Origin of the sequence: Mycobacterium aquaticum, assembly GCF_002086485.1 — a bacterium.
Taxonomy (GTDB): Bacteria; Actinomycetota; Actinomycetes; order Mycobacteriales; family Mycobacteriaceae; genus Mycobacterium; species Mycobacterium aquaticum.
This window is the reverse complement of record NZ_MVHF01000006.1, coordinates 1-57,671: the sequence shown is the minus strand read 5'-3', so window position 1 is coordinate 57,671 and position 57,671 is coordinate 1. Positions and strand designations below refer to the sequence as shown.

Below are 57,671 nucleotides of genomic sequence, written 5' to 3'. Positions count from 1 at the left end.
ATTTCCTCGTTGCCGATGACCAGTGCGGCCGCCCCGTCCGACGACGGGCACGTCTCGTCGAAACGAATCGGATCCCACAGCATCTGCGACGACATCACCTTCTCCAGCGTGATGTCGGGCTGATGCAGATGAGCCAGAGGGTTCTTGGCGCCGTTGAGGCGGTCCTTGACCGCGACCATCGCGCCGATGTAATCCGGTGCGCCCGAGCGGCGGATGTAGGCACGGACGTGCGGCGCGAAGTAGCCGCCTGCCCCGGCGCCGACCGGCTTGGTGAACGGCACCGGAATGCTCAACGCCCACATGGCGTTCGACTCGGACTGCTTCTCCCACGCCATGGTGAGCACGCGGCGGTACTTGCCGGATTTGACCAGGCTCGCGGCGACGACGGCCGTCGATCCGCCCACCGAGCCCGCAGTGTGCACGCGGATCAGCGGCTTGTTGGTCGCGCCGGTCGCGTCGGCCATGAACAGCTCGGGCATCATGACGCCCTCGAAGAAATCCGGTGCCTTGCCGACCACGACCGCGTCGATATCGGCCATGGTCGAACCGGAGTCGGCGAGTGCTCTGTCTATGGCCTCGCGTACCAGGCCGTTCATCGAGACGTCATGACGTTTGGCCACATACTTGGTCTGCCCGGTGCCGAGGACCGCAGCTTTGTTCGCCATCAGTTCTTCCCCTCCAGGACTGCTACCAGATTCTGTTGCAGCGCAGGACCACTCGTGGCATGCGCCAGCACACGGCCCGCCGTCCCATCGAAGATGTGCTGTGCCGCAAATCCGATGCGCTCCAGACCGGCCGAGAACATCGGATTGGCGGCCAACGCGCCACCCGACGGGTTGATCTTGGTCGATGCGCCCAGGCCGATGGCCTCGGTGAGGATCAACTGCTGATGAGTGAACGGCGCGTGCAACTCGGCGACGTCGAACGCGGTGTCGCCACCGGTCGCGGCCTGTGCCGAGGCTGCGGTGGACGGCGACGTCGTCAGGTCCCGCGCGCCCAGGATCGGGGTCTCGATGCGGTGCTCGAAACCGGTGATCCAGGCCGGGTTTTCACGCAGTTCGCGGGCCCTGTCGTCGGCGGCCAGCACGATGGCCGCGGCACCGTCGGTGATCGGGGCGATGTCGTGGCGACGCAGTGGATCGGCGAAGTACGGCCGGTCCAGCAGCTCGGCGACGGTGCCGGCCGATTTCACCGAATCGACCCGCTCGGCCGCGGCAAAGGAGTCCAGCGCCACCTGCGCCATGGTCTCGGCGGTCCACTTGCCGGCGTCGAGGCCGAAGCGGGCCTGCAGCCCGGCCATCGACACCGAATCGGGCCACAGCGGTGCGACGGTGTACGGGTCGGTCTGCAGGGCCAGCACGCGGCGCAGCACGCCTGAGCTGGATTTCCCGAAACCGTAGACCAGCGCGGTGTCGACCTCACCGGTGAGGATCTTGATGTAGGCCTCATACAGGGCCCACGCGGCATCCATCTCGACGTGCGATTCGTTGATGGGCGGTACCGCGCCGATCGAGTCGATCGCGGAGATGAACGAGAATGCCCGCCCGGCAAGGTAATCCGAGGATCCTGAGCACCAGAAACCGATGTCGGTCTGCTGCAGGCCGAGTTCGGCATAGAGCTGGGCAAAACACGGCATCAGCATCTCGACACCGTTGGTGGTGCCGTCGGTGCGGCGCACATGCGGGGCATGCGCGAAACCGACGACAGCAACATCACGAAGAGTCATGTGGGGTTCCCTTACAGGTGGTGCTTGTAGCTGTCGTAGTCGGCGTCGGGCTCACCCGTCGGCCGGAAATGAGAGATGTTGTCGATGCCAAGGCCCCATTCCTCACGGGGGCGCCACACGGCCTCGACCCGCATGCCCATGCGCACCTCATCGGCGGGAATCTCGGTCACCAGGTGCAGGAACGGGATGTCCGCACCGTCGAGCAGCACGTAGGCCGCCACGTACGGCGGTTTGATGCGCTGTCCTGCGAACGGGATGTTGATGATCGCGAATGTGGTGACGGTTCCCTTGTCGGACAGCTCGACATACTCGGTCAGTTGCCGACCGGTGGCCGGATCGGCCTCGCGGGCCGGGAAATAGACCTTGCCGTTCTCGCCGGTGCGCGCACCGAGCAGCTTGCCCTCCTGCAGCGCACGCAGGTACGCGCTCTCCGGGTACGACGCAGAATGCTGGATCTCGATGGCCGTCGGTACCACGAGCATGGTGATCGGATCGCGGTCGTCTGTCACGTCCGGAACGTCTTCAGCAGTGTCACCCGGCACGAAGTACGCGATATCGGTGATCGCGCCGACAGGTTCGTCGACCCAGTGCGCGTGGACCCGGGCGCCGGTGCTGATTTCGCCTTCCGGCGCGTCGACCGCATGCAGCAGCGGGGTGTCGGCGCCGTCGAGCTTGATCAACGCCCACGCGAACGGACGGTCCAGCGGCTGACCCTCGAGCGGCTCCGGCTGCCAGGTCCAGGACACCACCGTTCCGACGCTGGAGACCGGCACCACCTCGGTCAGTGGTTCGTAGCTGACCGGGTCATACTCGGCGGGTGGCACATGCACGCGCCCGTCCGATCCGCGTACGCCGACGATGCGGCGGGCGCGCAGGGCAGTGAAGAACTGACCGAGCACCGGGCCCACTGAACGGGTGTAGTCAAACGACAGTTTCAGTGGCGCAGAAAGTGGCGGCTCGTGATGATCTATCGAGGCCGGGCGGCTTTGGCTGGCTGTCACACATCGAGTAGAACAGGTTCTAAGAATCGTGGCAAGAACGGGTCGAAAGGCAAACTAATGAAGCTCGGTCTTCAGCTCGGATACTGGGGCGCGCAGCCGCCCACCAACCATGCGGAACTCGTGGCTGCCGCCGAGGAGGCTGGATTCGACACCGTGTTCACCGCGGAGGCGTGGGGTTCGGACGCGTTCACACCGCTGGCCTGGTGGGGGCGCGAGACCAGCCGGCTCCGGTTGGGCACATCGGTGGTGCAGCTCTCGGCCCGCACCCCGACTGCCTGCGCGATGGCGTCGCTGACGCTGGATCATCTCTCGGGCGGCAGGCACATCCTCGGGCTCGGGGTTTCCGGGCCGCAGGTGGTCGAGGGCTGGTACGGCCAGCGCTTCCCCAAGCCATTGGCCCGTACGCGCGAGTACATCGACATCATCCGCCAGGTGTGGGCTCGCGAGGCCCCGGTGACCAGCGCGGGACCGCACTATCCGCTGCCGGTATCGGGCGAGGGCACGACCGGGCTGGGCAAGCCACTCAAGCCCATCACGCATCCGCTGCGCGCCGACATCCCGATCATGCTGGGAGCCGAAGGCCCCAAGAACGTCGCGCTGGCCGCCGAGATCTGTGACGGCTGGCTGCCGATCTTCTACACGCCGCGCATGGCCGACACCTACAACGCGTGGCTGGACGAAGGGTTCGCGAAGCCGGGGGCACGTCGGTCGCGGGAGGACTTCGAGATCTGCGCGACGGCCAACATCGTCATCACCGAGGACCGCCCCGCGGCCTTCGCGGCGATGAAGCCGTACCTTGCGCTGTACATGGGCGGAATGGGTTCGGAGGACACCAACTTTCACGCCGAGGTCTACCGCCGGATGGGCTACGGCGACGTGGTCGACGAAGTGACGGCGCTGTTCCGCAGTGATCGCAAGGACGAGGCGGCGAAGGTCATTCCGGACGAGGTCGTCGACGATGCGGCCATCGTCGGCGACAAGGACTACGTGCGAGAGCAGATCAAGGTCTGGGAAGCCGCGGGCGTCACCACCATGGTGGTGAGTGGTCGTAGTGCCGAGCAGATCCAGGAGCTTGCCACACTGGTTTGAGCACAGCGAGCAGACGCAGACTCGCACGTTCTGGGCTGCAAATGTGCGATGGTGCGTCTGCTCGCCAGGAAACAGTAGACACTTCTTGCAAAGTGTTTAGAACGCGTTCTAGATTTGGGGTGTGACCGACGCCACTGGGTCTTCGCGCAAGCGCTCATCCGAAGCCACGCCCTCGCAGCACACCGTCGCCGGCTCTGTGGTGACCATGCCTGTGTTGATCCGCACCGCGGATCAACACATGGCGATGTTCTCCGTGGACGCCGACGCGGCGCAGCGGATGATCGACTACAGCGGCCTGCAGGTCTGCCGCTACCGGCCGGGCCGCGCAGTCGTCGTCCTGATGCTCATGCGTTACGTCGACGGCGACCTGGGTCAGTACCTGGAATACGGCACCAACGTCATGGTGAACCGGCCCGGTTCGACTGCTCGCGGCATGCGCGCCCTTCAGTCCGCCGGGGCGTTCATCCATCACCTGCCCGTCGACCAAGCGTTCACGTGCGAGGCCGGACGGTCGATCTGGGGTTACCCAAAAGTGATGGCGGACTTCACCGTTCGTGACGGCCGGCAGTTCGGGTTCGATGTGACCATCGACGGGCAGCTCGCGGTCGGGATGGAATTCCAGCGCGGCCTGCCGGTGCCTGCCAGGTTCACGTCCAAACCGCAGGTCCACCCGACCTTTTCGCACCTGAACGGCGTCACCCGCGAAACCGCGGGGGAGATGCGGCTTTCCGGTGTGCGGTATCGGCCGGGCGGGGTCCGGCTGTGGCTGGGCGATCACCCGTATGCCAAAGAGCTTGCTGCACTTGGCTTGCCCAAACGCGCCCTCATATCGAGTTCAGTGCAGAACGTGCAGATGACGTTCGGTGACGCCAAGGAGATCTCATGACCCAGACCCTTCCCAGCACCAAGCCCGACGTCGATCTGGCTGACGGGAGGTTCTATTCCGACGGCGGAGCGCGGGAGGCCTACCGCTGGATGCGGGCCAACGAGCCGGTGTTCCGTGACCGCAACGGTCAGGCCGCGGCCGCCACCTATCAGGCGGTGCTCGACGCCGAACGCAATCCCGAATTGTTCTCCAGCGCAGGCGGCATCCGGCCCGACCAGCCCGGCATGCCGTACATGATCGACATGGACGACCCCGCACACCTGTTGCGGCGCAAGCTCGTCAACGCCGGGTTCACCCGCAAGCGGGTCATGGACAAGGTGCCATCGATCATCCGGCTGTGCGACACACTCATCGATGCCGTCTGCGAACGCGGTGAGTGCGACTTCGTCCGCGACATCGCCGCGCCGCTGCCGATGGCCGTCATCGGCGACATGCTCGGCGTGCTGCCCGAAGAGCGGGACATGCTGCTGCGGTGGTCCGACGACTTGGTGTGCGGGCTGTCCTCACACGTCGATCAGACCGTGATCCAGAAACTGATGGAGACGTTCGCCGCGTATACCGAATTCACCAGGAACGAGGTCATCAAGCGGCGGGCCAATCCCACCGACGACCTCTTTTCGATCCTGGTCAACGCCGAGGTCGAGGGCCAGCAGATGAGCGACGACGAGATCGTCTTCGAGACGCTGCTGATCCTCATCGGCGGTGACGAGACCACCCGGCACACCCTGAGCGGTGGGGTCGAACAGCTGCTGCGGAACCACGATCAGTGGGAGGCACTGGTAGCGAACCCCGACAAACTTCCCGGCGCCATCGAGGAGATGTTGCGCTGGACCTCGCCGGTGAAGAACATGTGCCGCACGCTGACCGCCGATACGACGTTCCACGGCACTGAGCTCAAATCCGGCGAGAAGATCATGCTGATGTTCGAGTCGGCCAATTTCGACGAGGCCGTGTTCGGCGACCCGGATACGTTCCGGATGGACCGGAATCCCAACAGTCACCTGGCATTCGGCTTCGGAACGCACTTCTGTCTCGGCAATCAGCTGGCCCGGTTGGAGCTGAAGCTGATGGTTGGGCGGCTGTTGCAGCGGCTGCCCGATCTGCGGCTGGCCGACGGCGCCGACGTGCCGCTGCGCCCGGCAAACTTCGTCAGCGGCCCGGAGGCGATGCCGGTGGTGTTCACGCCGAGCGCACCGGTGGGGGCTTAGCTGCCCCCGTTCGGCTGCACGCCCGCGTCCGTAGTTCTTCACGATTGGTGCCGAGGCTGTCGGCGATCTTGACTGCCACTTCGAGCCCTGGAGTGCGTTCGCACCGTTCGACCTTCGAAAGGGAGCTCTCGATACACCGCTTCGAGTTGCAGGGCGCCTGCTCGTGGTCGCCATCAGAGTAGTTGGCCCATCTCTGTTCCACGGTGGTAGCCGCAGTGATCGAGCCCGAGAAGTCCTTCGCACTTGTGTCGTCGCCGGGCCCTCGGCGGGCTCATTCCGTAGACGTGTCCGGCACGATCAGGACTCGGCCGCTTCGGGTTCGATCCTCGAGCTTGCGATGGGCCGCAGCGGGGTCGGTGAGGGGGACGATGGCCCCTACGGCTGTGCGGACCTGCCCGTGGGCGACGTGGGCGGCGTACTCGCGCAGGTGTTGGTGGGCCTCGTCGGGAAACGCTGCCCGGAACCCGGCTATGGAGAATCCGGTGACGCTGCGCAGGGCGAGCACTTCGCCGACGGGTAGCTCGGGAAGGGCACCGCCGGCCACTCCGTAGATGACCAGCCGCCCGCCCGGGGCGAGCAGCCCCAGTGTGGCCGCCGTGGTGGTTCCGCCGATGCTGTCCAGAGCGACATCGACACCGCCGGGCACAGCTTCTCGTAGCTGCTGTGGCCAATCGGGGTCGGCGTAGCTGATGGCGATGTCGGCACCGTGGGCGCGGGCGAAATCGAGTTTGGCGGGTGATCCTGCGGTCGCGATGACACGACCTGCTCCCTCAAGTCTGGCCAGCTGCAGGGCGAGATGACCGATGTTGCCAGCTGCCGCGTGGACGAGCACCGTATCGCCGGCGGCAACGCGACCCCAACGAAGTGCTAGTAACGCAACAGGGCCCGGCATGGCCAGATTGCTCGCGTCAGCGGGTGCCACCCCCTCTGGGACCGGGGCGAGCCAGTCCGCGTCAGCAGTCACGAACTCGGCATAGGCGTCGACGGCCACCAGCGCCGCGACACGGCACCCTGTCCACGCGGAGTCGACGCCCTCCCCGACCGTCTGCACCACTCCGACGACGTCGCCGTGCAGGCTTCCCGGCAACGGTGAGCGCCCGAGGGCCGAGATGCCGGCTCGGAGTGTGGTGTCCACGAAGCTTCCACCGATCGCCTCGGTGCGGATGACGACCTGCCCCGGCCCCGGTGCCGGTTCGTCGACCTCTTCGATCACAAGCACCTCCGGGCCGCCGTGGCGGTGGTAACGCGCAGTCTTCAAGGCTGCTCCCTTTTCCCAGTACTCATTGGCGCGACGCCGGTCGCCACCGAGGAAGCCGAACTGTTCTCTGGTTTCACCACAGACGAACTCGCCCAACTGCTCGGACTGCGTCCTGTTACTCGCTCGGGTGTAGTCATCCGACAGATCCCACAACCGTGAATTCTTCAAACGCGATCCGTGACCTCCCTGCGGCCCACAAATATCCGCAGAGCACGGCTGCCTGCCCGTGACTCGGCGGTCGAGCGACAATGCCGTACCAGCACCGACAGTCGTCGCAGACCGAATATGATTGCGGCTCAGCCACTTCGCTGCAGAGACACGGCCACCAGCGGTACGTGCATCACATTGTCGCAATTCCCATTGTGCGAATCTCCAACCATCGCAAGGCCCGACGCGTCTACGGCTCCAACACAACCTCGAACTCGCTGCGATCGACGGTGTCGGCGAAGAGCATTGCGGCCTTGCTCTCCATGTCATCGAGGAACATCGCGCGGGTCGCCAGCTCGGTGTCGATGTGGGCCACGACGAGTTCCTCCTGTTTCATCGTCGACCTCGCATGCACAGTGCCGTTGGGCGCGACGATCATTGATGCGCAGTTCTGGTATGGCGTAAGGCAGGGGTTGCATGACGCGAACCAGATCGTGTTCTCGGCGGCGCGGGTGGTGATCAGCGCGTGGTGTACGGGAATCTTCCAGTCGTTGGGCCGCGTCGTGTTGTTCTGCGGGTGGAATACCAGCTGGGCGCCTTGGCGCACGCATTCTTCGGTCGTCGCTGCGAACCGGAAGCCCTCGAAGCAGATCACCACACCCACACGCACACCGAACAACTCGAAGGTTTCGAAGCTGTGTCCGGGGGTGTAGGCCACCGCGTCCATGGGTGTCAGGCGGGTTTTGTGGTGAACGCCGAGAATCTCACCGTGCTCAGAGATGACCAGAGCAGAGTTGTATGGTTTTGCCCCTTCGGGATTCGTTTCCAGCGGTGTTTCGGTGCCGAGGATGATCGCCATGTTCAGTTCGCGGCATCGGTCAGCGATCTTGGTGTGGAGTTCGTCGAGCTCGACGACGGGGACCGGCCGGTCCGCAGGAGTGATATCCACCCGGTAGCCGACTGTCTGCGATTCGGGAAAGCACAGAATATCGACCTCCGCCCGCGCTGCCTTGTCGATGAACCGAAAGATCGTCGCTGCGTTCTCCTCGAAATTGTCAGTCTGACGGCATTGGGCCAGTCCGATGCAAAGGTGTGACACGTGATAGTCCCTTCTTGTTGAATGTTCTTCTTTTGCAACTGATCCGGCTACGGGCCGGGTACGCGCAGCAACCCTGCTGGTACGTCACCGGTCAGTACCTCGACCCCGTCGTCGACAATCCGGACAGTTTGGCTTTGCCCTACGGCGTACCGGCCGAACCGACGAAGGACGATGGGGAGGTGGAAAGTCATCCCGACCTCGAGGCGTTCGTCATTGGCTTCGGTGATGAAGAACTCCGGTCCGCTCATCCAGGAGCACGAGCGGGATTGGTCGTCAAAGATATTCACCGGATAGCCGTAGCTGTAGTGGAATAGGACTCCGGCGTGCACGCCGAGGACAGACGTGCATTTTTTGGCGACCGTCGAACATCGAATACCCGGCTTCAATTCTTGGTAGAGGGTTTCGAGGATCGCCTGCACTTTACCGAACAAGTAGGTCACGTCGTCGTCGACCGGCTCACGGACTATCGTGCGCATGACGGGTGCGCAGTATCCGTCGTATCCGCCCGAGAACTCGAGGAACGCGACGCCACCGGGCCCAAGCTTGCGACGCTGCCACTGTGAGTGCGCTAGGCTCCCCGACGAGTCGATGCCGACTACCACGAAGGCCGGAAACTCGTAGCCGGAATCGTGCACCATCGCCGACATCGCGGCGGCCGCGATCTGCGCATCCGTGACGTCGGCCCGTTGCGCCTCACGCCACGCCGTCTCGACACCGGCCTTGGTCGCGCCGGCGGCCAGCCGCATCCGCGCCGCCCCCCACTCCGATGTCACCTGCCGGAGCCTGTCGATCAGCGCATCGCCGTCCTGCGCACGGTTCCCATGCCACCAGTTATCGACGGTCAACGGTTCATCCCAACCAAACACGTGCACGTTGTCGATGACCGCGGTCGCCTCCATGGCGCGTCCCAGTTCCGACTCAGCGACGGCCAGCAACACTTCATCCTGTGTCACGACCAGCGCAGCTTTACCGGGTGCTGCGGTGGAGTACCCGATCAGGTAACGCAGGTTGGCCTGCTTCATCGTGACGGCCCCGTTGCCCCCGGTAGATGTGATGACCGACCGTAATGCCGCCAGGCGCGCGCGGTGTTCGTCGATTGCCTCATTGTCGACCGAGCGCCGTGACATCGATGTGGAACCGAACCATGCAGGTGGATTCGTCACCGTAGGGGATTCAGTTTGCATCCACGCCTCCAGCGGTTTCAACTGTCAAAACAATGATTTTAATAATAGATGAGAATTCTTCGCTGTCAATGCAAGGTTGTGCGTCTGAAGCACGAAAGTGACTGCAACAGAGTGGAATACGTGACGACGGTGATTCCGGAGTGAGGTTGCGTCGCCCGCCGCTCGCCTATATCAAGCGAGGCGGATCCACCCTTCGGTGTACTAAAAGCGGGTGGTGACTAGGCCGGCCAGGCGCCACGCATCGTCAACCACCGGAAGAACAGACCACTTGTCGAACGTCGTGCACGGATGCGAGATACCGCAGCCCAGCACATCGCCGACAGCAAGGCCCCGGGGGTCCCCGCTAGCCAAATGGAAGTATGTGTGTTGGTCGTTCATCGCGATGATTCGGCCGGCCGGCGGCGCCATAACCTCGCCACGGCCACTGGGAATGCGGAATTCGACTGTGGGAAAGCCGCAATCAGTTCCGGTCTCCCGTTTTCCGAAGTCCAAGATCGCTAGCTCAGGCTCGGGCCGCGAGACCACCGTGCTCCACACATGTACGGCAGGGGCAAACGCCAGCGCCAAGCCCCGGCGCTCACGTGCGTAGACACCTGAGTCGTACGCCACGTAGCAGCCGCTTCTCAGCACTACCATCATCTGGCTGTCATCAGCCCAGCGTGTTGCCAACTCGTCGGCGACTGCCTCAAGGTAGGACGTACCTCCCGCGGACACGATGAAAGTGTCCTCAGAGGAGGCCGTCGACAGTTCGAAAGCGACCTCGGCAACAAATTCGAGGAAGCGCGTAACCTCCTCGGCACTGTGGATGACGCCTTCGAAGGCGCAGACACCGACCAAGTGGAGATGGCTGGATGCCGAGACTGCCGCTGCCACGTGCTGGGCGTCAGCCAGAGTTCTGACACCCGCGCGGCCACCGGCTAATCCCACCTCGACTAGCACCGGAACAGCATGCCGTTGGCCACGCGCGTTGAGCACCGCATCCATTCGGCACACCCCGTCGACGGAGTCGACCCAGCACATCATCTCGACGTCCGGATTATCGTCGCGGATCGCTCCCATGAAATCGATGGCGCGAACGTCTTGCACTTGGTTCGCGATCAGAAACCGGTTCGAGACGTCCATCATCGCAGCGGCCTGATAGACATTCGCCACAGTGGTAGCCCAAGCGCCCGCAGCGAGCTGCGCTCTCACGATCTCCGGCGACATAGTTGTTTTGATGTGAGGGGCCAACTTCATCCCATGTGCGGCGCAGAATCGCTGTAACAATGCCACATTGGCCCGCAGCGCCGATTCGCTCAACGAGATCGCCGGCGTCATGAAATCTCCGTTGGTGACGTCCAGCGTTCCGATCACGTCAGTGACCGGGCGCCCCCAGGTCTCGGGTGGAAAACTCTTGTGCCTCGGCCCCAGTACCAAGCTGTCACTAGGCAAGAATGTAATAGTGATCCCTCCAACGCTGATGCGGCACAACGGTGTTCAGCAAGTTACTGCGGCGCACCTACACGTCGCTGTAGGCGGATTCCTTGCCACAGAGGTGTTGGCATCATCAAGGCGAGGCCTTCGACCCACCCCACGTCCAGGAGCACGCCTGGCCGAGCCTGAGCCGATCGCTCGCTCTCCACCCCATGTAACCCGGACGAAGGCAGTGCACCAGCCGGAACACCTGCTTCGAACATGGTGGAATCCGCAGCGGGATCAGAGCACTCCGTAGGTTGCGAATGCCTCACGCAGCCGCATGCCCTGCTTCAATGACGCACGCATTTCGGACTCGGTCTCGATCTTCTGTACCGCGCGTGCGAAGACATCGTTGACAATGTCGCCGGGAATGACGACGATACCGTCTCCATCGGCCATCAGATGATCGCCGGGTCTGACCAGGGTACCGCCGAGTTTCACAGGCACGTCGAACTCCACAACCTCCTGCCGTGAGTAGCTGTCGGACGGATGTGTGGCCGCCCCGAAGGTCGGAAAGTCGAGCAACTCCAGCTCCGCAATATCGCGTATCCCGCCGTCGACGACCGCCCCTCTGATACCCGCGGACCGACACGCGTTCGCGAGTAGACCGCCGAAGAGGCCGGACGTAACTTGACCGCCCGCATCCATCACGAGAACGTCCCCTGCCGATGCCGTGTCGATCGCCATCAAGAGAACCGCATACGGTTCCTGCGGCGCGGCGTCGACGGTTTCCACCCTGACTGTCCGTGCCGGGCCAAGCAGGCGCGCCGGGCCTGCCATGTGTTTGACCCGTTGATCAACCACCTGTTCCCGATAACCCATCCGGTCCAGGGTGTCCGCCAGCACTGCTGCGAAGAGCCGCGAGTGTTCCGTACGGACGCGATCGGGCGTCGAACTTTGGTCAATGAAACTCATGTTTCACAACACTACGTATCATTGATTGACCTTGTCAACGCCGATGTCGCCGATGTGGCAGGTAGCTTGCTCGAGGCGTGGGGCAGTTCCGACTGCCGTGCGGCGACCATTACGATATGTTTCGATGGGCGGATCAGATGTTTCAGAAAGGGCATGGTATGTCACAGCAGCGCAGCGGAAACACCCACAACTTCTCGTCGTGTGTTAGCGCGGGGGACTTGCTCTTCGTTTCCGGCCAAGCGTCCGTGTTGGATGGCGCCATCGTTCCCGGCACCTTTGCCGAGGAGATGGCGCGGTCGATTGACAACCTCCGACGCATCCTGGAATCACGTGGGCTGAACCTGGCGGATGTCGTCAAAGTCGGTGCTTACGTGCGGGATCCAGGCGATTTGGTCGAGTTCAACAAGCTGTACCCACGGTACTTCTCCAACCCACTGCCGGCCCGCACGACGATAACCTCCTGCCTGCCGGACACGATCAAATTCGAGATCGACGCCGTTGCCTTGCTCGGGGGGCGGGCGGACAAGCCCTGATGGCCGGATGCGACGCGCTGTCGGTGACGAGTCCTTGCTACCGAATCCACCCGGCTCTGGAGTCCTGCAGCGGGGCGGTCCGCGTGCTCGGCGGAATGTAGGGCATGCCGAGCCGAACGTCGCAGAACTGTTGCAGCGCTTGAGAAATACTCTCCAGGCCATTGTCCAGACACCTTGGCGAGCTCGGCGACGGGCCGATCTCCGGTGTTCGATCGCTCCACGATGTTCAGCAGGGACGTACAGAGCAGAACGGCGCTCTTCTGATGCCCAGTTTCGTGCCCAAAAAGACTCCTCGGCGAGGATTCGGTCGAAACGCGTAATTTCCCGTTGTGGCGTGGCGCCTATGCGGTAATCCGTCGCCGTCGCGACCTAAAGAGTGCGGGCAAACACGCCCGCACGGTAGCAGGTTTCCGTTGTCGGTGACGATCAGTGCGATATGGATGATGCCGTGGGCAGCGAACAAAACTCGTGCGCGCGCGACAAACAGACCTACGGCCGCGGGCTCTGCAAGACCGGGCTGACCCCGATCTAGTCCTTACGACTGGTCGGATACAACTCATGGCGCACAGCGCAGCTGTGAGCGCGATCTGGGCACGGTCGGTGATGGACCACCCGGACAGAACACGGGCCAGAGGGAATGCCCTGATTGCGGCGACGCCACGCCCAGCAACCCGTGATCCTATGAGCCTGCCGAGGCACGGTACTGCGAACGCGAGCCCGTATTGCCATGGCGCACAGTCCAGCTGGCCGAGTATCAGAATTGTAAGCGGCGGCTCGGCGGCCATCCACAACTTGCGACCTTGCCAAGAATCTCTGAGTCGCTGGGGCTGAGTAAACGCAAATGTGAGCCGACACGATTTTCACTGTGGCGAGTCATTCGAGGATGAGCCAGGTGCCGCCGTCCAGGAGTTCGCGCGCTGCATCGAGATGCCCCGCATGGGTAGCGGTCTCAATGATGACGTGCAGCATGACCGCGCGGAAATCAGGCAGTCTCCAGTCCCCGAACTGCTCCGCCGGCCACCAACGCGGACTCGTCGTAGGCGATGTCACCTCGATGACGGCGTCCGCCGCATCGCATGCGCGTCGGTAGCCGTCGATGACTGCGAGGGCATCGGCGTCGGTGCCAACGTGCCATCCAGCTAGAGGCTGGCGCTCATAGTGGGCAACCGTGCGTGGCTCGGCCGCAACGACCGCGCGGAACCAGAAATTCTCCACATCGTGGGTCAGATGGCTCAGCATTGAAAGGCAGGTCCATCCCGTCGGCAGCACGGGTTGCCTCAGCGCCTGGTCGTCGAGGCCAGTGACAGTACCCAGCACATGGTGGCGGGTGGTGCGCAGGTGCTCGTGCATAAGATCTCGTTCGCGTTCCATGTATACACAGACCTGTCGAACTGCCCGAATTCATCGGGATTGAGCCTGGCACAGATCTGCAAATCGCCGCTAGCCGAAGGCAAATCGCAGCTCTAGGAGGCCACGACGTTGCTAACAACAACGGGCATGCCTGCCGCATGTTGCGGCTGTCCGAGCCGATACCATTCGATATGTAATCGTAAACACCAAGAACTGCAACGGTTCCCGAGACAGTTCTGTTTTCTGACGGGGAACAGCGATACATGCCAAGTTGACCCCCGGATAGACCTCTCGACTTGTGACGCCCCGTCCGAATTCGTCCAATCTGCGTATCGGTTGCAGCGTGCTATCCGGGGGAGTGGGCGGTCCAAGTCGTCGAACCCCGGCACCGGCCATGCGCCACAACCGACGGCTGTCTTACCCGACGCGCCAGTCACGCTGAGGGACTCAAGCCAGCCGGGCGCTGTTCTAGTAGTGGCGGGTTGCGGCGAGCTGAAGATCGGCGAACACGTACTCAGTCGTCGTTCGTGAGCTCAAAGACCGTGATATGCCGGTAGATATCGCCCGGATCGAGCTCGGTGGTGGGAAAAGTCGGATGATTTGGAGAGTCCGGGTAGTGCTGTGTTTCGAGCGCGAATCCGTCGCCCTGCCGGTATAGGCTGCCGCCACTGCCCGCCAGTGTGCCCTGCAGCATGTTGCCTGTGTAGAACTGGAGGCCCGGTTGAGTTGTCCGAATGGTCAGGGAGCGACCGCTGGACGGATCAATGACTCGAGCGGCTTGAATCACGGACGGCGGATCAGTCTGTCGCAGCACCCAGTTGTGGTCATATCCGTGCCCGATGAGCAACTGCTCATCGGGCACCCGAATACGTTCGCCGATCGGCACGGGTTCACTGAAGTCGAAAACGGTGTCGGCAACCGGCCTGATCTCCCCTGTCGGAGCCTCCTGACTGTCAACGGGTAGAAAGTGATCGGCGTTGATAGAAAGCAGTTGGTTGTAGCAGGATCCGGATCCTTCACCGGCCAAATTCCAGTAAATGTGACTGGTGAGGTTCAGTACGGTCGGCGCGTTCGTGGTGGCCTCCAACGTCAGGGTAAGCCTGCAGGCCTCGTCGAGGACGTAGCCGGCGACAACGTCAAGCTTTCCGGGGAAGCCCATCTCGCCGTGCGGGCTGCTGTGCGCGAGCCGCACGCCAACACCAGCATTGTCAGAGATCACGGCGCTGTCCCACACCGCCTGGTCAAATCCCACGGCGCCGCCGTGGAGCGCGTGCCATGCAGTGTTCAGCGGTACCTCGACAACGCGGCCTCGAAGGATGAACCTGCCGCCGGCGAGTGGGTTCGCGTACCGGCCGATCAAGGCTCCGAAGTACACGTTGGCGCCCTCGGGGTTGTGGGGATTAGGGGCGGGGTTGAGGCGCCGGTACTCCTCGAAGGTCCGGAAGCCCAGCACGATGTTGGAGAGGTTGCCGTCGCGGTCGGGGAACTCGACAGTCTGCACGATACCGCCGTAGTTCAAGACCTGTACCCTCATGCCGCGGGAGTTGGCAAGAGAAAATCGCCGGATGGCTACGCCGTCAAGGTCACCGATCACCTCTTCGCGGACGGTGGGCATAGCCCTCATGCCTCTCACCGTGGGCCCTGAACCAGACAAGCGGAACTACCCCAGCATCTACGGTGGAGCACGCCACGGGCCGTCACAACTGGCTCTCGAAGGCCGCGACAGGAACACCGGACACGCCCGGCTTGTAAACGAACAGCCCACCGGCCAGTTCGTCGCCGGTGCGGGCCCGCGGCTCGCCGCCGTCCCCACCCGCCGACGTAATGCAGAGGGTGTCGAGGTCAGGCCCTGCGAAGGCCACGCTGCTCACCTCGGCGGTCGGGATCTCGATGATTCGATCGAGCCGACCGGCGGAATCGTAACGGCGTACCTCACCGGCACCCCACACAGCGACCCACACGCCGCCTTCGTCGTCAGCGGCCAGGCCGTCGAAGAGACCCTGCGCCGGATCAATCGATGCGAACACGCGACGGTTCCGAATGAGGCCGGTTGTTGCATCGAATGACCAGGACCAGATAGTGCCTGCGAGGCTATCGACGTGGAAGAAGTGCTTTTCGTCGCTGCTCCACGCTAGGCCGTTCGACATGCCGAGGCCCCCCTCGATGACGACATCCGTCTGACTTGCGCTAACCCGATGCAGACGACCGCTTGTCCGGCCTCGAGGCACGCCAGCCGAACCGACCCAGAACCGTCCACGCGGGTCGCACTTGCCGTCGTTGAGTTGAGCCAGTCCCGGCTCCTCGATTCGGTGGTGAGGGATCAGCGTGCCATTCGACGAAATGGTGGCCAAGCTGCATTCAGTCGCCGCCACGAACAGCTGCGGATCGCGGGTGCGAGCCAGGCAGGACACCCGGACGGGCAACGTTTGCCGCCTCAGTGACAACGGATCATCCCATGCGAGCGTGAACAGCGCCGGGTCGTCAAGGTCGAGCCAGAGCAGCATCCGACTCTCAGCGCACCACAGTGGAGCTTCACCGAGAACGGCGGAACAGTGAACTAACGGCTCCGCCTCCTCGACCTGCCTCGTTCCAGTCATATTTGAAATGGTAGATTCAATAGATGAAATGATCAAGCTGGCCGGAGGCGATCTGTGATCCGCGCTTCTGCCGTAGGCGAGGGTTCGGGTTGTCGATCGTTCTGCAGAGAACGGGCTCTTTGAAACAATCAGGCGCACGGGTTCTGCCTGGCTGGAGCGTCGCAGGCAGCGCAGCGGGTAACCGAACGGCGCAGTGCCTGGCGTTGCCTCCGCACTGCGCCTATAGGTCAGGACTGCTCGGGCGGCGGGCTAGTTGCGATATTAGCCGCGGCGTCTTGCAATGCCTTTGCTACCGTTTCGACCTGCTGGACGGGGAAGCGGGCTGAGGGAGCGCTGACGGACAATGCCGCGGGCAATCCGCTACCGAGCAGCGGCACTGCCACGCAGCGGCCGTCTACCTCGTTTTCGCCGTTGTCCACGGCATAGCCCGCATGTCGGACCCATGCCAAATCTGCCAGGTAGGCGTCCACGCTCGCGAGTGTGTTCACTGTTAGCTGCGGCATGCCACTTCTCTGCAAAATCTCGCGCACACGAGATTCCGGAAGGTGCGCGGCGATGGCCTTTCCCAGCGCAGTTGAGTGCAGCGAGTCCTTGCTCCCGCGAGCTGCCGCCAGACGTACGCCGCGACGACTCTCAACGACGTCGATGTAGATGACCGCGTCTCCGTCGAGTATGCCCAGGTTGGTGGTCTCACCGAATTCGTCGCGCAACTGTTCCAGCCACGGACGGGACCGCTCGCGGAGAACCTCCAGCTGTCGGGACTGCATCGACGCGAAGGCTAAGCCCAACCGGAAACGCCCCGAAGCGGGCTCACGCTCGATATACCGGCGGGCTTCCAGCGTCCACATGTAGCGGAAAGCGGAGGCCTTCGGCAAGCCGGTCGCGTTGCTGACGTCGATCAACGTGATGCCATCGACCGACTCTTGCAGTAGGTCGAGAATAGAGCAGACCCGCTCGACTGCACGGACAGAGTAATCCCGGCCGCGGCCGACGGGCTCTGACGCCTCACTTAAGGAGGAATCGTCTCCCGATTCCTCAGGATCCGAAGGCAAGATTCACTCCATTTTGGCTGGCGAACTGGATCGTTTCAATATAGCAGAGTCCAGTCGAGCGGCCCCTTCTCGCTGGGGCTTGTCGCGGCCAGCGCGTGGAAGTGCTGCGCCCTGGGCGCCGAGGGTCCTTCCGGCCGCGGGGCATTTCGATCGGTCGGCCGCCAGGGTTGACAACGAACGACGATCCAACCTAATTTACTTAAAACGAGCGAATCATCTAGTGAAATGCCGTGCTGGTGGTCACGTTGCGCCGGTGCTAGCGGAGTAGCTAGGGCGAGAAAGCGACAAAGGGTGTCAATGATGACCAACTGCACAACGCACGTCGCAACAAATGAACGGCGGGCACCAGCCTCGGAGGATGCCCGGTGACTATCAACAATGAGACGTCCGAACCGACCGCTGTCCGTGGTTTCGCCCGCAGGATCGGCATCCTGCAGGCGACCGCGATCAACATGAGCCAAATGGTCGGTACCGGACCGTTCATCACGATTCCGCTCATGGTCGGCGTGTTCGGCGGGCCACAGGCGATTCTTGGCTGGATCGTGGGTGCGATCCTCGCGATCTGCGACGGCCTGGTCTGGGCGGAACTTGGGGCTGCGATGCCCGGCGCCGGTGGCACTTACGTCTACCTGCGCGAAGCGTTTCAATACCGGACCGGCCGGCTGATGCCGTTCATGTTCGTGTGGACCGCGATCGTGTTTATCCCACTCATTATGTCCACTGGCGTAACAGGTTTCGTTCAGTATCTCACTTATCTATGGCCTTCGATGACGCAAACCGACGGCGATATCGTCGGCTTGGCCATGTGCGTGGCCGTGGCAGTGCTGCTCTGGCGTCGGATCGAGTCGATTGGCAAGCTGACCGTGGTGCTGTGGTCCGTGATGATCGTCAGTGTGCTATCTGTGATCGTCGCCGCGTTCTCCCACTTCCACAGCAGCCTCGCGTTCGCCTATCCCGTGCATGCATTCTCGCTGGGCAGTAGTAGCTTTTGGGCCGGTCTCGGGCTCGGCCTGATCGTCGGTATCTACGACTACCTCGGCTACAACACCAGCTCCTACTTGGGGGCCGAAGTAAAGGACCCCGGAAGGGTGCTGCCGCGCAGCATCCTCTACTCCGTTATCTGCGTGATGGCCATCTACTTATTGATGCAGATCGGTATTCTCGGCGTCGTCCCGTGGCGCGACATGATCGACCCGAACAACCCCGCGTCGCAGTCGGTGGCCGCGGTCGTCCTACAGCAAGCGTGGGGCAAAACGGCTGCCAGCATAGTTACCGTTCTGATCCTGATAGCTTCGTTCGCCTCAGTGCTTACTGGACTGCTCGGCGGGTCGAGGGTGCCCTATGACGCTGCGAACGACCGGTTGTTCTTCAGCCGGTACGCGCGTCTGAACCGCAAAGGCCGCTTTCCCCAGTTCAGTTTGGTGACGATGGTTGCGATCACCGCGTTTGGTTTCATTGTGAGTCGCCATCTTGGCGACAGTTCGACGACCCCGCCGCTGACCGTGCTCATCGGCTTGCTGACCACTGTGATGGTCATTGTGCAGGCAGCCGCCCAGATCGCGGCACTCACAGTGCTCCGCCGACGCCAGCCCCAGCTCAAGCGCCCGTACAAGATGTGGCTGTACCCTCTGCCGAGCATCATCGCGCTCGTCGCCTGGGGCATCGTGTACGGATTCGCCGACAAAGCGTCGCCAGGGGTGCATCCCATCGAATGGTCGTTAGCCTGGATTGCCCTGGGTGTCGTCGCCTACCTGGTCTGGGCCGCGGCCGAGCACACCTGGCCGTTCGGCCCCAAAGAGATACACGAGGAATTCCTCGAGGCTCAGATGATCGCCGAGGCGGCGGCTTCGGCTGGTTCTGGCCGCAGTGAGCTAGGTGCCGGGACGACCTCCCTGTGATCCGGCATGCCACCAGGCGTGAGCGGGCGCATCCTGGCCACAGTGCAGCGCACGCCGAGCCGTCACGATCATCGCCGATGTCCACACCGTGGATTACCGCAATTTGAATGAAGGATCGTTTCAATTGTGGCAACTGATACATCAGAACGCTGGGCCTCAAGAGTTCAAGACGAGGCATGACAGAGCGTAGAGCGACTACCTCGGTCGCGGTTGAAAGGAAGAAGTAATAGTGACAGGACGTCTGGCCAACAAATCCGCTCTGATAACCGGCGGCGGGCGCGGTATCGGTAAAGCGATCGCACAGAAGTTCCTCCTGGAAGGCGCGCGCATCGCTGTCTTGGATGTCGTAGCGGACCGCGTATCACTAACGGCCAGTGAGCTTGCGCCGCTAGGCGACGTGCATCCCGTGGTCGCGGATTTGTCTCTGCCGGAAGAGTGTCAGAGAGGTGTAGAAGAGGCAGACGCTGCGCTCGGCGGGCTTGATATTGTGGTTAACAACGCTGGAATCATCCGCCTCAAACATTTCCTCAAGCAAACTCTGTCCGACTGGGACCTGACGATCGCAGTCAACGCTCGGGCTCCATTTTTAATTGGGCAAGCCGCTGCGCGGAAAATGATTGAACACGGACGAGGCGGCGTCATCATCAACGGGTCTTCCACAAACGGATTCGTCGCCGAAAGGAATTCGTCGACTTACGATGCATCCAAGGGTGCGGTGGTCATGCTGACTCAGGCGATGGCACTCGACCTTGCACCTCTGGGCATTCGGGTCGCCGGCGTTGCTCCTGGCCTGGCCCCTACCGATCTTGCAGCTGAGGGCGGCGCCGACGTCGGCGATGCACCCCTGAAATCAGTACACGCACGTGTCCCAATCGGCAGGATGGCGACGCTGGAAGAGATCGCCAACGTATACGCCTTCGTCGCATCCGACGAGGCGGCCCACGTTGCCGGTACTACTGTCGTAGTCGACGGAGGACTTCTCTCGCGTCAGTTTGGCGACAGCGACTAACGCCTGTCAGCCGACGGGCAGGGCTGTTGATGTCAATGAGGCACAGTCAACGTTGATGTCACGCTAACCGTCGAGGATTTCGATTGATCGCTGCGGCGGCGTGAGGAGGTAAATTCGCCTGCCAGGTAATGCTTTTCATCGTTCGGCGTGGTGACCGGTCGACAATGTCCGGTGCGGGATGCCCCGCTGGCGATGCGGGCATCGATCGGCCGTACGGTCACCGCGCCTATCTGCGCCAACGAGGTTCGATCGGGTGAGTATTGGTTCGCGACAGCACGCGGGCGTCCTTACAGCGATCAGTGACCGGGTATGGGCTGCCGTGATCTGCTCGATCAGGCGAGGTTGCAGTCGGCCGACCGCAGCTTGCGTGATGTCAGGCAGCGCAGTAACGGTGATGCGTAGGTGGTTTCGCCGACAGTGTCGCGTGCTGAATAGGGGCGGTTACTACACAACGCGATATCTGTTGCCAAATTCGGAAAGAAAGGCAGGCGAGGTGATCGACAGGAAGGCGCTTTCCGCGCTCGATGACACCGTGCTCGGTCCGCAGCACAAGGGCTTTCCCCCTGATGCGTGGGGCACAACCGTTCGCGACTTCCTGTTGTGCGAATCCACGCTCGATCACATGTCCACCCCCGTACTCACTGTCGACCGCAGGGCACTTGCGTCGAACGTGGCCGTGGAGGCCGGATGGGCCGAAACGGCGGGTGTTTCACTGGCGCCGCACGGTAAGACGACGATGGCGCCGCAGATCTGGGCTCGCCAGCTCGATGCCGGAGCATGGGGGATCACGGTCGGAACTCCATGGCAGGTGCAACTGGCCCGGGCGTTCGGGGTGGCCAGGATCATGCTGGCGAACGCCGTCGTCAACCCGATGACGTTGGCGTGGCTCGCGGCGGAACTGCACGCGGATCCGTCGTTTGAATTCTACTGCTGGGCCGATGATGTACAGACCGTCGAGCTGATGGACCGCGCGCTGGAATCCAATGGGTCTCAACGCCGCATCCGGGTGATTGTCGAGCTCGGCGCCGTGGGCGGGCGCACCGGTGCACGTTCGGCTGTACCGGCGCTGGCGGTCGCGTCCGCGGTCCGGCGTTCCGCGCGGTTGACACTCGCGGGGGTGGGCGGCTATGAAGGCTCGCTCAGTCACGACCGTGGTCCCGCCGGGCTGGCCGCGGTCTGTGGCTACCTCGATCGGCTGGCCGAACTACACAACCGGATCACCGCTGACGGGGTCTACGAGACGGACCCGATCGTGACGGCAGGCGGCAGCGCATTCCAGGACATCGTCGTCGACCGGCTCGCAGGCGTTGCCCGCCAATCGAATACGTCGCTGGTGTTGCGGTGCGGCGCATACGTCATCCACGATGACGGGTTCTACGCAGGTATCTCACCGCTAGCGTCCGGGCGTGCCGAGCGCCCGCTGCGCTCGGCCATGCACGTGTGGGCGAGTACGGTGTCGCGGCCCGAGCCGGGCCTGGCGCTGCTCGACGCGGGCAAGCGAGATCTCCCGTTCGATGAGGGACTGCCTGTGCCGCAACGGATAGTGGGGACCGACTCGGGAGCTCTTTCCGACGCCATCGTAACCACCCTCGACTCCCAGCACACCTATGTGCAGCTACCCGCCGACGCCGTTGACGCCGTCGGGATCGGCACCACGATGAGGCTGGGACTCTCGGATCCATGCGGCGCCTTTGATAAATGGCGGCTGATCCCCGTCATCGACGATGCCGACGCGCCGAACCCACGCATCGTCGATGTCATCCACACTTTCTTCTAATGGGCGCCATGCCTGATCTCTTGATACGCGACGTCGACGTGATCGACGGCACCGGCGCAGCCCGATACCGCGCAGACGTACTCGTCGAGGGCGGGGTGATCACCGAAATCACCGCTCCGGGAACGGTTGTGGTTGCCAGGAAAATTATCAAGCCACCGCTGGGCTGGGTGCTTGCTCCGGGATTCATCGATATGCACGCGCATTCCGACCTTCATCTGCTGACCGAACCAGGACACTTCCCGAAGATCAGCCAGGGTGTGACCACAGAGGTGATAGGCCAGGACGGCGTTTCATATGCCCCGATCGACGATGCCGCGCTGAGCATCGTGCGCAGGCAGATCGCCGGGTGGAACGGCAATCCCGACGATTTCGACTTCTCCTGGCGCAGCGTCGCCGGCTACCTCGACAGGCTCGACCGAGGCATCACCCCTAATGCCGCCTACCTGGCGCCGCAGGGCACTCTGCGGCTGCTCGCCGTGGGTGCCGAGCAGCGGCCTGCCACGGCGAGCGAGATCCACTGCATGCGGGATCTTTTGGCGCAGGCGCTCAGCGAAGGAGCCGTCGGCATGTCCAGCGGGCTGACTTACACACCCGGGATGTACGCGGACACCGCCGAACTCGCCGCGCTGTGCGAGGTGGTGGCAGAGGTCGGCGGCTTCTATGCTCCGCACACCCGGTCCTACGGCGCAGGTGCGCTCGAGGCTTATGCCGAGATGATCGCGCTTGCCCGAACCACCGGTGTTGCGCTGCACCTGACACACGCGACGATGAACTTCAGGGTCAACCGGGGCCGGGCGCAGGAATTGCTCGACATGATCGATGCTGGTCTCGCCGACGGTTGTGATATCACTCTGGACACTTACCCGTATCTGGCGGGCTCGACTACCCTTTCGGCGCTGCTGCCCAGCTGGGCCATGTCGGGTGGTCCCGATGCGGCACTGCAACGGCTGGCCGATCCGGTGGACCGGGCGCGAATCGCGAGGGATGTCAACGTGACCGGCTCCGATGGGTGTCACGGCGTCGCCGTGGACTGGGACGCCATCCAGATCGGTGGTGTCGGCGACGTCAGACTCGATGAATGCGTGGGGTCGACGATCGCCGCGATCGCGGCAAGGCGCGCAGTCGCGCCTGTGGAGGTGTTCTTCGAGCTGCTGCAGCGTGACAACATGGCCACGACCATCCTGATGCACGTCGGCCATGAGGAGAACGTGCGTGCCATCATGCTGCACCCAAAGCATACTGGCGGCAGCGACGCCATTCTGGTGGGCGAACGACCGCACCCGCGGGCATGGGGCACGTTTCCCCGCTACCTGGGCCACTACACCCGCGAGGCGGGTTTGATGGACTTGGAGGACTGCGTGCACCATCTGACCGGCCGTGCTGCACAACGGCTCAGGCTCGCCGACCGGGGGCTCGTCCGCCGCGGGTACGCTGCCGACCTCGTGCTGTTCGACCCCGCTACCGTCGCTGATACCGCCACCTTCGACGAACCCAAGCGGCAGGCGAAGGGAATCAGTCACGTGATCGTCAACGGCCGATGCGCAATCGAGGATGGTCGCCCGACGGGGACTCTTGCCGGCCGCGCCCTACGCATGGACACCACAAGAAATCTGACGCGATGACAGGCTCGGTTACAGCCTCCATCACGACGCACAGAGAGCTCGCCGTGGTGCGCGCATAACAATTCCCGACCCCGTCGCGGTTCTGCGTGTGCGTCGAGACCGGCATTGCCGACTCTTCCGGCGCGGCATTTCGAGGACCGGCCGGTGGCCGATGCCGCAACAGCGCCAGGTGCCGCGAGTGCATACAGGCAGAGTCCAGACCGAGCCAGTACAGGCCCACCGCTTGTGTGCCGTCAGACGTAGCGGTGCGTGTCCAGGGCCGCAGGTACCGCGGCGTCGATGACTTCGGCAGCGCTTCGGCCCTGGCGAAGGCTCACGCTGTCGATCGAGTCGTGCATGTCTGGCAGATGCAAATAATGAAACTGCACGGCAGTGCGTCGGCGAGAGCGATTGCAACCGCCGGACCGAACAGGCACATCTGGCTGTTCTAGCTCCGTTGACGACGGGATCCGACCGCGGCTACGATATGAAATATAAGTATCAGTCAGTAAAACATCTGTGTGGAGTTGGCCGACGCAGGTGACCACTCCCGGCTGTGCGAAGCCTTTCGAGACCCACGGCGTGCTCTGAGCCATCAGGCATCCCATCAGCGTTTCGGCAGTCGTCGAAAAACTATTCCAATGGCTGGAACACAAGCATCCGGTTCCGGGAAGTCAAGGGGCAATTAAGCATGACTCCATCCACCCGTTGCGCACGTATCGCCTGGACCACCGCCGCATCGGCGCTCGCGGTCGGTCTCATCGGCGGGCTGACTGCATGCGGAACAGACGCCAAGAGCAGCACGCCCGACGAGTTCAAGGCCAAGATCGTCTACGTCGAGTCACGGCCGGACTCCTATGAGGAGAACGGCAAATGGACCGGCATCTCCGCGGACGCGGTGCACGCGATACTCAAAAGCATGGGCGCGGCTGTGGATAGCGAAAGCGCCAGCGACATTGCCGGAGTCATCCCAGGCGTGGTGGCGAACCGGTACAACCTCGTCGGTTCGAGCTTCTACATGACCCCGGAACGGTGCAAGCAGGTGGCGTTCAGCGACCCCCTGATGCTCGTCACGTCGGCCATGGCGTACTCGCCCAACGTCATCGTCAAGCTCACGAATATCGATTCGTTGGTTGCAAACCCCAATCTGCAGCTTGGGTTGGTGCAGGGCTCCTTCGAGCTAAATCTGGTCACCGCTGGTGGAGTCCCGGTATCACGCATAGCGCAGTACCCCGATGTGACCAGCGCGGTCGAGGCACTCAAAGGCGGTCGCGTCGACGTGGTGATGGTTGATTCCATAACGCTCACGCATATTTTCAAGACGACTGCGGGTATGCAGGATCTGAAGCTGACCGATCCCTTCGTGCCCGTGGTGAAGGGGAAACCGGCGACTGTCGAGAACGCTCTGATGTTCCCCAAGGGTGAGACGAAGGTCGTCGAGGCCTTCAACGTCGCCTTGGCGAAACTGCGTGATTCCGGTGAGCTGACGAAGATCGTCGCACCCTATGGGGTTACCGAAGCGCAGATTGTGGACGCAGGGAAGAAGACGGCCGCACAGGTCTGCGCCGAGTCCTGAGGCGGGGCCGGGCAACGAAACGGGAGGGCGCAGACCTTTGGAGATCGTTCGACTCATCGAGGTGATGTTGCCCGCGGCGGTCACCACGTTTCGGCTGACGATCATGGCGGGACTCCTCGGCGCGGTCGTGGCGTTGGTGGCCGGGTTCGCCCGGCAGTCGCGTTACCGGTTTATTCGGTGGACCAGCACCGTCTACGTCGAAGTGTTCCGGGGGACATCGGCTCTGGTGCAACTCTTCTGGGCGTACTTCGTGCTTCCGTTGTTCGGCCTCTCGTTAACGCCGACAGCCGCCGCCGTGCTGGTTCTCGGCCTTAACGTGAGCGCGTACGGCTCGGAGGTCGTTCGGGGCGCGGTCAAGGCTGTGCCCCAAGGTCAGCACGAGGCCGCCGTCGCGCTGAACCTGTCGCGTTGGCAGCATCTTCGGCTGGTCACACTGCCTCAGGCCGGCCTCGCGATGATTCCGCCTGCGGGAAACCTGATGATCGAACTCCTCAAGGGAACAGCTCTCGTGTCGCTCATCTCGGTCGCTGACGTGTCGTTCGAGGCGCGAAGGTTGCAGATCGCTACAGGGGAGGTGACCGTGACCTACACCGCGCTCCTGCTCGTTTACTTCGGGCTCTCGCTGCTGATCAGCGGTGGCTTCAAGCTCGTTGAGCGTCGGCTGTCGCGGCACAAGCGGGTGCTCAAGCTCCGCAGTGTCGACATGGCGGCTGCGCAATGACGTGGGACTGGGCTGTTGCGCAGCAAGCCTTTCCATATCTGGTCAAGGGTCTGTGGATCACCGTGCTGGCGACGGTGGCCGGAAGCGTGCTCGCGATGGTCCTGGGTGCGATGGTCGCTGTTCTGCGTCGATCGCCGCATCCCGCCGTCGCGCTGCCCATCAAGTTCACTGTCGAGTTCATCCGTGGCACACCACTTCTGGTGCAGCTCTTCTTCCTCTATTACGTGCTCCCGCACTACGGAATCATGCTGTCAGCCTGGGTCGTTGGAGTGCTTGCACTCGGCATTCACTACAGCACCTACCTCAGCGAGGTGTACCGATCGGGACTCGACGGGTTGCCCGCCGGGCAGTGGGAGGCGTGCACCGCCCTCGGCTTGTCGACTCGCGTCACTTGGTTCAAGGTCGTTCTGCCGCAAGTCGTTCGCTCGGTGCTGCCCGCGATGGGCAACTACACGATCGGCATGTTCAAGGAAACGCCGTTGTTGTCCGCCATCACTGTTGCCGAGATGATGACTGAAGCGAAGCTATTCGCCGACGAGCATTATCGGTACCTGGAGCCGTTCACGATGGTGGGGATCATCTTCCTGGTACTGAGTTTGACCGCTGCCCTCGCCCTTCGACGACTGGAGAATCGCCTTGCTCTTTGAGACGCCGCCCGCACCGCGAGGCCAAGACACAGGCTTCATCCGATTTGACCATGTGTGCAAGAACTTCGGCGACAATCGCGTCCTGCGCGATCTGAGTCTCGATGTCAGGCCCGGCGAACGACTCGCCGTCATCGGGCCGAGCGGGTCGGGCAAGAGCACAATCCTGCGGATGCTCATGACGCTCGAAGCGCCCACCTCGGGTGCCGTGTACGTCGACGGCGCCCCGGTATGGCCGGAGGCGGGACTGCGAACTCGGCAGGACAAGCTGCGCCAGCGCCTGATTCGGGCGAAGGTCGGTTTCGTGTTCCAGCACTTCAACCTGTTCCCGCACATGACCGCACTGGAGAATGTCAGCGTCGCACCACGCACCGTGATGGGCCTGTCCAAGGGCGACGCCCGACAACGGGCGATGGAGCATCTAGACATGGTCGGCATGTCGCAGAAGTCCGACGCGTATCCCGGGCAGCTGTCGGGGGGCCAGCAGCAGCGGGTCGCGATCGCGCGTGCGCTGGCGACATCGCCGGCGATCATGCTCCTCGATGAGATCACCTCGGCGCTGGACCCCGAACTCGTCGGCGAGGTCCTCAACGTCGTGCGCACGGTCGCTCAGAATACAAGCACCACGATGCTGATCGTCACACACGAGATGAGTTTCGCGCGCGAAGTCGCCGACCGGGTGGCGTTCTTCGACCAGGGAGCCGTGGTCGAGATCGGCCAACCCCAGACAGTGCTGTCCGACCCCCGCGAGGAGAGGACCAGAACTTTTCTGAAAGCGGTGCTGTCGCACTAGATATGAGGTCATCGAGATACCCGCTTCTGCCTGTCGATCCTTTCTGGCTAAGGCCGGCGCGCAAAACTAGGGACGCACCGCCACCGAGACGACCGGTCGCCCGTGCGTTGCTGATGGCGAGTTCATGACAACGGCCGTGGACGGCGCTTGCCCGAGGTGGTGACCGGTGACGACCGTAGCCGGATCGGTTGCAAAAGAAGAATATTCAACAAGAAAGGACTATCACGTGTCGCACCCTTTGCATCGGGCCGGCCGAAAGCCGTCAGACTGACAATTCGAGGAGAACGCAGCGATGAACTCTTGGTTCATCGACAAGGCAGCGCGGGCCCGCACCCCGGCGCAAGGCGAACCACGACCCTCATCAGTCTTCGAGAAATGAGACGTTGTCGCTGACCAGATTTCGCGGCGAACGAACGGTGTTGGCAGGAAAACCCTTGACGCCGTATCCCACCGCGATCCCGCACAGGATGCGCATGTCCTCGCTGATCCCCAGTTGCTCGCGCACGATCTTGGGATAGCCGGCGATGGACACCTGAATGCAGCTGTCCAGGCCCCGTGCGGTGAGCGCCAGCAGGAACGTCTGCAGGAACATGCCCACCCCGAGACTGTCGGCATGGCCCAGCTCGCGGTGCATACACACGACGCCGGCCAGTGGCGCGCCGAAGAATTCCCAGTTGCGTAGCACCGCAAGGCGTCTGGCCTCGGCGTTGTCGCGGGCGATGCCCATCGCGCCGTACACCAACGCGCCGACGTCGCGCCGGTAGTGCTCGAACTGTGCGGGCAGCGGAGGAATCTGTGGGTCGGTCGCCTGCGCTTCGGCCAACAGCGCCTTGACGAGCCGATCCCGCGCGGGGCCCTTGGTGAGCACGACCTGCCAGGGCTGGACGTTGGAGTTCGAGGGCGCGTGGATGGCGAGGCCGAGGGCTTCGTCGACCAACTGCCGAGGAACGGGTTTGTTCGGCCGGAACAGTCGGGTGGAGTGCCGCGCCAGGATCGCTGCCTCGAGGTCATGCATAGCTCAGAACGGTATCGGTCCTGCTCGGCTACTAAGTAGCCATTTTCCGCGTTCCGAGAAACGCTATGTGCCGGTCAAACGGCAACGCCGAGATTGCGGTCACATATTGACCTGTGGTGTCTCGGGACAGTTCACATATTGACCGCAATACTCGGCGCAAATGTCTATCGGCCCGCCTACTTCATCTGGAAGTTGGGCGCCCGCTTCTCCTTGAAGGCCAGAGGGCCTTCCTTGGCGTCCTGAGAGAGGAACACCGGGATACCGTTGGCGGTGTCCGGCTTGAACGCGTCGAGTTCGTGCATGCCCTCGGTCTCGCGGATGGTCTTGAGGATCGCCTGCACCGCCAGCGGCCCGTTGTTGTTGATCACCTCGGCGATCTCCAGCGCCTTGTCCAGTGCTGTGCCGTCGGGCACCACGTAGCCGATCAGCCCGTAGGACAAGGCCTCGGCGGCGGTGATGTGGCGGCCGGTCAGCAACAGATCGCACGCGATGGTGTACGGGATCTGACGCACCAGGCGCACGGCCGAACCGCCCATCGGGTACAGGCTCCACTTCGCTTCGGAGATACCGAACTTCGCGCTCTCACCGGCGACCCGGATATCGGTGCCCTGCAGGATCTCGGTGCCGCCGGCGATGGCAGGGCCCTCGACAGCGGCGATCAGCGGCTTGGTCAGACGGCGGCCCTTGAGCAGACCGTCGATGCGTGACGGGTCGTAGCTGCCGTCCTTGAAGGAGTCGCCCGGCGGCTTCTTGGTCGCGCCCTTGAGGTCCATGCCCGCACAGAAGTAGCCGCCCGCACCGGTGAGGATGCACGTGCGGATCTCCGGATCGTTGTCGACGCGGTCCCAGGCCTCGACCATGATCGAGAGCATCTCGGTGGAAAGCGCATTGCGCGCCTCCGGCCGGTTCAGCGTCACGATCAGGGTGTGTCCGCGCTGCTCAATGAGGGCGTCGGGCCCCTTTGGGGTATCGCTCACGGGTGTCCGCCTCTCTGCGTTCTCGACCCAGACTTGTCACGAAATGTAACACGTTCTAGTTTAGGTTCTGTGGCTCTGAATATCGCCGATCTCGCCGAGCACGCCATCGACGCTGTGCCGGACCGTGTCGCCCTGATCTGCGGGGACGAAAAGCTGACCTACGCCGAGCTCGAGGCCAAGGCCAACCAGTTGGCTCACTACCTCATCGCCCAGGGCGTGAAGAAGGACGACAAGGTCGGCTTGTATTGCCGCAACCGCAACGAGATCGTCATCGCAATGCTCGGCATCGTCAAAGCCGGTGCGATTCTGGTCAACGTCAACTTCCGGTATGTCGAGGGCGAGCTCAAATACCTGTTCGACAACTCCGACATGGTCGCTGTGGTACACGAGCGCCAGTACTCCGACCGGGTCGCCAATGTGCTGCCGGAGCTGCCGCTGCTGAAGACGAAGCTCGTCGTCGAGGACGGCAGCGATCTGGACTACCAGCGGTACGGCGGCGTCGAGTTCTACTCCGCCATCGCCGACCAGTCGCCCGAGCGCGATTTCGGACCGCGCAGTGAAGACGACATCTATCTGCTCTACACCGGTGGCACCACGGGTTTCCCCAAGGGGGTGATGTGGCGTCACGAGGACATCTACCGGGTGTTGTTCGGCGGCACCGACTTTGCGACCGGCGAACCGATCGCCGACGAATACGATCTGTCCAAGCAGGCCGTCGCGAACCCGCCGATGATCCGGCTGCCGATCCCGCCGATGATCCACGGCGCGACGCAGTCGGCCACCTGGATGGCTCTGTTCACCGGTCACACCGTGGTGCTGATGCCAGAGTTCGACGCCGACGCGACGTGGCGAATGATCCACGAGCACAAGGTGAATCTGCTGTTCTTCACCGGCGACGCGATGGCCCGCCCGTTGCTGGATGCACTGCTCGCGCATCAGGACGCGGGTAACGAGTACGACCTGTCGTCGCTGTTCCTGCTTGCCAGCACCGCGGCACTGTTCTCCACCAGCCTCAAGGAGAAATTCCTTGAGCTGCTGCCGAACCGGATCATCACCGACTCGATCGGCTCCTCGGAGACCGGCTTCGGCGGCACCAGCATCGTCGCCAAGGGGCAGAGCCACACCGGTGGCCCGCGCGTGACCATCGACAAGAACACCAAGGTGCTCGACGACGACGGCAACGAGGTGGTTCCGGGGTCGGGCGTGCGCGGCATCATCGCCAAGTGCGGCCACATCCCTGTCGGTTACTTCAAGGATGAGAAGAAGACGGCCGAGACGTTCCGCACCATCAACGGTGTGCGGTACGCGATTCCGGGCGATTACGCCGAGGTCGAGGCCGACGGCAGCGTGACGATGCTGGGCCGTGGCTCGGTGTCGATCAACAGCGGCGGCGAGAAGATCTACCCCGAAGAAGTCGAGGCGGCGCTCAAGGGTCACCCCGACGTCTTCGACGCGCTGGTGGTGGGTGTGCCCGACGAGCGTTTCGGTCAGCACGTCGCCGCGGTCGTGCAGCCGCGCGAAGGCTCCCGCCCGTCCCTGGCCGACCTGGATACGTTCGTGCGCACGGAGATCGCCGGGTACAAGGTGCCGCGCAGCCTGTGGCTGGTCGACGAGGTGAAGCGCTCACCGGCAGGCAAGCCCGACTACCGGTGGGCCAAGGAACAGACCGAACAACGCGCCGCCGATGAGGTGCACGCGAATCACGTGGGAGCCAAATAGATGAAGACAGATCTGTGCGAGCGGTTCGGGATTCAATACCCGATCTTCGTCTTCACGCCGTCGGAGAAGGTGGCCGCCGCGGTGAGCAAGGCCGGCGGCCTGGGTGTGCTCGGATGCGTGCGGTTCAACGAGGCCGACGATCTGGAGAACGTCCTGCAGTGGATGGACGCCAACACCGACGGCAAGCCCTACGGCGTCGACGTCGTGATGCCCGCCAAGATCCCCACCGAGGGTACGGCCGTCGACATCAACAAGCTGATCCCGCAGAGCCATCGCGACTTCGTCGCCAAAACCCTTGCCGATCTTGGTGTTCCGCCGCTTCCCGAGAACGAGGAACGCAATGAGGGGGTGCTGGGCTGGCTGCACTCGGTGGCCCGCAGCCACGTCGAGGTGGCGCTCAAGCATCCCATCAAGCTGATCGCCAACGCGTTGGGCTCACCGCCCAACGACGTCATCGAGCAGGTGCACGCCGCGGGTGTGCCGGTGGCGGCGCTGGCCGGCAGCGCCAAGCACGCCCTGCGCCACGTCGAGAACGGCGTGGACATCGTTGTCGCACAAGGGCACGAGGCGGGCGGGCACACGGGTGAGATCGGCTCGATGGTGTTGTGGCCGGAAATTGTTGATGCGCTTGATGGTAAGGCGCCAGTGTTGGCCGCCGGCGGCATCGGCACCGGGAAACAGGTCGCGGCGGCACTGGCCCTCGGGGCGTCCGGCGTGTGGATGGGCTCGGCGTTCCTGACGTCGGCCGAATACGACCTGGGCCACCGTCTTCCCGGCGGCACATCGACCATCCAGGAGGCGCTGCTGCGGGCGGGTACCGCCGACACCGTGCGCCGCAAGATCTACACCGGCAAGCCGGCCCGGCTGCTCAAGACCAAGTGGACCGATGCCTGGGATGCCCCGGACGCACCGGAGCCACTGCCGATGCCGCTGCAGAACATTCTGGTCAGCGAGGCGCATCAGCGAATGAACGAGTCGGACAACCCGGACACCGTGTCCATGCCGGTCGGTCAGATCGTGGGCAGGATGAACGAGATCCGCCCGGTCGCCGACATCATCGCCGAGCTGGTCAGCGGTTTCGAGGCTGCCACCAAGCGCCTCGACGACGTCCGCGACAGCTGACTTCTCCCCGCGAGCAGACACTGAGGCACCCCGACACGCCGCGTTTGCCGGACCTCACTGTCTTCTCGCGGGAGGAACCTATGGACCGGGTGGTCGGACGCGGTCGGCGGCCGCTCGGTCGACAGTGACGCGACCTGAGGTAGCGCCTGTCGCCCGCTGGTTGTGGCGCATCCACGCCCACAGCAAGATCAGCGGAACCACCAGCCCGCCGACACCGAACACGATGAAACTGGGGAAGCCACTCATGTGTTCGGTGAGCCACGCGAAATTCTGCCCGAAGAAACCGGTGATGAAAGTCAGCGGGAGGAACACCGTGGCCAGGATTGTCAGCTGCTCGATCGTGCTGTTCTGGCGCACGCTCACCTCGGTTTGCTCCACCGAGATGACGGCCATGTTCGCTTGCAGGACGGTGGCCAGGAGCTCCTTCTGAGCGGCCACTTCCTCGCTGATGAGATGCACGTGGTCGTGCACGTCGCGCAGGTATGGCGCGAGTTCGGCCTCTTCGACGTTGCGCTCGACGCGTGTGAGCACCGCGAGCAACGGATGAACCGCGCGATAGAAGTTGGTGACCTCGCGCCGCAGATCGTAGATCTGTTCGGTCGGCGCCACCGCGCCGGAGAATACGGTGCCTTCGACCAGCTCGATGTCGGATTCGAGGTCGGCGACGACCGGACCGTAACCCTTGATCACCTGGTCGAGGATCGCCCACAGCACTGAATTGGGGCCGAGCGCAAGCAGTTTCGGATGTTGCTCGAGGCGGGTCCGGGCACCGTGCAGCTCGCTCGCGACACCTTGCCGAACCGTGATGACGAAGCCGGGCCCGACGAAGATGCTGATCTCGCCGAAGTCGACCTCGTCCTCATCGTGGTTGTAGCGGGCGGTGCGGAGGATGACGAGCTGCACTCCGGATTCGTATTCTTCGACTTTTGGGCGCAGATGGAAAGTCTTGGCGTCGTCGACGGCGAGCTCGTGCAGATCGAATGACTCCCGCACCTCGTCGAGCTCCTCGCTGCTCGGCTCGAAGAGGCCCAGCCACACGAACCCACCTTGGTGGCATTGCTGTGCCGCTTCGTCCAGGGAGATCGTCCGGTCGCTTTGCCGGCTACCGTCGAGATAGTGAGCGCAGTCGACAATCACGGGGACACCTCCGGCAGAACAACGGCGAACCTACTGGCTGTATTCAACACCGCCATCGGAATCTACGGCCCGCATATGAGCGCAGATATTGGTGAATTCCGAATGCCTACCCGTGCACCGGATTCCGCCGGACGTAATCTGAGAATTTGCTGGAAAATATCTGGATATCTCCCGCGAGCAGACATTGAGGTCCGGCAAACGCGGCGTGTCGGGGGACCTCAGTGTCTGCTCGCGGAGAAAATCAGCGGCCCGGCAGCTTCTGCACGGCCTGGATCATGGGTGTCAGCGCCTTCTGCCAGAGGGTTTGTGAAATGCCGAGCGGTGGGTCGAGGTTGAGCACGCGTGCGGTGGAAACCGTTTGGGACTCGGTGTATTTGAGGATGCCGTCGGCGCCGTGGCGGCGACCGATACCGGACGCCTTCATGCCGCCCATCGGTGCCGCGGTGCTGCCGAACGCCAGTGCGTAGCCCTCGTCGACGTTGACCGTGCCTGCCTGCAACCGCGCTGCGATGGCCTCGCCCTCGGACTTCGACGCGGCCCAGACACTGGCGTTCAGGCCGTATTCGGTGTCGTTGGCCTTGGCGATGGCCTCCTCGACGGAATCGACCGGGTAGATCGACACGAGCGGCCCGAACGTCTCGTTGCGGCCGCACTCCATCTCATCGGTCACGTCGGTCAGTACGGTCGGTTCGAAGAACAGCGGGCCGATGTCCGGGCGGGCGTTACCGCCCGCGATCACCTTGGCGCCCTTGACTTTCGCGTCGTCCACGTGGCCGGAGACGGTTTTGACCTGGTCCTCGGAGATCAGGCTGCCCATGTCGGCGGTGAAGTCGTACGCGGCCGACAGCTTCATGTTCCGCACCCGGTCGCCGAACTTGGCGGTGAACTCCTCGGCGACGTCCCGTTCGACGTAGATGCGTTCGATGGAGATGCACAGCTGCCCGGCGTTCGAGAAGCACGCGCGGGTGGCCGCTTTGGCGACCACGTCCAGGTCTGCGCCCTTGGTGACGATCATCGGGTTCTTGCCACCGAGTTCCGCGGAGAAGCCGATCAACCGGCGGCCGCACTGTTCGGCCAGTGAGCGTCCGGTGGCCGTGGATCCGGTGAACATCAGGTAGTCGCAGTTCTCCACGATCGCGGTGCCCACCACCGAACCGGGCCCGGGCACCACCGCGAACAGGTCCCGCGGCAGCCCGGCTTGGTACAGCAGTTCGGCGTTGGCCAGGGTGCAGTAGGGGGTTTGGCTGTCGGGCTTGACGACGACGGCGTTGCCGGCGAGCAGCGCCGGGATGGAATCCGAAATCGACAGTGCCATCGGGTAGTTCCACGGGGAGATCACGCCGATGACGCCCTTGGGGTGGTGGTTCACCACGGTCTTGACGAAGCCGGGCAGTAGGCCCTGGACGCGCTTGGGGGAGAGCAGTTTGTCGGCCTCGCGTGCGTAGTAGCGCGAGTTGAGGATCATGTCGACGATCTCTTCCTGCGCGGCCGACCGGGCTTTACCGGTCTCTGCTTGAGCCACGTCCATCAGGAAGTCCCGGTTCTGTGCCACCAATTCGCCGAATCGCTCGATGATCGCGCACCGTTCCTTGACCGGACGCTTCGCCCAGTTCACCTGTGCTGCACGGGCTTTGGCAAAGGCGGCGGTGACATCCTCGGCGGTGCCGACCGGAATGGTGGTCAACTCCCGGCCGGTGAAGACCTCCTCGATCGACTTCGACTGACGTGCGTCGGCATCGGCGATCGCGACGAGCTTGCGGAGCCGGGCGAAGTCGGCGGCGGATGGAGCGGGCATGGAGGACCCTCCCTACTGGCGAGTAACTAACGTCTTAGGCCCAACCTACCCGGTACCCGAGGTCCGACCAACCCTCCCGGGAGCCGAGAAATCCGGAAAACTTCGTCCCCGGCCGACAAGACGTGCCGGGACCGGGCCGGCTCGACGCTGTCCGATCTGTTCACGACACCAGTGGCGGAGCCAGCCTAACCTGCGCATATGCCTGTTCAACTCACCTCGACCGTCGTCGAAATCGTCGCCAAAGACCTGCGTCGCTCGCTGGAGTTCTATCGGCTGCTCGGCCTGGACGTCCCGGAACCCGACGGACCGCACGTCGAGGTGGCCTTGCCCGGCGGCAACAAGCTGGCGTTCGACACCGAGGAGGTGATGGCCGGTATGCATGCCGGTTGGACGCCGCCCGCCTCGGCCGGCCGGGTCGCGATCGCGTTCGGTCTGGCAAAGCCTGCGGAGGTCGACGACCTCTATGAGCGACTCACCGCCGCCGGGCACCCGGGAACGCTCAAGCCGTTCGATGCGCCGTGGGGTCAGCGGTACGCGACCGTCGAAGATCCCGACGGCACGTCGGTCGACCTGTTCGCGGCGCTGCCGAGCTGACGAAGGGGCACCCCGGCCAGCGACCGCACCTCGCGGTGCAGGTGAGGTTGGTCGGCATAGCCGGCCTGGGCCGCGACGACAGCGGGCGCGAGCCCTGACTGCAGGAGTCGCACGGCCCGCCGGAAACGCAGGATGCGCCGCAGCTGCGCCGGGCCGTAGCCGTACACCGCCGAGCAGTGCCGCTGCAGGCTGCGGTTGGACCAGCCTGTGGCACGGGCGGTTTCGGCGACGGTGGCGCCGTCGGCCAGCCGTCGGGTGATCCAGTGCAGGACCGGCAGCGACCACGGTGCGGTCTCGGCGTGTGAGGAGGCTGCGACGAGCGTGTGGGCCAGACCGTCGAGCGTGGCGTCATGGCGAACGCTGCGCAGCTCACGCAAAGCGGTTCGGGTGTCACGAAGCTCGACCGCCGGGACGCCAAGTAGTCGCGGCAGGACGCCTGGTCGAAACCGCAAGCCCTGCACCGATTCTTGGCTGCCGCGAGCCGTGAACGCCGTGGTGTCGGGACCGGCCACCACGATGTCGTCATCGAGACGGATCAGGTCCATGCAACCGTCGGGCAGCACGCGGCTGGGGGCTGCCGGACCGGTGCGCACCCACCGGCACTCGATCAGGTCACCCAGCCCGCGTGGTGGTGGCAGTTCGCGGTATCCCACGAGCCTGACGTTACCGGGTGACACCCACAGTTGACTCTGCGCTGAGGGAGCGCGCTACTCGTACTTTTGGGCCCTGCACGCAGAGTCAATGCGGAACACCGGATCGGCGCAGTCGGTGCCCTGCGCAGACAGCTGCCGCTTGATCACCTTGAACGTCTCCGTACGCGGCAGGTCGGTCGCGACGCGAACGTGGGCCGGCCACTGCTTGGGCCCGAGATCGGCCTGATCGGCCAGGAACGACCGGAATGCAGCGGGATCGAAAACCGCGCCCGGCCGCAGCACCAGTGCGGCCATCACCTGATCGCCGACCGCGGGATCCGGGATCGGGTACACCGCTGCCTCGACGATGTCAGGGTGGCGCAACAGGATTCGCTCGATCGGCGCGGTGCCGAGATTCTCACCGTCGACACGCATCCAGTCGCCGAGCCGCCCGGCGAAATACACGTAGCCGTTCTCGTCGCGGTAGGCCAGGTCGCCGGTGTGGTAGACGCCGCCGGCCATTCGCTGCGCCTCGGCGTCGGGATCGTTGTAGTAGCCGCGGAACCAGCCGCGCCCCGTCGGGTTGACCAACTCGCCGACGACGCCCGGCGGGCAGGGCTCGCCGGTATCGACGTCGAGGATCGTCACCTCATCGGTGAGCGGGCCAAGCGATCCCTCAGGGGTGTCGGGGGTGCGGGCGATCGCCACACCGCCCTCGGTGGAGCCGAACCCGTCGACCACGATCACGCCGAACCTCTTGGCGAACCGGTCGAGATCCCGCGGTGCGCCCTCGTTGCCGTACATGATCTTCAGGGGATTGTCGGCATCGTCGGGCCGGGACTCGGTGGCCAGGATGTAGGACAGCGGCTTACCGACATAGTTGGCGTAGGTCGCGCCGTAGCGTCGCACGTCAGACAGGAAACTCGATGCGGAGAACTTGCGCCGCAACGCGATCGACGCGCCGGCCACAGCCGCGACCGCCCAACCGGCCATGATCGCGTTCGAGTGGAACAGCGGCATCGACAGGTACGCGGTATCGGCCGGTCCCAGCCCGAAGCGGTCGGCGAGCATCCTCCCGGGAAACGCGACCTTGTCGTGGGTGATCCGGACGGCTTTGGGATCGCCGCTGGTGCCCGAGGTGAAGATCAGCATGAACAGGTCATCGGCGGACACGTCCCCGAACGTCACGGGAGCGCCCGCATAGGAGCCGAGTTCGGCTGCCCAGGAGGGTGATTCGACGTCGATGTGGTCGACGCCGGGCGGGACCATGTCGGGGTTGTCGGTCACCACCAGTTGGCAGTCGGCCCGCGCGATGTCGCGAGCCAGTGCCTCGCCGCGCCGGGTCGGGTTGAGCCCCACCGGAACCAGCCCCGTCAGACCGGCGGCCACCAGCAGACTGGAGAAAAACGGCGTGTTGCCCAGCAGCACGCCGACGTGCGGTGGCTTGGCCCGGCCGGGTCCGATTGCTCCTCGCGTGCGCAGCCGGGCCCACAGCGCCGCCGCGAGCTGCGCTCCGGCTGCGATGTGATCGGCCCAGCTGACGAATGTGTCGTCCGCATAGATGCCGCGGTCGGTCACATTCGCCAGCGGGGCCAACAGTTGTGTGACGGTGGGGCTGGTCAAGCCGGCCTGCGGACTCGGCACAATCAGACCGGCGTGTCTGCCAATTCGCGCCCGATCCGCAGCAGCTGCCCGGTCGCCCCGCCGAGACCGAACTCGGTCTGCTTGGCGGCCAGGAAGTAGCGGTGCACCGGATGGTCCATGTCGATGCCGACACCGCCGTGCACGTGCACCGTGGTGTGTGCGACCCGGTGCCCGGCCTCGGCGGCCCAGAACGCGGCACTGGCGACATCGATGTCGGCGGGTAGCTCCTCCGACAGCCGCCAGGCTGCCTGGGTCAATGTCAGGCGGAGGCCTTTGATGTCGATGTAGCCGTCGGCCAGCCGTGACGACACAGCCTGGAAACTGCCGATCGGCCGGTCGAACTGTTCACGCTCGCGGGCGTATTCGGCGGTGAGCTCGAGCGCGCGTTCCAGCACACCGAGCTGATAGGCGGTGCGGCCCAGATGGGCGTGGGTGGTCAGCCAGTCCACGACGTCGGCGCCCCCGACGAGGCGTCCGGCGCCGACCTCGGTGCCCTGCAACTCCAGCAACCCGACGCTGCCGCGGGCAGTGGTGTCCAGCGTCGTCACCGTCACCCCGGGATCGTCGGCGGCAATCAGGACAACCATTGTCCCCGAACCTGTTTCGGCCGGAACCAAAAACGCGTCGGCCACCGGTCCGAAGGAGACGAGGGTGCGGGTGCCGGTCAGCCGGTACCCGTCGCCGGCGGACTGGGCCTGAACCGGGCCCTGGCCCATCTCGCCGTCGAGCGCAACCGTCACGATCTTCTCGCCGGCCACCGCGGGCGCCGCCCACTGGGCGCGCAGCTCGTCGGAGCCGAACGCGGCGAGCGCACCGGAGGCCAGCACCACCGACTCCAGGTACGGCACGGCGGCCAGCTGGCGGCCCAGCGCGGTCAGCACCGCGGTCTGCTCGAGTACGCCGAAGCCGCCGCCGCCGACCGACTCCGGGGCAGCGGCCGAGAGCACATCGGCCTCGATGAGCTTGGCCCACAGGTCACGATCGAAGCGTTGCGGCAGACCGTCGAGTTCACGCTGATGTTCGGGTGTGCACACCGATTCGGTGATGGTGCGGACCAGGCCGCCCAGGTCGTCGGCAGCCTCTGTCGTCTTGAAATCCATGATGTCCCTTACCGATTGACCCTGGGCAGGCCCAAGGCGACCATGCCGATGATGTCACGCTGAATCTCGTTGGTGCCGCCGCCGAAGGTCAGGATCAACGCCGAACGGTGGAACCGTTCGATGCGGCCGCGCAGCAGAGCGCCGTGGCTGTCGGCGCGCAACGTCGCCGACGTGCCGAGCACCTCCATCAGCAGCCGGTAGGCCTCGGTGGCCAGCTCGGTGCCGTACACCTTGGCCGCCGACGCGTCGGCGGGGGACGGCGCGGCGTCCTGCGCGGAGGCCAGCTCCCAGTTGATCAGCTTGAGCACCTCGGCCTTGGCGTGCACGCGGGCCAGGTTGAGCTGCACCCACTCGGAGTCGATCAGCCGCTTGCCGTGCACATCCTTGGTGTTCTGCGCCCACTCTCGGACACCGTTGAGGGCGACATAGATGGGCTGGGCAGAGACCAGCGCGACGCGTTCGTGGTTGAGCTGGTTGGTGACCAACTTCCAACCGGCGTTCTCTTCACCGACCAGGTTGGTCACCGGCACCCGCACGTCCTGGTAGTAGGTGGCGCTGGTGTCGACACCGGACATGGTGTGCACGGGCGTCCACGAAAAGCCCTCGGCTGTGGTGGGCATGATCAACATGGAGATCCCACGATGCTTCTTGGCTTCGGGGTTGGTCCGCACCGCCAGCCACACGTAGTCGGCGTAGGCGATCAGGCTGGTCCACATCTTCTGCCCGTTGACGACATAGTCGTCGCCGTCCCGGACCGCGGTGGTGCGCAGCGCAGCCAGGTCGGTGCCGGCACCGGGCTCCGAGTAGCCGATCGAGAAGTGCAGCTCACCCGCGGCGATCTTGGGCAGGAAGAACTTCTTCTGCTCCTCGGTGCCGAAGTGCATGATCGTCGGCGCGACGCTGTTGATGGTCAGGAACGGGACCGGGGCGCCGGCGATCGCGGCCTCGTCGGTGAAGATCAGCCCGTCCATCGGCGGGCGGGCCTGGCCGCCGAACTCCTTCGGCCAGCTCAGCGTCAGCCAGCCGTCCTTGCCCATCTGAGCCACGGTCTCGCGGTAGACATTGCCGCGTCCCATCTCGCCCTCTGAGGAGTTGAGCGCCTCAAGCCGCTCCGGCGTCATCAGCTGGGAGAAGTACGCGCGCAGTTCGCGGCGCAACTCCTCCTGCTCCGGGGTGTAACCGATCCGCATCCGCTTGCATCCTCACTGCTTGATGGACCTGAGTTCTCACCCGGTTGTAACACGTTCTAGTCTTGGGGTCCAGGCCGGTGCTGGACTGGCGTCGGCCGGGTCGGGTCGTATTCTGTGGCTGCGTGCCTGCAGCCCGGTGCGCACACACGTCTTGAGGAGGTCGTGATGCGAGTTGAAGTTGACCGTGATCGGTGTGAAGGCAATGCGGTGTGCGTGGGAATTGCCCCCGACCTGTTCGATCTCGACGACGAGGACTATGCCGTGGTGAAAGCCGATCCCGTGCCCGCCGACCAGGAGGACCTGGCCGAGCAATCCATCGCGGAATGTCCCCGCGCCGCCCTGCTCCGAAAAGACTAGAGGTATTCATAAATATGAAGCGCACGCGAGGAGCGATATGACCGACGCTGATATCGACCTGTCCGGAAAAGTCGCCGTCGTGACCGGCGCCGCGGCCGGACTGGGCCGGGCCGAGGCCATCGGGCTGGCGCAGGCCGGAGCCACCGTCGTGGTCAACGACATGGCCGCCGCGCTCGACGCCTCGGACGTGTTCGACGAGATCGCCGCAGCGGGCTCCAAGGGCGTGGCCGTCGCCGGTGACATCAGCCAGCGTTCCACGGCCGACGAGCTCGTGCGGACCGCAGATGAACTGGGCGGGCTGGGCATCGTCGTCAACAACGCGGGCATCACCCGCGACCGGATCCTCTTCAACATGACCGACGAGGAATGGGACGCGGTCATCGCGGTCCACCTGCGCGGCCACTTCCTGCTGACCCGCAACGCGGCCACGTACTGGCGCGCGAAGGCGAAAGAGGGCGACGGCACGGTTTACGGCCGCATCGTCAACACGTCGTCGGAGGCCGGCCTTTCCGGACCCGTCGGTCAACCCAATTACGGTGCCGCAAAAGCCGGCATCACAGCCTTGACCCTCTCAGCGGCGAGGGCCCTGGAGCGCTTCGGGGTGCGGGCCAACGCCATCGCGCCGCGCGCCCGCACGGCGATGACCGCAGGGGTGTTCGGTGACGCGCCCGAGCTTGCTGACGGGGCGGTGGACCCGCTGTCGACCGATCACGTGGTCACCTTGGTGCGGTTTCTCAGCTCACCGGCAGCCGAAGCCGTCAACGGCCAGCTCTTCATCGTTTATGGTCCAACTGTCACCTTGGTCGCGGCTCCGACGGCGGAACAGCGGTTCACTGCGAATGCCGACGCGTGGGCGCCGGAAGACCTCAGCGTGACACTTCGCGATTACTTTGCTGATCGTGACCCTGAGCGTGGATTTTCGGCCACCGCGCTGATGACGGAACGAGACTGACCGTCTCGGTTGCCGGCTTTCAGCGCCAGGTAGAACACGTTCTAGAACGGCGCCGCCGTTACCTGCTGTGATCAGCAAAAACACGTGAATACTGACTGTTTTTGCCGTTCTTTGACACTGCGAACGTGTTCTAGTTAATATGAGCCGGCTCACTAAGAGCGACGTAAGAACATGGGGTGGGAGCGCCGCAGGCAGCGACGGCCTAGGGTCTTTCGCCATGAAGCCGAACACCCACCCCGACCGCCGAGAATGGAGCCGAGGTTGATCGAACAGCTTGCGGTTCCGGCCCGGGCCGTGGGCGGGTTCGTCGAAATGTCGTTGGACACTTTCGCCAAGATCTTCCGCCGCCCGTTCCAGCTCAAGGAATTCCTCGACCAGACCTGGATGATCGCGCGCGTCTCGCTGGTGCCGACGCTGCTGGTCGCCATCCCGTTCACCGTGCTGGTGGCGTTCACCCTCAACATCCTGCTGCGGGAGATCGGCGCCGCCGACCTGTCCGGGGCAGGCACGGCGTTCGGCACCATCACCCAGTTGGGCCCGGTCGTGACCGTGCTCGTCGTCGCGGGCGCCGGCGCCACGGCCATCTGCGCCGACCTGGGTGCGCGGACCATCCGCGAGGAGATCGACGCGATGCGGGTGCTGGGCATCGACCCGATCCAGCGCCTGGTGGTGCCCCGCGTGCTGGCGTCGACGTTCGTGGCCCTGCTGCTCAACGGCCTGGTGTGCGCCATCGGCCTGGCCGGCGGTTACGTCTTTTCCGTCTTCCTGCAGGGCGTGAACCCAGGAGCCTTCATCAACGGCCTGACAGTGCTGACCGGCCTGGGCGAGCTGGTGCTCGCCGAGATCAAGGCCCTGTTGTTCGGTGTGGTCGCGGGCCTGGTCGGCTGCTACCGCGGCTTGACGGTCAAGGGCGGGCCCAAGGGTGTCGGCAACGCCGTCAACGAGACCGTGGTCTACGCGTTCATCTGCTTGTTCGTCATCAACGTGATCATGACCGCCATCGGCGTCCGGGTGCTCGTCCGGTGACCGGCATGATTGTTGCGTGCGAAAAGACCACGGGATCGGAGAAGGCGACGGTATGAGCTACGACGCCACACTCCGTTTCCGCAGACTGTTCCGTGGTGTGCCGCGGGTCGTCGACAACGTCGGTGAACAAGCGCTGTTCTACGGCGAGACCATGCGCTACATCCCCAACGCCATCACCCGGTACCGCAAGGAGACCATCCGCCTGGTCGCCGAGATGACGATGGGCGCGGGCGCGCTCGTCATGATCGGCGGCACGGTCGGTGTCGCGGCCTTCCTGACCCTGGCCTCCGGTGGCGTCATCGCCGTCCAGGGCTACTCGTCGTTGGGCAACATCGGTATCGAGGCGCTGACGGGCTTCCTGTCGGCCTTCCTCAACGTGCGCATCGTCGCACCCGTGATCGCGGGGATCGCGCTGGCCGCAACCATCGGGGCAGGTGCCACCGCACAGCTGGGCGCCATGCGGGTGGCCGAGGAGATCGACGCGGTCGAGTCGATGGCCGTGCACGCCGTGTCCTACCTGGTGTCGACGCGGCTGATGGCCGGGCTGATCGCGATCGTGCCGCTGTACTCGTTGTCGGTGCTCGCCGCCTTCTTCGCAGCGAGGTTCACCACGGTGTTCATCAACGGGCAGTCCGCGGGCCTGTATGACCACTACTTCAACACGTTCCTGATCCCAAGCGACCTGTTGTGGTCGTTCCTGCAGGCCATCGTGATGGCCATCGCCGTCATGCTCGTGCACACCTACTACGGCTTCAACGCCTCCGGCGGTCCGGTCGGCGTGGGTATCGCGGTCGGTCAGGCCGTGCGTACCTCGCTGATCGTCGTCGTCACCATCACCCTGTTCATCTCCCTGGCCGTCTACGGCGCGTCCGGCAACTTCAACCTCTCCGGGTAGGCCCGATGTCCGACGGAAACGCGAAGAAGAGCCATGTCAGGATCGCCGCGGCGATCCTGGCCGCCATCGTGGCCGTGGCCGTGGTCTTCACCTACCTGTCCTACACGGCGGCGTTCACCAGCACCGATACCGTGACCGTCACTGCGCCGCGGGCCGGCCTGGTGATGGAGCAGGACGCCAAGGTCAAGTACCGCGGCATCCAGATCGGCCAGGTCAAGAAGATCGAATACGCCGGCCACGAGGCCAAGCTGACGTTGTCGATCAAGAGCGACGAGATGCGCTACATCCCGTCGAACGCCGGGGTGCGGATCGCGGGCAACACCATCTTCGGCGCCAAGTCGGTCGAGTTCCTGACGCCGGACAATCCGGAAAAGAAATCGCTGCGGCCGGGCACCAACGTGGCCGCCAAGGACGTGCAGCTGGAAGTCAACACGCTCTTCCAGACCCTGTCGGACGTGCTGAACAAGATCGACCCGGTCAACCTGAACGCCACCATCAGTGCGCTGGGGGAGGGTCTGCGCGGCCACGGTGACGATCTGGGCGCCGCGATGACGGGGCTGAACCAATACCTGCAGCAACTCAACCCGAAGTTGCCGACGCTGCAGGACGACTTCGCCAAGGCCGCTGTCGTGGCCAACATCTACGGCGATGCCGGCCCCGACCTCGCCAAGGTCATCGACAACGTGCCCGCGCTCAACAAGACCATCATCGACGAGAAGGACGATCTGAACGCGACGCTGCTCGCCGCGATCGGGCTGGCCAACAACGGCACCGCGACCCTGGCTCCGGCCGCCGACAACTACATCGCCGCCATCCAGCGGCTGCGGGCGCCGCTGAAGGTGGCCAGCGACTACTCGCCAGAATTCGGCTGCATCCTCAAGGGGACCAGGGTCGCGACCGAACGCTTCGCCCCGATCATCGGCGGTATCCGGCCCGGCCTGTTCGTGTCGTCGAACTTCCTGCCCGGGTCGCCGGCCTACACCTACCCCGAAAGCCTGCCCATCGTGAACGCGTCCGGCGGTCCGAACTGCCGCGGCTTGCCGGATATTCCGAGTAAGCAGTTCGGTGGTAGCTGGTACCACTCGCCGTTCCTTGTCACCGACAACGCCTACGTGCCATTCCAACCGAACACCGAGGTGCAGTTCGACGCCCCGTCGACCCTGCAGTTCCTGTTCAACGGCGCATTCGCGGAAAAGGACAGATTCTGATGGCGTCAAGTACCCATCACGACCGAACCATGCTCAAGGTCGCCATCTTCGCCATCGCCATGCTGCTGGTGGCGGCCATGCTCGTCGTCGTGTTCGGCCAGTTCCGGTTCTCGTCGAACCACAGCTATCACGCCACGTTCGCCGAGGCGTCCCGGCTGAAGGCGGGCCAGGACGTGCGGATCGCGGGCGTGGCGGTCGGCACCGTCAACAAGGTCAAGCTCAACCCGGACAACACCGTCGACGTCGCCTTCGACGTCAACAAGCGCTACCAGCTCTACACCTCAAGCCGCGCGCTGGTTCGGTATCAGAACCTGGTCGGCGACCGGTACATGGAAATCGCTGCAGGCCCGGGGGAGCTGCGCAAACTGCCGCCCGGCGGCACCATCGCCATCCAGAACACCCAGCCCGCGCTTGACCTCGACGCGCTCCTCGGCGGGTTGCGTCCGGTGCTCAAGGGGCTGGACGGTGCCAAGGTCAACGAGATCTCCAACGCGGTGATCGAGCTGCTGCAGGGCCAGGGTGGCGCCATCTCGAACCTGCTGACCAGCACCGGCGCCTTCACTCAAAACCTCGCGGCGCGCGATCAGCTCATCGGTGACGTGATCACCAACCTCAACACCGTGCTGGGCACCGTCGACGAGAAGGGCGCAAAGTTCGATGCCAGCGTCGACGAATTGCAGAAGCTCATCACCGGGCTGGCTCAGGGACGGGATCCGATCGCCGGTGCCATCGGCCCGTTGGCGTCGGCCGAGAACGATCTGACGTCGATGCTGCAGCAGTCCCGCAGGCCTCTGCAGGCGGTCATCGAGAACGCTCGTCCGTTTGCGCAACGTCTCGACGAACGCAAGGCCGACGTGAACAAGGTCATCGAGCCGCTCGCGGAAAACTACTTGAGGCTCAACGCCCTGGGCGCCTACGGCGCGTTCTTCAACATCTACTACTGCTCGATCCGGATGAAGATCAACGGTCCAGCAGGCAGCGACATCCTGATCCCGTTCGGCGGTCCGCCGGACCCGTCCAAGGGGAGGTGCTCGGACAATGGCTAGGCGTGGCACTGACAATGCGCTGCGGACCGGAATCTTCGGCATCGTCCTGGTGACGTGTGTGGTGCTGGTGTCGTTCGGATACAGCAGCCTGCCCTTCATGCCGCAGGGCAAGGTTTACGACGCGTATTTCAGCGACGCCGGCGGTATCAGTCCCGGCAACGACGTGAGCGTGTCCGGCATCAGGGTCGGCAAGGTGACGGGCGTGGCGTTGGCCGGTGACGCCGCCAAGGTCAGCTTCACCGTCAACCGGGACATCAAGGTCGGCGATCAGTCGCTGGTGGCCATCAAGACCGACACCGTGCTCGGCCAGAAGTCGCTTGCGGTCACGCCCAAGGGTTCTGGCACCTCGACGGTGATCCCGTTGGGCCGCACCACGACTCCGTACACCCTCAACACGGCACTGCAGGATCTCGGGCGCAATGTCAGCGAGCTCGACAAGCCCCGCTTCGAAGAGGCTCTGCAGACGTTGACCGACACCCTGCGCGATGCCACGCCGCAGTTGCGTGGCGCGCTGGACGGCGTGGCCAATCTGTCGCGCAGCATCAACAAGCGCGACGAGGCTCTTGAACAGCTGTTGATGCACGCCAAGCGGGTATCGGATCTGCTGGCCCAGCGCGCCGGCCAGGTCAACCAGCTCATCACCGACGGCAATCAGCTGTTCGCCGCCCTCGATGAGCGCCGTCAGGCGCTGAGCAACCTCATCGGCGGCATCCGCGATGTGTCCCAACAGCTTTCGGGCTTCGTGGCAGACAACCGGCGGGAGTTCAAGCCCGCGCTGGAAAAGCTGAACCTGGTGATGGACAACTTGCTGGAGCGCAAGGAGCACATCGGCGAGGCGCTCAAACGGTTGCCCCCGTACGCCACCACGCTCGCCGAAGTCGTCGGCAACGGGCCGGGCTTCAACATCAACCTGTACGGCTTGCCGCCTGCGTCGATGTCCGAGGTGCTGCTCGATGTCTACTTCCAGCCCGGCAAGCTGCCCGACAGCCTTGCCGACATGCTGCGCGGCTACATCTCTGAGCGGACGATCGTGAGGCCGAAGTCGCCATGACGCAAGACAATTCGGTGTCCAACCGCAGCCGCTGGCTGCGGTTGGGGCTGGCTGCGGCGCTGCTGATCATGCTGGCGGTCGGCGTCTATCAGGTGTGGCCATCGCGGGTGGGCAACAAGCTGACCGCATACTTCACCAACGCGGTCGGGCTCTACCCCGGCGACGAAGTACGCGTGGTCGGTGTGCCGGTCGGCCGGATCGACTCGATCGAACCGCGCCCGACCGACGTCAAGGTCAACATGACGCTCGATCGTGGGGTCAAGGTGCCCGCGGATGCCAAGGCTTTGATCATCGCTCCGAACCTGGTGTCCGCCAGGTTCATTCAGCTGACTCCCGCCTACACCAAGGGTGACGAGATGGCGAACGGGGCTTCGATCGGGCTGGACCGCACGGGTGTGCCGGTTGAATGGGACGAGGTAAAGGAACAGCTGACCCAGCTCAGCACGCAACTCGGCCCGCAGCAGGGTTCGATTCAGGGCCCGCTGGCACAGTTCGTCAATCAGGCTGCCGACACCTTCGACGGCAACGGCGATTCGTTCCGCAACGCCCTGCGCGAGTTGTCGCAAACCGCTGGGCGACTGGGCGACTCGCGCACCGACCTGTTCGGCACCATCAGGAACCTGAAGATCCTCATCGATGCGCTGTCCAACAGCAACGAGCAGATCGTGCAGTTCACCAACCATGTGTCGTCGGTATCGCAGGTGCTCGCGCAGAGCTCCAGTGGATTGGACGAGACGCTGGCCACGCTGAACCAGGCGCTGGGCGACGTCCGCGGCCTGCTCCACGACAGCAACGACGCGCTGATCGGGCAGGTCAGCAAGCTCGCCGACTTCACCCAGATCCTTACCGACCACAGTGACGACATCGAGCAGATCCTGCACGTGACGCCCAACGGCCTGGCCAACTTCTACAACATCTACAACCCGGCCCAGGGCACTGTCGGTGGTCTGCTGTCACTGCCGAACTTCGCCAACCCGGTGCAGTTCATCTGCGGTGGCACCTTCGACGTCGGTGCGAACCCGGACAACTACAAGCGTGCGGAGATCTGCAGGCAGCGCATGGGTCCGGTGCTCAAGCGAATCACGATGAACTACCCGCCTGTGCTGTTCCACCCGATCAACAGCATCACCGCCTACAAGGGGCAGATCATCTACGACACTCCGCAGACCGAGGCCAAGTCGGAGACGCCGGTGCCATATCTGCAGTGGCAGAACGCCCCAGGTGTGACGCCGCCGCAGGTGCCCGCGGACGCATCGTTGAGCTCGCTCATGGTGCCCCCGGCGCCGGCTGCGGCCCCCAGCACGTCGCATGCCGGTGGCCCTGAGGCCGTCGCACCACCGGGGCCGGCTCCCGCCGAGCAGGCACCAGCCGAGCAGGCGCCGGCACCCGCGGAGCCGGGAGCCGGCGGATGATGCGGGGTAAAGCTTTGGGACGCAAGGCATCACGCTTGAGCAGCCGGACCGTGGCGATCGGCTGCGGCACGGTCCTGCTGGCGGGTTGCCAGTTCGGCGGGCTCAACTCGCTCAACATGCCGGGCACCGCCGGGCACGGGCCGGGTTCGTTCACCGTCACCGTGGAATTGCCGGACGTGGCCACGCTGCCGCAGAACTCGCCGGTGATGGTCGACGACGTGACCGTCGGCAGCGTGTCCGGGGTGGACGCCATGCAGCGCCCGGACGGCTCGTTCTACGCCGCGGTGCAGTTGTCGTTGGACGGCAACGTCAAGCTGCCGGCCAACGCCACCGCCAAGGTCGCGCAGACCTCGCTGCTGGGATCACAGCATGTCGAGCTGTCGGCGCCGGTCAATGAGCCCGGCGAGGGAGAGCTGCGTCAAGGCGCCAACATCCCGTTGAAGCAGACCGGTCGCTACCCGACCACCGAGGAGGTGCTCTCCTCGCTGGGCATGGTGGTGAACAAGGGCAACCTCGGTGCGCTGCAAGACATCACCGACGAGGCCTACGCGGCGGTGGCCGGCAGGGCGGGCCAGTTCACCGATCTCATCCCGCGACTGGCCGAGCTGACCCAGTCGCTCGACCGGCAGACCGACGACATCATCGCGGCGGCCGACGGTCTGAACCGCTTCGCCTCGATCCTGGCCCGCAGCAAGGACAATCTCGGCCGCACGCTGGACACGCTGCCCGCCGCCCTCAAGGTGCTCAACGACAACCGGTCCAACATCGTCGAGGCGTTCACCGCGCTGCGCAGCTTCGCCGAGGTGGGCGCCCGCATCCTGTCGCAGACCAAGGACGACTTCGCCGCGGACATCAAGGATCTGTATCCGGTGATCAAGTCGTTCAACGACAACGCCGACGACTTCATCAAGGATCTAGAGTTCCTGCCGACCTTCCCGTTCCACTACAAATATCTGCGCAATGCGGTCCGCGGTGACTACCTCAACGTGTTCGTGACGTTCGACCTGACTCTGCGCAGGTTCGGCGAATCGGTATTCACCACAGGCGGTTTCGATCCGAACATGAAGCACCTCGACGAGGTGATCAACCCGCCGGACTGGTTGACGGGCGAGATGGCGAATCTGTCGGGGCAGGCCGCCGATCCGTTCAAGATCCCACCGGGAACCGCGACACAGCATGAAGGGAAGCCGTAGATGATTGACCGGCTCACCCGCATGCAGCTGATGATCTTCGGCGTCGTCACCGTGCTGACCGTCGGGGCGATATCGCTGTTCTACCTGCACCTGCCTGCCGCGGTGGGGATCGGGACGTATCACGTGAACGCCAATTTCGTCACCGGCGGCGGCATCTATCAGAACGCCAACGTCACCTACCGCGGCGTCACGGTCGGTCGAGTCGAGTCGGTCGGGCTGGCTCCCGACGGTGTGGTCGCGAACCTGCGGCTCAACAGCGACACGGCCATCCCGGACAACGTCATCGCGACGGTCAAGAGCGTCTCGGCGGTCGGCGAGCAGTACATCGACCTGGTGCCACCGGCGGACCCGTCGGCCAACAAGCTGCGCAACAACGCGAGCATCGACCAGCAGAACACCCGGGTCGGTCAGGACATCGCAGGCCTGTTGGCGACGGCCGACACCCTGGTCAACAGCGTCAGCAACAGCCGCCTGCAGGATCTGCTGCGGGAGACGTTCAAGGCTTTCAACGGTTCGGGGCCGGAGCTGGCCCGGCTCATCCAGTCCTCGAGGCTGCTCGTCGATGAGGCCAACGCCAACTCTGCCGACACCAACCAGCTCATCGACCAGGCCGGGCCGTTCCTGGAAGCGCAGGTGCGCAGTGGGGACAACATCCGCTCGCTCGCCGACGGCCTGGCCCGGTTCACCGGAGAGGTCAACAACGCCGATCCGCAGCTGCGCTCGGTGCTCAAGACCGTGCCCGGCGCGACGGCCGAAGCCAACACCGCGTTCAGCGGTATCCGTCCGACGTTCCCGGTGCTCGCCGCCAACCTGGCCAACTTCGGCCGCATCGGGGTGATCTACAACAAGTCGATCGAGCAGGCCCTGGTGATCTTCCCGGCCCTGCTGGCCGCACTGAACACCGTGGCCGGCGGCGTCCCGGCCGACGAGGGCGGCAAGCTGGACTTCAAGATCGACCTGGGTGATCCGCCGCCGTGCAACACGGGCTTTCTGCCGCCCACCCAGATCCGGTCTCCTGCCGACCTGACGCTGCGGGATCTGCCGACCGACATGTACTGCAAGACCGCCCAGAACGACCCGGCGGTGGTGCGCGGCGCGCGCAACTACCCGTGCCAGGAGTTCCCCGGCAAGCGGGCTCCCACGGTGCAGCTGTGCCGGGACCCCAAGGGCTACATCCCGCTGGGCAGCAACCCGTGGCGCGGGCCGCCCGTGCCGTACGGCACGCCGATCGAGGACGGCCGGAACATCCTGCCACCCAACAAGTTCCCGAACATCCCACCGCAGGTCGACCCGGATCCGGGCCCGCCCGTGGTGCAGCTGCCACCCGGTGTCCAGCCGGGGCCTGGCCCAGCGCCGCACGCGCCGTTCCCGCTGCCCGTGCCGCCGAACAAGCCGGGCCCGCAGCCGCCGCCATGGCCGTACTTCGCGCCGCCGGACCAGGTGGTGCCGCCGTACGGTCGGACCCCACCGGCACCGGACGCTCCGCCTGCACCCGAGGCCCCGGCGCCTGAGGCTCCGCCTGCTCCGCAGGCACCGCTACCTGCGGAAGCGACACCGCAGGCCAGTGCTGCCAGCTTGGGCACCTACGATCAGCACAGTGGGGTCTTCGCGGACGCCAACGGTGGCACCGGTGTGTATGCGCCCGGCGCCGAGAATCTGAAACCCGCGGAAACCTGGGTAGACCTGATGATGGATCCAAGGCAGGCTTGATGACTGAAGAAACGGCCTTGACGCAGGACACGAGGCCGGTGCGACGCAAGGCGTCGCGGGCAGCCGGCCCGGCGGGCGAGGCGGCCACGACGACCACTGAGGTGCGCGTCGAACCGGCCATCGCCCCTACGCGTGCGAAACCGACGACGAAGATGAAGGCGCCGCCACGGCGGCGCCCCAACAGCAGGGTGGTCCTGAGCGTCGCCGGGGCGGTGCTGGCAATTGCGACCGGCGGGGTGGGCGCGCTGACGTACGCGATGTTCGATGAGCAGCGTGCCGCCGAGGCCGAGCAGGCCCGCGATGAACAGTTCGTCGCCACCGCAACGCAGACCGTGGTGAACATGTTCAGCTACACCCAGGACACCATCGACGAGAGCGTGAACCGCTTCATCGACGGCACCAGCGGGCCCCTGCGCGACATGATGAGCCAGGGCAACAACGCCGACAACCTCAAGGCGCTGTTCCGCGACACCAAGGCCAGTTCCGAGACCGTTGTCAGTGGAGCGGCTCTGGAGAAGGTCGACAACATCGCCAACAACGCGTCGGTGCTGGTGTCGGTCCGCGTGACCGTCACCGATCCGGACGGCGTCAACGCGCCGTCGAAGCCGTATCGCATGCGGGTCGTCGTGCATGAGGACGACAACGGCCACATGACGGGATACGACCTCAAGTACCCCGACGGGGGTAACTGATGAACCGCATCGTCGGCGTCGTCGTGGGTCTGCTGGCGGTGGCCTTTGTGGCGCTGTCCGGGGCGGGCGGCGTGCTGTACTGGAACCGCGTCGAGCAGCACGGCGAGCAGCAGGCCCGGGCAGAGCTACCGGGGTTGGCCGCCAGCCAGGTCCCGTTGATCCTGGGCTTCGACTACCAGACCATCCTGGACAGCCGGATGAAGGCCTACCAGCTGATGACCCCCGCGTTCCGCAGCCAGTACGAGGACGACACCACCAAGAACGTCATCCCGCAGGCCCACGACCGGCAGCTGATCAGCCAGGTCAACGTCGTCGGCGCGGGAATGCTTGACGCGCAACGCAATTCGGGCTCCGTGCTGGTCTTCATGAACCGCGTGCTCACCGACAAGAGCAAGCAGTCGCTGTATGACGGCTCACGGCTGAAGGTCGACTACCGCAGGGTGGACGGCAAGTGGCTGATCGACGGGATGAAGCCGATCTAGCGGACTACTGATCGGCTTGTCCGGCAGCCGAACTGGTGTCCGCCAAGGCGTCGAGGAACGACCGTGCCCAGCGGTCGACATCGTGGGCCAGCACCTGACGGCGCAGTGCCCGCATCCGTCGCCTGCCTTCCTCGGGTGTCTGCTGCAGAGCGGCCTCGACAGCGTCCTTGACGCCCTCGAGGTCGTGCGGGTTGGTCAGGTAGGCCTGGCGCAATTCGGCTGCAGCGCCGGTGAATTCGCTCAGCACCAAGGCGCCGCCCAAGTCGCTGCGGCAGGCCACGTACTCCTTGGCCACCAGGTTCATGCCGTCGCGCAGCGGGGTCACCAGCATGACGTCGGCGGCCACGTAGAACGCGATGAGCTCGTCGCGCGGCACCGGCCGGTGCAGGTAGTGCACGATCGGATGCCCGACTTCGCCGTACTCGCCGTTGATGTGGCCGACCTGCCGCTCGATGTCCTCGCGCATGGCGATATAGCTGTCGACGCGCTCGCGGCTGGGGGTGGCCAGCTGCACCAGCACGGTGTCGTCGTGCTTGACGCGGTGCTCGTCGAGCAGCTCCGAGAACGCCCGCAATCGGACGTCGATGCCCTTGGTGTAGTCGAGCCGGTCCACCCCGAGCAGGATCTTGCGGGGGTTGCCCAGCTCGGCGCGGATCTGCCGGGCCCGCTGCCGGACCGAGCGGTCGCGGGCCTTGGTGTCGAGCTCGGCCGAATCGATGGAGATGGGGAACGCGCCCACCGTGACGGTGCGGAAGCCGTACTGCACCTCACCGAAGCGTGAGCGCACGCCGATCGAGGCGCGTGAGGTGTTCGCGCCGACGAGACGACGGGCCAGCACCAGAAAGTTCTGGGCGCCGCCGGGCAGGTGGAAGCCGACCAGGTCGGCACCCAGCAGCCCTTCGACGATCTCGGTCCGCCACGGCATCTGCATGAACAGCTCGACCGGCGGGAACGGGATGTGCAGGAAGAAGCCGATGGTCAGATCGGGCCGCAGCATGCGCAGCATCTTGGGCACCAGCTGCAGCTGGTAATCCTGGATCCACACTGTGGCGCCGTGCGCGGCGGCCCGGGCGGTGGCCTCGGCGAAGCGCCGGTTCACCTCGACGTAGCTGTCCCACCATTCCCGGTGGTACTCGGGTTTGACGATGAGGTCGTGGTAGAGCGGCCACAGCGTGGCGTTCGAGAACCCCTCGTAGTAGGCCGCCACGTCGGCGGCCGACAGCCGCACCGGGTGTAGCCGCAGATCGTCCTGGACGATCGGCTCTTCGTCGCTGTCCGGTATGCCGGCCCAGCCGATCCACGCGCCACGGCGTTTCCGCAGGAGCGGCTCCAGGGCCGTGACCAGCCCACCTGGGCTGCGCTTCCACCTGGTGGTGCCGTCGGGCAGCCGTTCAAGGTCGATCGGCAGCCGGTTGGCCACCACGACGAAATCGGACTCCCCGGAGGCAGCTGTCAGACCGCCGTCCGGAGCCATTTATGCCTCGATTTTCGACGGCCCAATGCCGAGCATCGAGAGGAACATCCGACATTCGTCGGCATCGGTGGCGTACGTGGCGACAACCCGTCTGGCCTGGCTGGCGGTGCTATCGGCTAACGGTTCCACATCGTCGATATCGGTGGGATCAGTTTTTGCAGACATACGGCAACTCTAGGCGACCGGGCAGGGCCCGGTCGCCACAGCGGCCGTCAGCCGATGGAACCGGTGACGGTCGGGCTGCTCCCGACGGTCGATTCCGGGATGGGCTGCGGGCCCTCGGACTGCTGTTCCTCGGACAGGCCGATGCACTCGCCGGAGTTGGCGCCGGTGCACGGGATGGAGCCGCCGCCACCGGGCACATCGACCGACGGCAGCGTCGGGTTGTCCGGGGTTGCCGCGATCGGCGAACCGGAATTGGGCACGGTGTGCGGGACGCACATGCCGGTGTAGAGGTCTTCTTCTTCACCGGCGACACATGCCACGGCGGGTGCGGACGAAGCGGGGAGGGCGGCAACTGCAATTGCCGGGGCTGCGACCGCTGCGACGGCGAACCCGCCGGCCAGGATCAAACGTCGCATCGAGAACGGGAAGGTCGTCGCCATCGTCACGCTTTCTGTAGTTATTCGACTGCTTGTCGGTGGATTCTATGAAAGCTGAGAGCAATCTGCATTGGTTCTGCCTGTTGTCTGGCAGCGCGCCGAGCTAGGGACTCGCGCTGATGGTCGTGCGCGGCACCACCTCGGGCCCCGCCGCCTCGGCGTCCTCGGCCAGCCCGATGCACTGACCGGAGTCGCGTCCGGTGCACGGCACGCCGTCGATCGCCGGGATGTCCGGATTTCCGGGGATGGCTGTGAACGGTGACGTGGTGTTCGGTGCCATGAACGGCGTGCACACGGTCGTGTAGACGTCCTCTTCCTCGCCCGCTGTGCACGATGCGTGCGCAGCGGGAGCGAGCAGCGTCGAACCGGCGATGGCCACCGCGAAACCTGCGGTCAGAGTCAGGCGTGGGATCACACCTGGCAGCTTATGGCTGCTGGACGATTCCTGGGCGCGGTCTGTGGATCCGCTGTATCAGCCGATGGAACCCGTGACGGTCGGGCTGCTACCCACGGTCGACTGGGGAACGGGCTGCGGCCCCTGCGCTTGCTGCTCCTCGGACAAGCCGATGCACTGACCGGAATTGCCTCCGGTGCAAGGGATTCCGTCGATCTGCGGGAGCTGGTCGGGCGCCGAGTTGATCGACGGGGTGTTCGGCGCGATGTCCGAGGTGCACATCCCGGTGAAGAGGTCCTCGGATTCACCGCTGGGGCAGTCGGCGAGCGCGGTGGCGGGCAGCGTGAATGCGGTCAGCGCGGGCGCGCCGACGATTGCCAGCGCAAGTCCTCCCGCCACGATGAACCGACGTGCCGAAAGCTGGGAAATGGCCATAGTCATGCTTTCTCTCGAGTGCTGACCAGTTTGCTGACTGCACGGTTGCGATGGTTGAGCCATCGCTGGCCACGATGTCGTCTGGTGATGCACAGATTACGCGTAACCCGTGAAATGCGCTGCAGGATCGAGGGTGTCGGCTCGCGCCGGGGTGTTGCCTGTGAGCCCACTGTCAGGTTGCTGTAGGGCTGGTGCCGGAAGCCGCGCGTGATACACGTAGTGTGCAGTTTGTTACGTGCCGGCCCGCTCGACAAGGTGGTTCTCGATGGTCAGTTCCGATGACGGCTCGACGCGCCAGGTCGACTACGAAATTCTGGACGACGGCCGCATCGCGCGGATCTGGCTCAACCGGCCTGCGGCGCAGAACGCCCAGACGCGGACGCTGCTCGTGCAATTGGACGAGGCGTTCGGCCGGGCCGAAGCCGACGACGCGGTCCGGGTGGTTATCCTGGCTGCCCGCGGCAAGAACTTCTCGGCGGGCCACGACCTGGGCTCGGAGGAGGCGCTCGCCGAACGTCAGCCGGGCCCCGGTCAGCATCCGACCTTCAGTTCCCACGGCGCCACAGCTGCCGGTGTCGCCGAGCGGACGTATCTGCAGGAGTGGCACTTCTACTTCGAGAACACCCGGCGCTGGCGCGATCTGCGCAAGATCACCATCGCCCAGGTGCAGGGCAACGCGATATCGGCCGGGCTGATGCTGATCTGGGCGTGCGACCTGATCGTCGCGGCCGACGACGCCAAGTTCAGCGATGTCGTGGGGGTGAGGATGGGCATGCCAGGTGTCGAATACTATGCCCACCCGTGGGAATTCGGCCCCCGCAAGGCCAAAGAGCTTCTGCTGACCGGTGATTCGATCGACGCCGAGGACGCCTACCGACTCGGCATGGTGTCGAAGATCTTTCCGCGCGACGAACTCGAGGACAAGACACTGGAATTCGCGCGCCGCATCGCCGAGCGGCCGACCATGGCGGCACTGCTGATCAAGGATTCGGTCAATGCGGCCAGCGACGCGATGGGATTCACCGAGGCGTTGCGGCACGCTTTCCACATCCATGAACTCGGGCATGCGCACTGGGCCGCGGCCAACGAGAACCGGTTCCCGGTGGGTATGCCGCCCGATGTTCCGGATTGGCGCACATTGGGTGCCCCGAAGCAGGCCCGGCGTGATACACCTTGACGCGATAAGAACGTGTTCCAGTTTTAAGGGGTCGCAGCCGTGCAGCTGTCGTTGGCGGATCGGACATATCTGGTAACTGGCGGCGGTAGTGGCATCGGCAAGGGTGCCGCCGCTGCGATCGTCGCCTCCGGCGGTAACGCCGTGCTCGTGGGCCGCAACGCTGACAAGCTCAGTGCCGCGGCCGACGAGATCGCCGCACAAGGTCCGGGTTCGGTGCGGTACGAACCCGCCGACGTGACCGACGAGGACGAGGTCAGCCGCGCGGTCGACGCCGCGACGGCCTGGCACGGCCGGTTGCACGGCGTCGTGCACAGCGCGGGCGGGTCGGAGACCATCGGACCTATCACCCAGATCGACTCCGAGTTGTGGCGGCGGACCATCGACCTGAACGTCAACGGCACCATGTACCTGCTCAAACATGCCGGACGCGAGCTGGTGCGCGGAGGCGGCGGATCGTTCGTCGGGATCTCGTCGATCGCCTCGAGCAACACCCACCGGTGGTTCGGCGCGTACGGCGTGAGCAAGGCTGCGCTCGATCACCTGCTCAAGCTGGCCGCCGACGAGCTCGGTCCATCGTGGGTGCGCGTCAACAGCATCCGGCCCGGACTGACCCGCACCGACATGGTCGGTCCGGTCTTCGAGCTGCCCGCCGCTCGCGACGACTACCAGGCCTGCACGCCGCTGCCGCGGTTCGGTGAGGTCGAGGACATCGCCAACCTGGCGGTGTTTCTCCTCAGCGATGCCTCCGGCTGGATCACCGGGCAGGCCATCAACGTCGACGGCGGTCACGGGCTGCGCCGCGGTCCCGACATCTCCGCGATGCTGGAGCCACTCTTCGGGGCCGACGGGTTGCGCGGCGTGGTGCAGTCTTAGCCGCCGAGCGGCCAGTTATGTACGCCAACCGGGTTGTTGCGAAATTGAGCGGTTGATCGGGGGCTTCGGTATGTCTTACCGGGGGTCGGGGGTGGTGGCCGCGATGATGTGTTGGTGGCCAAGGGATATCGCCCGGTGGATCGTGATCAACAGTTTTTGATGCCGGAGAGCATGCGGGACTGGTTGCCTGCATCGGATCCGGTGTGGCTGGTGATCAGCGTGGTGGCCGGGCTGGATACCTCGCCGTT

54 protein-coding genes (1 of these 54 running past the window's edge) are annotated in these 57,671 nt (G+C 64.5%); 29 read left to right on the top strand and 25 right to left on the bottom strand.

What is annotated here, in order from left to right; all coding sequences use genetic code 11:
• The 3 genes in view from BST13_RS08555 to BST13_RS08545 are tightly spaced (at most 11 nt apart) and all read right to left on the bottom strand, a layout consistent with a single transcriptional unit that may run on beyond the window.
• Nucleotides 1-665 carry the 5' portion of a thiolase domain-containing protein gene (locus tag BST13_RS08555; protein ID WP_083162614.1) on the bottom strand. 514 nt of this gene lie to the left of the window's left edge, so 665 of the gene's 1,179 nt are visible here — the first part of the coding sequence; its start codon is at nt 663-665; its stop codon lies beyond the left edge, outside the window.
• Nucleotides 665-1,726 carry a thiolase domain-containing protein gene (locus tag BST13_RS08550; protein ID WP_083162612.1) on the bottom strand — a complete coding sequence of 354 codons (1,062 nt, stop codon included), beginning with the start codon at nt 1,724-1,726 and terminating at the stop codon, nt 665-667. Before BST13_RS08550 ends, BST13_RS08555 begins: the two co-directional genes overlap by 1 nt.
• An 11-nt stretch (nt 1,727-1,737) precedes the next feature.
• Nucleotides 1,738-2,727, bottom strand: a complete 990-nt coding sequence (locus BST13_RS08545) for a Zn-ribbon domain-containing OB-fold protein (protein ID WP_083162610.1) — start codon at nt 2,725-2,727, stop codon at nt 1,738-1,740.
• Between the two features lie 57 nt (nt 2,728-2,784).
• Here BST13_RS08545 and BST13_RS08540 point away from each other — a divergent pair, with 57 nt between their 5' ends.
• The 3 genes from BST13_RS08540 to BST13_RS08530 all read left to right on the top strand — a co-directional run bounded on the left by BST13_RS08540 (nt 2,785) and on the right by BST13_RS08530 (nt 5,910).
• A complete protein-coding gene (locus BST13_RS08540) occupies nt 2,785-3,816 on the top strand; it encodes an LLM class F420-dependent oxidoreductase (protein WP_083162608.1) in 1,032 nt (343 codons plus the stop codon).
• A gap of 205 nt (nt 3,817-4,021) precedes the next feature.
• Entirely contained in the window at nt 4,022-4,702 is a 681-nt protein-coding gene (locus tag BST13_RS08535; protein ID WP_083162905.1) for an acetoacetate decarboxylase family protein, read from the top strand.
• Nucleotides 4,699-5,910 carry a cytochrome P450 gene (locus BST13_RS08530; protein WP_083162606.1) on the top strand — a complete coding sequence of 404 codons (1,212 nt, stop codon included), beginning with the start codon at nt 4,699-4,701 and terminating at the stop codon, nt 5,908-5,910. The genes BST13_RS08535 and BST13_RS08530 overlap by 4 nt, the downstream gene beginning before the upstream one ends.
• A gap of 271 nt (nt 5,911-6,181) precedes the next feature.
• Here the strand turns inward: BST13_RS08530 and BST13_RS08525 are convergent, their stop codons facing one another.
• The 5 genes from BST13_RS08525 to BST13_RS08505 all read right to left on the bottom strand — a co-directional run bounded on the left by BST13_RS08525 (nt 6,182) and on the right by BST13_RS08505 (nt 11,968).
• Nucleotides 6,182-7,336 carry a quinone oxidoreductase family protein gene (locus BST13_RS08525; RefSeq protein WP_211296041.1) on the bottom strand — a complete coding sequence of 385 codons (1,155 nt, stop codon included), beginning with the start codon at nt 7,334-7,336 and terminating at the stop codon, nt 6,182-6,184.
• Between the two features lie 229 nt (nt 7,337-7,565).
• Entirely contained in the window at nt 7,566-8,414 is an 849-nt protein-coding gene (locus tag BST13_RS08520; protein ID WP_083162604.1) for a carbon-nitrogen hydrolase family protein, read from the bottom strand.
• Nucleotides 8,415-8,461: 47 nt separating this feature from the next.
• Nucleotides 8,462-9,541, bottom strand: a complete 1,080-nt coding sequence (locus BST13_RS08515) for a M24 family metallopeptidase (protein WP_158087125.1) — start codon at nt 9,539-9,541, stop codon at nt 8,462-8,464.
• A 258-nt stretch (nt 9,542-9,799) separates the two neighbouring features.
• Nucleotides 9,800-10,951, bottom strand: a complete 1,152-nt coding sequence (locus BST13_RS08510) for a type III PLP-dependent enzyme domain-containing protein (protein WP_083162600.1) — start codon at nt 10,949-10,951, stop codon at nt 9,800-9,802.
• A 342-nt stretch (nt 10,952-11,293) separates the two neighbouring features.
• Nucleotides 11,294-11,968 (bottom strand): RraA family protein, encoded by a 675-nt coding sequence (locus BST13_RS08505; RefSeq protein WP_083162598.1) that lies wholly within the window; start codon nt 11,966-11,968, stop codon nt 11,294-11,296.
• A gap of 158 nt (nt 11,969-12,126) precedes the next feature.
• Between BST13_RS08505 and BST13_RS08500 the strand changes: the two genes are divergently transcribed.
• Nucleotides 12,127-12,501, top strand: a complete 375-nt coding sequence (locus BST13_RS08500) for a RidA family protein (protein WP_083162901.1) — start codon at nt 12,127-12,129, stop codon at nt 12,499-12,501.
• Nucleotides 12,502-13,374: 873 nt separating this feature from the next.
• On the opposite strand, the gene BST13_RS08495 is transcribed toward BST13_RS08500, so the two are convergent.
• The 4 genes from BST13_RS08495 to BST13_RS08480 form a co-directional block, all read right to left on the bottom strand.
• Nucleotides 13,375-13,851, bottom strand: coding sequence for a mycothiol transferase (locus BST13_RS08495; RefSeq protein WP_158087124.1), 477 nt, complete (start codon nt 13,849-13,851; stop codon nt 13,375-13,377).
• A gap of 514 nt (nt 13,852-14,365) precedes the next feature.
• On the bottom strand, nt 14,366-15,466 hold the full coding sequence (locus tag BST13_RS08490) for an aldose epimerase family protein (RefSeq protein ID WP_211296040.1): 1,101 nt from the start codon (nt 15,464-15,466) through the stop codon (nt 14,366-14,368).
• Nucleotides 15,467-15,548: 82 nt separating this feature from the next.
• A complete protein-coding gene (locus tag BST13_RS08485; RefSeq protein ID WP_083162592.1) occupies nt 15,549-16,448 on the bottom strand; it encodes an SMP-30/gluconolactonase/LRE family protein in 900 nt (299 codons plus the stop codon).
• A 227-nt stretch (nt 16,449-16,675) separates the two neighbouring features.
• A complete protein-coding gene (locus tag BST13_RS08480) occupies nt 16,676-17,500 on the bottom strand; it encodes an IclR family transcriptional regulator (RefSeq protein ID WP_083162590.1) in 825 nt (274 codons plus the stop codon).
• Nucleotides 17,501-17,865: 365 nt separating this feature from the next.
• On the opposite strand from BST13_RS08480, the gene BST13_RS08475 reads away from it, so the two are divergent.
• From BST13_RS08475 to BST13_RS08440, 8 genes are all read left to right on the top strand, one after another.
• Complete coding sequence (locus tag BST13_RS08475) at nt 17,866-19,398, top strand: APC family permease (protein WP_211296039.1); 1,533 nt, start codon at nt 17,866-17,868, stop codon at nt 19,396-19,398.
• Nucleotides 19,399-19,627: 229 nt separating this feature from the next.
• Entirely contained in the window at nt 19,628-20,407 is a 780-nt protein-coding gene (locus BST13_RS08470; RefSeq protein WP_158087122.1) for an SDR family NAD(P)-dependent oxidoreductase, read from the top strand.
• A 493-nt stretch (nt 20,408-20,900) separates the two neighbouring features.
• Entirely contained in the window at nt 20,901-22,184 is a 1,284-nt protein-coding gene (locus BST13_RS08465; RefSeq protein ID WP_245839444.1) for a type III PLP-dependent enzyme domain-containing protein, read from the top strand.
• An 8-nt stretch (nt 22,185-22,192) separates the two neighbouring features.
• On the top strand, nt 22,193-23,806 hold the full coding sequence (locus BST13_RS08460) for an N-acyl-D-amino-acid deacylase family protein (protein WP_083162895.1): 1,614 nt from the start codon (nt 22,193-22,195) through the stop codon (nt 23,804-23,806).
• Nucleotides 23,807-24,476: 670 nt separating this feature from the next.
• Nucleotides 24,477-25,361: a transporter substrate-binding domain-containing protein gene (locus BST13_RS08455; protein WP_083162586.1), complete on the top strand. Its 885-nt coding sequence runs from the start codon at nt 24,477-24,479 to the stop codon at nt 25,359-25,361.
• A gap of 37 nt (nt 25,362-25,398) precedes the next feature.
• Nucleotides 25,399-26,082: an ectoine/hydroxyectoine ABC transporter permease subunit EhuC gene (gene ehuC, locus BST13_RS08450; RefSeq protein ID WP_211296038.1), complete on the top strand. Its 684-nt coding sequence runs from the start codon at nt 25,399-25,401 to the stop codon at nt 26,080-26,082.
• The gene (ehuD, locus tag BST13_RS08445) at nt 26,079-26,729 is read left to right on the top strand and encodes an ectoine/hydroxyectoine ABC transporter permease subunit EhuD (RefSeq protein WP_083162584.1); all 651 of its coding nucleotides are present in this window, start codon (nt 26,079-26,081) and stop codon (nt 26,727-26,729) included. Before ehuC ends, ehuD begins: the two co-directional genes overlap by 4 nt.
• A 52-nt stretch (nt 26,730-26,781) precedes the next feature.
• Nucleotides 26,782-27,519, top strand: coding sequence for an amino acid ABC transporter ATP-binding protein (locus BST13_RS08440; protein WP_342744282.1), 738 nt, complete (start codon nt 26,782-26,784; stop codon nt 27,517-27,519).
• 361 nt (nt 27,520-27,880) lie between these two features.
• On the opposite strand, the gene BST13_RS08435 is transcribed toward BST13_RS08440, so the two are convergent.
• Entirely contained in the window at nt 27,881-28,534 is a 654-nt protein-coding gene (locus BST13_RS08435) for a nitroreductase (protein WP_083162580.1), read from the bottom strand.
• 176 nt (nt 28,535-28,710) lie between these two features.
• The gene (locus tag BST13_RS08430) at nt 28,711-29,511 is read right to left on the bottom strand and encodes a crotonase/enoyl-CoA hydratase family protein (protein WP_064942011.1); all 801 of its coding nucleotides are present in this window, start codon (nt 29,509-29,511) and stop codon (nt 28,711-28,713) included.
• Nucleotides 29,512-29,544: 33 nt separating this feature from the next.
• Here BST13_RS08430 and BST13_RS08425 point away from each other — a divergent pair, with 33 nt between their 5' ends.
• Both BST13_RS08425 and BST13_RS08420 read left to right on the top strand, forming a co-directional pair.
• Entirely contained in the window at nt 29,545-31,230 is a 1,686-nt protein-coding gene (locus BST13_RS08425) for an acyl-CoA synthetase (protein WP_211296037.1), read from the top strand.
• Entirely contained in the window at nt 31,231-32,352 is a 1,122-nt protein-coding gene (locus BST13_RS08420) for an NAD(P)H-dependent flavin oxidoreductase (RefSeq protein WP_083162576.1), read from the top strand.
• A gap of 78 nt (nt 32,353-32,430) precedes the next feature.
• On the opposite strand, the gene BST13_RS08415 is transcribed toward BST13_RS08420, so the two are convergent.
• On the bottom strand, nt 32,431-33,489 hold the full coding sequence (locus tag BST13_RS08415) for a magnesium and cobalt transport protein CorA (RefSeq protein WP_083162574.1): 1,059 nt from the start codon (nt 33,487-33,489) through the stop codon (nt 32,431-32,433).
• Nucleotides 33,490-33,730: 241 nt separating this feature from the next.
• On the bottom strand, nt 33,731-35,284 hold the full coding sequence (locus BST13_RS08410) for a succinic semialdehyde dehydrogenase (RefSeq protein WP_083162572.1): 1,554 nt from the start codon (nt 35,282-35,284) through the stop codon (nt 33,731-33,733).
• A 198-nt stretch (nt 35,285-35,482) separates the two neighbouring features.
• On the opposite strand from BST13_RS08410, the gene BST13_RS08405 reads away from it, so the two are divergent.
• Nucleotides 35,483-35,878 carry a VOC family protein gene (locus tag BST13_RS08405; protein ID WP_083162570.1) on the top strand — a complete coding sequence of 132 codons (396 nt, stop codon included), beginning with the start codon at nt 35,483-35,485 and terminating at the stop codon, nt 35,876-35,878.
• Here BST13_RS08405 and BST13_RS08400 read toward each other — a convergent pair.
• From BST13_RS08400 to BST13_RS08385, 4 genes are read right to left on the bottom strand one after another with little or no spacing between them, the layout of a single operon-like run.
• Complete coding sequence (locus BST13_RS08400; RefSeq protein ID WP_083162568.1) at nt 35,809-36,531, bottom strand: helix-turn-helix domain-containing protein; 723 nt, start codon at nt 36,529-36,531, stop codon at nt 35,809-35,811. The genes BST13_RS08405 and BST13_RS08400 overlap by 70 nt on opposite strands.
• Before the next feature lie 54 nt (nt 36,532-36,585).
• On the bottom strand, nt 36,586-38,154 hold the full coding sequence (gene fadD17, locus BST13_RS08395) for a long-chain-fatty-acid--CoA ligase FadD17 (RefSeq protein ID WP_245839442.1): 1,569 nt from the start codon (nt 38,152-38,154) through the stop codon (nt 36,586-36,588).
• Between the two features lie 2 nt (nt 38,155-38,156).
• Nucleotides 38,157-39,254, bottom strand: a complete 1,098-nt coding sequence (locus BST13_RS08390) for an acyl-CoA dehydrogenase family protein (protein ID WP_083162566.1) — start codon at nt 39,252-39,254, stop codon at nt 38,157-38,159.
• Nucleotides 39,255-39,262: 8 nt separating this feature from the next.
• Nucleotides 39,263-40,444, bottom strand: coding sequence for an acyl-CoA dehydrogenase family protein (locus BST13_RS08385; protein ID WP_083162564.1), 1,182 nt, complete (start codon nt 40,442-40,444; stop codon nt 39,263-39,265).
• Nucleotides 40,445-40,609: 165 nt separating this feature from the next.
• Here BST13_RS08385 and BST13_RS08380 point away from each other — a divergent pair, with 165 nt between their 5' ends.
• The 12 genes from BST13_RS08380 (at nt 40,610) to BST13_RS08325 (ending at nt 52,468) form a co-directional block, all read left to right on the top strand.
• Nucleotides 40,610-40,801 carry a ferredoxin gene (locus BST13_RS08380; RefSeq protein ID WP_064942352.1) on the top strand — a complete coding sequence of 64 codons (192 nt, stop codon included), beginning with the start codon at nt 40,610-40,612 and terminating at the stop codon, nt 40,799-40,801.
• 37 nt (nt 40,802-40,838) lie between these two features.
• Nucleotides 40,839-41,753 carry a 3-oxoacyl-ACP reductase gene (locus BST13_RS08375; protein WP_083162562.1) on the top strand — a complete coding sequence of 305 codons (915 nt, stop codon included), beginning with the start codon at nt 40,839-40,841 and terminating at the stop codon, nt 41,751-41,753.
• A 261-nt stretch (nt 41,754-42,014) separates the two neighbouring features.
• On the top strand, nt 42,015-42,779 hold the full coding sequence (locus BST13_RS08370; protein ID WP_029374128.1) for an MlaE family ABC transporter permease: 765 nt from the start codon (nt 42,015-42,017) through the stop codon (nt 42,777-42,779).
• Between the two features lie 52 nt (nt 42,780-42,831).
• Nucleotides 42,832-43,674, top strand: coding sequence for an MlaE family ABC transporter permease (locus BST13_RS08365; RefSeq protein ID WP_083162889.1), 843 nt, complete (start codon nt 42,832-42,834; stop codon nt 43,672-43,674).
• A 5-nt stretch (nt 43,675-43,679) separates the two neighbouring features.
• Entirely contained in the window at nt 43,680-44,882 is a 1,203-nt protein-coding gene (locus BST13_RS08360) for an MCE family protein (RefSeq protein ID WP_083162560.1), read from the top strand.
• Complete coding sequence (locus BST13_RS08355; RefSeq protein ID WP_083162558.1) at nt 44,882-45,928, top strand: MCE family protein; 1,047 nt, start codon at nt 44,882-44,884, stop codon at nt 45,926-45,928. The genes BST13_RS08360 and BST13_RS08355 overlap by 1 nt, the downstream gene beginning before the upstream one ends.
• Nucleotides 45,921-46,979 carry a virulence factor Mce family protein gene (locus tag BST13_RS08350; RefSeq protein WP_083162556.1) on the top strand — a complete coding sequence of 353 codons (1,059 nt, stop codon included), beginning with the start codon at nt 45,921-45,923 and terminating at the stop codon, nt 46,977-46,979. The genes BST13_RS08355 and BST13_RS08350 overlap by 8 nt, the downstream gene beginning before the upstream one ends.
• On the top strand, nt 46,976-48,391 hold the full coding sequence (locus BST13_RS08345; RefSeq protein WP_083162554.1) for an MCE family protein: 1,416 nt from the start codon (nt 46,976-46,978) through the stop codon (nt 48,389-48,391). Before BST13_RS08350 ends, BST13_RS08345 begins: the two co-directional genes overlap by 4 nt.
• Entirely contained in the window at nt 48,391-49,584 is a 1,194-nt protein-coding gene (locus BST13_RS08340; RefSeq protein WP_083162887.1) for an MCE family protein, read from the top strand. Before BST13_RS08345 ends, BST13_RS08340 begins: the two co-directional genes overlap by 1 nt.
• Nucleotides 49,585-51,294, top strand: coding sequence for an MCE family protein (locus BST13_RS08335; RefSeq protein ID WP_083162553.1), 1,710 nt, complete (start codon nt 49,585-49,587; stop codon nt 51,292-51,294). It abuts the gene before it with no gap.
• Nucleotides 51,294-51,986, top strand: coding sequence for a mammalian cell entry protein (locus BST13_RS08330; RefSeq protein ID WP_095533458.1), 693 nt, complete (start codon nt 51,294-51,296; stop codon nt 51,984-51,986). Before BST13_RS08335 ends, BST13_RS08330 begins: the two co-directional genes overlap by 1 nt.
• On the top strand, nt 51,986-52,468 hold the full coding sequence (locus BST13_RS08325; RefSeq protein ID WP_083162552.1) for a mammalian cell entry protein: 483 nt from the start codon (nt 51,986-51,988) through the stop codon (nt 52,466-52,468). Before BST13_RS08330 ends, BST13_RS08325 begins: the two co-directional genes overlap by 1 nt.
• A gap of 4 nt (nt 52,469-52,472) precedes the next feature.
• On the opposite strand, the gene BST13_RS08320 is transcribed toward BST13_RS08325, so the two are convergent.
• The 5 genes from BST13_RS08320 to BST13_RS08305 all read right to left on the bottom strand — a co-directional run bounded on the left by BST13_RS08320 (nt 52,473) and on the right by BST13_RS08305 (nt 55,373).
• Nucleotides 52,473-53,942, bottom strand: a complete 1,470-nt coding sequence (locus BST13_RS08320; RefSeq protein WP_083162551.1) for an alpha,alpha-trehalose-phosphate synthase (UDP-forming) — start codon at nt 53,940-53,942, stop codon at nt 52,473-52,475.
• Nucleotides 53,943-54,107 carry a hypothetical protein gene (locus BST13_RS38215; RefSeq protein ID WP_087079698.1) on the bottom strand — a complete coding sequence of 55 codons (165 nt, stop codon included), beginning with the start codon at nt 54,105-54,107 and terminating at the stop codon, nt 53,943-53,945.
• 47 nt (nt 54,108-54,154) lie between these two features.
• On the bottom strand, nt 54,155-54,547 hold the full coding sequence (locus tag BST13_RS08315; protein WP_083162550.1) for an intersectin-EH binding protein Ibp1: 393 nt from the start codon (nt 54,545-54,547) through the stop codon (nt 54,155-54,157).
• Nucleotides 54,548-54,647: 100 nt separating this feature from the next.
• Complete coding sequence (locus BST13_RS08310) at nt 54,648-54,959, bottom strand: hypothetical protein (protein ID WP_083162549.1); 312 nt, start codon at nt 54,957-54,959, stop codon at nt 54,648-54,650.
• 57 nt (nt 54,960-55,016) lie between these two features.
• A complete protein-coding gene (locus tag BST13_RS08305) occupies nt 55,017-55,373 on the bottom strand; it encodes a hypothetical protein (protein WP_029374141.1) in 357 nt (118 codons plus the stop codon).
• A 265-nt stretch (nt 55,374-55,638) separates the two neighbouring features.
• On the opposite strand from BST13_RS08305, the gene BST13_RS08300 reads away from it, so the two are divergent.
• Nucleotides 55,639-56,550, top strand: a complete 912-nt coding sequence (locus BST13_RS08300; RefSeq protein ID WP_083162548.1) for an enoyl-CoA hydratase — start codon at nt 55,639-55,641, stop codon at nt 56,548-56,550.
• 39 nt (nt 56,551-56,589) lie between these two features.
• Nucleotides 56,590-57,423, top strand: coding sequence for an SDR family oxidoreductase (locus tag BST13_RS08295; RefSeq protein ID WP_083162546.1), 834 nt, complete (start codon nt 56,590-56,592; stop codon nt 57,421-57,423).
• Nucleotides 57,424-57,671 lie beyond the last annotated feature (248 nt).

Excerpts from the sequence above, each read along its gene's own strand:
- BST13_RS08305 (WP_029374141.1), bottom strand. The coding sequence starts at position 55,373 with ATGGCCATTTCCCAGCTTTCGGCACGTCGGTTCATCGTGGCGGGAGGA.
- BST13_RS08455 (WP_083162586.1), top strand. The coding sequence starts at position 24,477 with ATGACTCCATCCACCCGTTGCGCACGTATCGCCTGGACCACCGCCGCA.
- BST13_RS08325 (WP_083162552.1), top strand. The coding sequence starts at position 51,986 with ATGAACCGCATCGTCGGCGTCGTCGTGGGTCTGCTGGCGGTGGCCTTT.
- BST13_RS08360 (WP_083162560.1), top strand. The coding sequence starts at position 43,680 with ATGTCCGACGGAAACGCGAAGAAGAGCCATGTCAGGATCGCCGCGGCG.
- BST13_RS08500 (WP_083162901.1), top strand. The coding sequence starts at position 12,127 with ATGTCACAGCAGCGCAGCGGAAACACCCACAACTTCTCGTCGTGTGTT.
- BST13_RS08405 (WP_083162570.1), top strand. The coding sequence starts at position 35,483 with ATGCCTGTTCAACTCACCTCGACCGTCGTCGAAATCGTCGCCAAAGAC.
- BST13_RS08540 (WP_083162608.1), top strand. The coding sequence starts at position 2,785 with ATGAAGCTCGGTCTTCAGCTCGGATACTGGGGCGCGCAGCCGCCCACC.
- BST13_RS08335 (WP_083162553.1), top strand. The coding sequence starts at position 49,585 with ATGATTGACCGGCTCACCCGCATGCAGCTGATGATCTTCGGCGTCGTC.
- BST13_RS08435 (WP_083162580.1), bottom strand. The coding sequence starts at position 28,534 with ATGCATGACCTCGAGGCAGCGATCCTGGCGCGGCACTCCACCCGACTG.
- BST13_RS08530 (WP_083162606.1), top strand. The coding sequence starts at position 4,699 with ATGACCCAGACCCTTCCCAGCACCAAGCCCGACGTCGATCTGGCTGAC.
- BST13_RS08390 (WP_083162566.1), bottom strand. The coding sequence starts at position 39,254 with ATGGATTTCAAGACGACAGAGGCTGCCGACGACCTGGGCGGCCTGGTC.
- BST13_RS08505 (WP_083162598.1), bottom strand. The coding sequence starts at position 11,968 with ATGAGTTTCATTGACCAAAGTTCGACGCCCGATCGCGTCCGTACGGAA.
- BST13_RS38215 (WP_087079698.1), bottom strand. The coding sequence starts at position 54,107 with ATGTCTGCAAAAACTGATCCCACCGATATCGACGATGTGGAACCGTTA.
- BST13_RS08300 (WP_083162548.1), top strand. The coding sequence starts at position 55,639 with ATGGTCAGTTCCGATGACGGCTCGACGCGCCAGGTCGACTACGAAATT.
- BST13_RS08345 (WP_083162554.1), top strand. The coding sequence starts at position 46,976 with ATGACGCAAGACAATTCGGTGTCCAACCGCAGCCGCTGGCTGCGGTTG.
- BST13_RS08420 (WP_083162576.1), top strand. The coding sequence starts at position 31,231 with ATGAAGACAGATCTGTGCGAGCGGTTCGGGATTCAATACCCGATCTTC.
- BST13_RS08515 (WP_158087125.1), bottom strand. The coding sequence starts at position 9,541 with ATGTCACGGCGCTCGGTCGACAATGAGGCAATCGACGAACACCGCGCG.
- BST13_RS08490 (WP_211296040.1), bottom strand. The coding sequence starts at position 15,466 with ATGCCCACCGTCCGCGAAGAGGTGATCGGTGACCTTGACGGCGTAGCC.
- BST13_RS08365 (WP_083162889.1), top strand. The coding sequence starts at position 42,832 with ATGAGCTACGACGCCACACTCCGTTTCCGCAGACTGTTCCGTGGTGTG.
- BST13_RS08460 (WP_083162895.1), top strand. The coding sequence starts at position 22,193 with ATGCCTGATCTCTTGATACGCGACGTCGACGTGATCGACGGCACCGGC.
- BST13_RS08385 (WP_083162564.1), bottom strand. The coding sequence starts at position 40,444 with ATGCGGATCGGTTACACCCCGGAGCAGGAGGAGTTGCGCCGCGAACTG.
- BST13_RS08355 (WP_083162558.1), top strand. The coding sequence starts at position 44,882 with ATGGCGTCAAGTACCCATCACGACCGAACCATGCTCAAGGTCGCCATC.
- BST13_RS08380 (WP_064942352.1), top strand. The coding sequence starts at position 40,610 with ATGCGAGTTGAAGTTGACCGTGATCGGTGTGAAGGCAATGCGGTGTGC.
- ehuD (WP_083162584.1), top strand. The coding sequence starts at position 26,079 with ATGACGTGGGACTGGGCTGTTGCGCAGCAAGCCTTTCCATATCTGGTC.
- BST13_RS08330 (WP_095533458.1), top strand. The coding sequence starts at position 51,294 with ATGACTGAAGAAACGGCCTTGACGCAGGACACGAGGCCGGTGCGACGC.
- BST13_RS08340 (WP_083162887.1), top strand. The coding sequence starts at position 48,391 with ATGCGGGGTAAAGCTTTGGGACGCAAGGCATCACGCTTGAGCAGCCGG.
- BST13_RS08320 (WP_083162551.1), bottom strand. The coding sequence starts at position 53,942 with ATGGCTCCGGACGGCGGTCTGACAGCTGCCTCCGGGGAGTCCGATTTC.
- BST13_RS08350 (WP_083162556.1), top strand. The coding sequence starts at position 45,921 with ATGGCTAGGCGTGGCACTGACAATGCGCTGCGGACCGGAATCTTCGGC.
- BST13_RS08410 (WP_083162572.1), bottom strand. The coding sequence starts at position 35,284 with ATGCCCGCTCCATCCGCCGCCGACTTCGCCCGGCTCCGCAAGCTCGTC.
- BST13_RS08495 (WP_158087124.1), bottom strand. The coding sequence starts at position 13,851 with ATGCACGAGCACCTGCGCACCACCCGCCACCATGTGCTGGGTACTGTC.
- BST13_RS08375 (WP_083162562.1), top strand. The coding sequence starts at position 40,839 with ATGACCGACGCTGATATCGACCTGTCCGGAAAAGTCGCCGTCGTGACC.
- BST13_RS08485 (WP_083162592.1), bottom strand. The coding sequence starts at position 16,448 with ATGACTGGAACGAGGCAGGTCGAGGAGGCGGAGCCGTTAGTTCACTGT.
- BST13_RS08535 (WP_083162905.1), top strand. The coding sequence starts at position 4,022 with ATGCCTGTGTTGATCCGCACCGCGGATCAACACATGGCGATGTTCTCC.
- BST13_RS08550 (WP_083162612.1), bottom strand. The coding sequence starts at position 1,726 with ATGACTCTTCGTGATGTTGCTGTCGTCGGTTTCGCGCATGCCCCGCAT.
- BST13_RS08315 (WP_083162550.1), bottom strand. The coding sequence starts at position 54,547 with ATGGCGACGACCTTCCCGTTCTCGATGCGACGTTTGATCCTGGCCGGC.